The sequence below is a fragment of the Sphingorhabdus sp. genome (genome assembly GCF_040079335.1).
Classification (GTDB): Bacteria; Pseudomonadota; Alphaproteobacteria; order Sphingomonadales; family Sphingomonadaceae; genus Sphingorhabdus_B.
Genome location: NZ_JBEBKL010000009.1, coordinates 1 through 55,566, shown reverse-complemented (window position 1 = coordinate 55,566; position 55,566 = coordinate 1). Strand labels below are relative to the sequence as shown.

60 protein-coding genes (1 of these 60 only partly in view) are annotated in these 55,566 nt (G+C 60.2%); 29 read left to right on the top strand and 31 right to left on the bottom strand.

Going from position 1 to position 55,566, the window contains the following annotated elements:
- From ABL922_RS04615 to tsaD, 5 genes are all read right to left on the bottom strand, one after another.
- Positions 1–983 carry the 5' portion of a cytochrome c peroxidase gene (locus tag ABL922_RS04615; protein ID WP_349023033.1) on the bottom strand. It extends 70 nt beyond the left edge of the window, so 983 of the gene's 1,053 nt are visible here — the first part of the coding sequence; its start codon is at positions 981–983; the stop codon falls past the left edge of the window.
- A 199-nt stretch (positions 984–1,182) separates the two neighbouring features.
- Positions 1,183–2,514 (bottom strand): acyltransferase, encoded by a 1,332-nt coding sequence (locus ABL922_RS04610; protein ID WP_349023032.1) that lies wholly within the window; start codon positions 2,512–2,514, stop codon positions 1,183–1,185.
- A gap of 3 nt (positions 2,515–2,517) precedes the next feature.
- The gene (locus ABL922_RS04605) at positions 2,518–3,990 is read right to left on the bottom strand and encodes an oligosaccharide flippase family protein (RefSeq protein WP_349023031.1); all 1,473 of its coding nucleotides are present in this window, start codon (positions 3,988–3,990) and stop codon (positions 2,518–2,520) included.
- A gap of 168 nt (positions 3,991–4,158) precedes the next feature.
- On the bottom strand, positions 4,159–5,145 hold the full coding sequence (locus ABL922_RS04600; RefSeq protein WP_349023030.1) for an NAD(P)H-dependent glycerol-3-phosphate dehydrogenase: 987 nt from the start codon (positions 5,143–5,145) through the stop codon (positions 4,159–4,161).
- Positions 5,142–6,176: a tRNA (adenosine(37)-N6)-threonylcarbamoyltransferase complex transferase subunit TsaD gene (gene tsaD / locus ABL922_RS04595; protein WP_349023029.1), complete on the bottom strand. Its 1,035-nt coding sequence runs from the start codon at positions 6,174–6,176 to the stop codon at positions 5,142–5,144. Before tsaD ends, ABL922_RS04600 begins: the two co-directional genes overlap by 4 nt.
- 41 nt (positions 6,177–6,217) lie before the next feature.
- Between tsaD and hemC the strand changes: the two genes are divergently transcribed.
- The 4 genes from hemC to ABL922_RS04575 all read left to right on the top strand — a co-directional run bounded on the left by hemC (position 6,218) and on the right by ABL922_RS04575 (position 9,431).
- Positions 6,218–7,147 carry a hydroxymethylbilane synthase gene (gene hemC, locus ABL922_RS04590; protein WP_349023028.1) on the top strand — a complete coding sequence of 310 codons (930 nt, stop codon included), beginning with the start codon at positions 6,218–6,220 and terminating at the stop codon, positions 7,145–7,147.
- Positions 7,144–7,833, top strand: coding sequence for a uroporphyrinogen-III synthase (locus tag ABL922_RS04585; RefSeq protein WP_349023027.1), 690 nt, complete (start codon positions 7,144–7,146; stop codon positions 7,831–7,833). The genes hemC and ABL922_RS04585 overlap by 4 nt, the downstream gene beginning before the upstream one ends.
- 19 nt (positions 7,834–7,852) lie before the next feature.
- Positions 7,853–8,644 carry a hypothetical protein gene (locus tag ABL922_RS04580; RefSeq protein WP_349023026.1) on the top strand — a complete coding sequence of 264 codons (792 nt, stop codon included), beginning with the start codon at positions 7,853–7,855 and terminating at the stop codon, positions 8,642–8,644.
- Positions 8,645–8,717: 73 nt separating this feature from the next.
- Positions 8,718–9,431 carry an alpha/beta hydrolase gene (locus tag ABL922_RS04575; protein ID WP_349023025.1) on the top strand — a complete coding sequence of 238 codons (714 nt, stop codon included), beginning with the start codon at positions 8,718–8,720 and terminating at the stop codon, positions 9,429–9,431.
- On the opposite strand, the gene ABL922_RS04570 is transcribed toward ABL922_RS04575, so the two are convergent.
- The 3 genes from ABL922_RS04570 to ABL922_RS04560 all read right to left on the bottom strand — a co-directional run bounded on the left by ABL922_RS04570 (position 9,432) and on the right by ABL922_RS04560 (position 11,652).
- Entirely contained in the window at positions 9,432–10,415 is a 984-nt protein-coding gene (locus ABL922_RS04570; RefSeq protein WP_349023024.1) for a glycerophosphodiester phosphodiesterase, read from the bottom strand. It abuts the gene before it with no gap.
- 77 nt (positions 10,416–10,492) lie between these two features.
- Positions 10,493–11,305, bottom strand: a complete 813-nt coding sequence (locus ABL922_RS04565; protein WP_349023023.1) for a kinase — start codon at positions 11,303–11,305, stop codon at positions 10,493–10,495.
- Entirely contained in the window at positions 11,302–11,652 is a 351-nt protein-coding gene (locus ABL922_RS04560; RefSeq protein ID WP_349023022.1) for an arsenate reductase, read from the bottom strand. The genes ABL922_RS04565 and ABL922_RS04560 overlap by 4 nt, the downstream gene beginning before the upstream one ends.
- A gap of 55 nt (positions 11,653–11,707) precedes the next feature.
- Here ABL922_RS04560 and ABL922_RS04555 point away from each other — a divergent pair, with 55 nt between their 5' ends.
- Both ABL922_RS04555 and ABL922_RS04550 read left to right on the top strand, forming a co-directional pair.
- Complete coding sequence (locus tag ABL922_RS04555) at positions 11,708–12,091, top strand: DUF1330 domain-containing protein (RefSeq protein ID WP_349023021.1); 384 nt, start codon at positions 11,708–11,710, stop codon at positions 12,089–12,091.
- 44 nt (positions 12,092–12,135) lie between these two features.
- Positions 12,136–12,630 (top strand): asparaginase domain-containing protein, encoded by a 495-nt coding sequence (locus ABL922_RS04550; RefSeq protein ID WP_349023020.1) that lies wholly within the window; start codon positions 12,136–12,138, stop codon positions 12,628–12,630.
- A gap of 15 nt (positions 12,631–12,645) precedes the next feature.
- Here ABL922_RS04550 and ABL922_RS04545 read toward each other — a convergent pair whose 3' ends face one another.
- Together ABL922_RS04545 and guaA are read right to left on the bottom strand one after the other, a co-directional pair.
- Positions 12,646–13,437: an alpha/beta hydrolase gene (locus ABL922_RS04545; protein WP_349023019.1), complete on the bottom strand. Its 792-nt coding sequence runs from the start codon at positions 13,435–13,437 to the stop codon at positions 12,646–12,648.
- A 47-nt stretch (positions 13,438–13,484) separates the two neighbouring features.
- Complete coding sequence (gene guaA / locus ABL922_RS04540) at positions 13,485–15,056, bottom strand: glutamine-hydrolyzing GMP synthase (protein WP_349023018.1); 1,572 nt, start codon at positions 15,054–15,056, stop codon at positions 13,485–13,487.
- A gap of 87 nt (positions 15,057–15,143) precedes the next feature.
- Between guaA and ABL922_RS04535 the strand changes: the two genes are divergently transcribed.
- Positions 15,144–15,524: a DUF4345 family protein gene (locus ABL922_RS04535; RefSeq protein WP_349023017.1), complete on the top strand. Its 381-nt coding sequence runs from the start codon at positions 15,144–15,146 to the stop codon at positions 15,522–15,524.
- Here the strand turns inward: ABL922_RS04535 and gloB are convergent.
- Together gloB and ABL922_RS04525 are read right to left on the bottom strand one after the other, a co-directional pair.
- Positions 15,521–16,246 (bottom strand): hydroxyacylglutathione hydrolase, encoded by a 726-nt coding sequence (gene gloB / locus ABL922_RS04530; RefSeq protein WP_349023016.1) that lies wholly within the window; start codon positions 16,244–16,246, stop codon positions 15,521–15,523. The genes ABL922_RS04535 and gloB overlap by 4 nt on opposite strands.
- Before the next feature lies 1 nt (position 16,247).
- Complete coding sequence (locus ABL922_RS04525; protein ID WP_349023015.1) at positions 16,248–16,685, bottom strand: VOC family protein; 438 nt, start codon at positions 16,683–16,685, stop codon at positions 16,248–16,250.
- A 145-nt stretch (positions 16,686–16,830) separates the two neighbouring features.
- Here ABL922_RS04525 and ABL922_RS04520 point away from each other — a divergent pair, with 145 nt between their 5' ends.
- Positions 16,831–17,580 carry an SIMPL domain-containing protein gene (locus ABL922_RS04520; protein ID WP_349023050.1) on the top strand — a complete coding sequence of 250 codons (750 nt, stop codon included), beginning with the start codon at positions 16,831–16,833 and terminating at the stop codon, positions 17,578–17,580.
- A 72-nt stretch (positions 17,581–17,652) separates the two neighbouring features.
- Entirely contained in the window at positions 17,653–19,437 is a 1,785-nt protein-coding gene (gene ggt / locus ABL922_RS04515; RefSeq protein WP_349023014.1) for a gamma-glutamyltransferase, read from the top strand.
- Between the two features lie 190 nt (positions 19,438–19,627).
- Here the strand turns inward: ggt and ABL922_RS04510 are convergent, their stop codons facing one another.
- From ABL922_RS04510 to ABL922_RS04485, 6 genes are all read right to left on the bottom strand, one after another.
- Entirely contained in the window at positions 19,628–20,374 is a 747-nt protein-coding gene (locus tag ABL922_RS04510; RefSeq protein ID WP_349023013.1) for an alpha/beta hydrolase, read from the bottom strand.
- 11 nt (positions 20,375–20,385) lie between these two features.
- Positions 20,386–20,640 (bottom strand): DUF6356 family protein, encoded by a 255-nt coding sequence (locus tag ABL922_RS04505; protein ID WP_349023012.1) that lies wholly within the window; start codon positions 20,638–20,640, stop codon positions 20,386–20,388.
- A gap of 45 nt (positions 20,641–20,685) precedes the next feature.
- Entirely contained in the window at positions 20,686–21,777 is a 1,092-nt protein-coding gene (locus tag ABL922_RS04500) for a M48 family metallopeptidase (protein WP_349023011.1), read from the bottom strand.
- Between the two features lie 160 nt (positions 21,778–21,937).
- Entirely contained in the window at positions 21,938–23,158 is a 1,221-nt protein-coding gene (locus ABL922_RS04495; protein ID WP_349023010.1) for a YjgN family protein, read from the bottom strand.
- 102 nt (positions 23,159–23,260) lie between these two features.
- Positions 23,261–23,452: a helix-turn-helix transcriptional regulator gene (locus tag ABL922_RS04490; protein ID WP_349023009.1), complete on the bottom strand. Its 192-nt coding sequence runs from the start codon at positions 23,450–23,452 to the stop codon at positions 23,261–23,263.
- Complete coding sequence (locus tag ABL922_RS04485) at positions 23,449–24,042, bottom strand: hypothetical protein (RefSeq protein WP_349023008.1); 594 nt, start codon at positions 24,040–24,042, stop codon at positions 23,449–23,451. The genes ABL922_RS04490 and ABL922_RS04485 overlap by 4 nt, the downstream gene beginning before the upstream one ends.
- 212 nt (positions 24,043–24,254) lie before the next feature.
- Here ABL922_RS04485 and thrS point away from each other — a divergent pair, with 212 nt between their 5' ends.
- Together thrS and ABL922_RS04475 are read left to right on the top strand one after the other, a co-directional pair.
- Positions 24,255–26,258, top strand: coding sequence for a threonine--tRNA ligase (gene thrS, locus ABL922_RS04480; RefSeq protein ID WP_349023007.1), 2,004 nt, complete (start codon positions 24,255–24,257; stop codon positions 26,256–26,258).
- Positions 26,255–27,013: a sulfite exporter TauE/SafE family protein gene (locus tag ABL922_RS04475; RefSeq protein ID WP_349023006.1), complete on the top strand. Its 759-nt coding sequence runs from the start codon at positions 26,255–26,257 to the stop codon at positions 27,011–27,013. Before thrS ends, ABL922_RS04475 begins: the two co-directional genes overlap by 4 nt.
- On the opposite strand, the gene ABL922_RS04470 is transcribed toward ABL922_RS04475, so the two are convergent.
- A complete protein-coding gene (locus ABL922_RS04470; protein WP_349023005.1) occupies positions 27,010–28,161 on the bottom strand; it encodes an alpha/beta hydrolase in 1,152 nt (383 codons plus the stop codon). The two genes, ABL922_RS04475 and ABL922_RS04470, sit on opposite strands and share 4 nt — an antisense overlap.
- A 55-nt stretch (positions 28,162–28,216) precedes the next feature.
- Between ABL922_RS04470 and ABL922_RS04465 the strand changes: the two genes are divergently transcribed.
- The gene (locus tag ABL922_RS04465) at positions 28,217–28,900 is read left to right on the top strand and encodes a VOC family protein (RefSeq protein WP_349023004.1); all 684 of its coding nucleotides are present in this window, start codon (positions 28,217–28,219) and stop codon (positions 28,898–28,900) included.
- A gap of 157 nt (positions 28,901–29,057) precedes the next feature.
- Positions 29,058–29,579 (top strand): translation initiation factor IF-3, encoded by a 522-nt coding sequence (gene infC / locus ABL922_RS04460; RefSeq protein ID WP_349023003.1) that lies wholly within the window; start codon positions 29,058–29,060, stop codon positions 29,577–29,579.
- On the opposite strand, the gene ABL922_RS04455 is transcribed toward infC, so the two are convergent.
- The 9 genes from ABL922_RS04455 to coxB form a co-directional block, all read right to left on the bottom strand.
- Entirely contained in the window at positions 29,572–30,327 is a 756-nt protein-coding gene (locus tag ABL922_RS04455) for a sulfite exporter TauE/SafE family protein (RefSeq protein WP_349023002.1), read from the bottom strand. The two genes, infC and ABL922_RS04455, sit on opposite strands and share 8 nt — an antisense overlap.
- A complete protein-coding gene (locus ABL922_RS04450; protein ID WP_349023001.1) occupies positions 30,324–30,950 on the bottom strand; it encodes an SURF1 family protein in 627 nt (208 codons plus the stop codon). Before ABL922_RS04450 ends, ABL922_RS04455 begins: the two co-directional genes overlap by 4 nt.
- Positions 30,947–31,342 carry a DUF983 domain-containing protein gene (locus tag ABL922_RS04445; protein ID WP_349023000.1) on the bottom strand — a complete coding sequence of 132 codons (396 nt, stop codon included), beginning with the start codon at positions 31,340–31,342 and terminating at the stop codon, positions 30,947–30,949. The genes ABL922_RS04450 and ABL922_RS04445 overlap by 4 nt, the downstream gene beginning before the upstream one ends.
- A 22-nt stretch (positions 31,343–31,364) precedes the next feature.
- Positions 31,365–32,252, bottom strand: a complete 888-nt coding sequence (locus ABL922_RS04440) for a cytochrome c oxidase subunit 3 (protein WP_349022999.1) — start codon at positions 32,250–32,252, stop codon at positions 31,365–31,367.
- Positions 32,253–32,293: 41 nt separating this feature from the next.
- On the bottom strand, positions 32,294–32,857 hold the full coding sequence (locus ABL922_RS04435) for a cytochrome c oxidase assembly protein (RefSeq protein WP_349022998.1): 564 nt from the start codon (positions 32,855–32,857) through the stop codon (positions 32,294–32,296).
- Positions 32,854–33,030, bottom strand: coding sequence for a hypothetical protein (locus ABL922_RS04430; protein ID WP_349022997.1), 177 nt, complete (start codon positions 33,028–33,030; stop codon positions 32,854–32,856). The genes ABL922_RS04435 and ABL922_RS04430 overlap by 4 nt, the downstream gene beginning before the upstream one ends.
- Positions 33,027–33,932: a heme o synthase gene (cyoE, locus tag ABL922_RS04425; RefSeq protein ID WP_349022996.1), complete on the bottom strand. Its 906-nt coding sequence runs from the start codon at positions 33,930–33,932 to the stop codon at positions 33,027–33,029. Before cyoE ends, ABL922_RS04430 begins: the two co-directional genes overlap by 4 nt.
- Before the next feature lie 121 nt (positions 33,933–34,053).
- Positions 34,054–35,718 carry a cytochrome c oxidase subunit I gene (gene ctaD / locus ABL922_RS04420; protein ID WP_349022995.1) on the bottom strand — a complete coding sequence of 555 codons (1,665 nt, stop codon included), beginning with the start codon at positions 35,716–35,718 and terminating at the stop codon, positions 34,054–34,056.
- A 17-nt stretch (positions 35,719–35,735) separates the two neighbouring features.
- Positions 35,736–36,839 carry a cytochrome c oxidase subunit II gene (coxB, locus tag ABL922_RS04415; protein WP_349022994.1) on the bottom strand — a complete coding sequence of 368 codons (1,104 nt, stop codon included), beginning with the start codon at positions 36,837–36,839 and terminating at the stop codon, positions 35,736–35,738.
- Between the two features lie 216 nt (positions 36,840–37,055).
- Here coxB and pyrE point away from each other — a divergent pair, with 216 nt between their 5' ends.
- From pyrE to ABL922_RS04355, 12 genes are all read left to right on the top strand, one after another.
- Complete coding sequence (gene pyrE / locus ABL922_RS04410) at positions 37,056–37,637, top strand: orotate phosphoribosyltransferase (RefSeq protein ID WP_349022993.1); 582 nt, start codon at positions 37,056–37,058, stop codon at positions 37,635–37,637.
- 2 nt (positions 37,638–37,639) lie between these two features.
- Positions 37,640–38,395 carry a pyridoxine 5'-phosphate synthase gene (locus ABL922_RS04405; RefSeq protein ID WP_349022992.1) on the top strand — a complete coding sequence of 252 codons (756 nt, stop codon included), beginning with the start codon at positions 37,640–37,642 and terminating at the stop codon, positions 38,393–38,395.
- Positions 38,392–38,802 (top strand): holo-ACP synthase, encoded by a 411-nt coding sequence (acpS, locus tag ABL922_RS04400; RefSeq protein WP_349022991.1) that lies wholly within the window; start codon positions 38,392–38,394, stop codon positions 38,800–38,802. Before ABL922_RS04405 ends, acpS begins: the two co-directional genes overlap by 4 nt.
- Complete coding sequence (lepB, locus tag ABL922_RS04395; RefSeq protein WP_349022990.1) at positions 38,799–39,749, top strand: signal peptidase I; 951 nt, start codon at positions 38,799–38,801, stop codon at positions 39,747–39,749. Before acpS ends, lepB begins: the two co-directional genes overlap by 4 nt.
- A gap of 16 nt (positions 39,750–39,765) precedes the next feature.
- The gene (locus ABL922_RS04390) at positions 39,766–40,035 is read left to right on the top strand and encodes a hypothetical protein (RefSeq protein WP_349022989.1); all 270 of its coding nucleotides are present in this window, start codon (positions 39,766–39,768) and stop codon (positions 40,033–40,035) included.
- 131 nt (positions 40,036–40,166) lie between these two features.
- The gene (locus tag ABL922_RS04385; RefSeq protein ID WP_349022988.1) at positions 40,167–42,272 is read left to right on the top strand and encodes a hypothetical protein; all 2,106 of its coding nucleotides are present in this window, start codon (positions 40,167–40,169) and stop codon (positions 42,270–42,272) included.
- Positions 42,273–42,308: 36 nt separating this feature from the next.
- Positions 42,309–44,138, top strand: a complete 1,830-nt coding sequence (locus tag ABL922_RS04380; RefSeq protein ID WP_349023049.1) for an ABC transporter ATP-binding protein/permease — start codon at positions 42,309–42,311, stop codon at positions 44,136–44,138.
- A gap of 131 nt (positions 44,139–44,269) precedes the next feature.
- Positions 44,270–46,045, top strand: coding sequence for a DNA helicase RecQ (gene recQ / locus ABL922_RS04375; RefSeq protein ID WP_349023048.1), 1,776 nt, complete (start codon positions 44,270–44,272; stop codon positions 46,043–46,045).
- A 5-nt stretch (positions 46,046–46,050) separates the two neighbouring features.
- Positions 46,051–46,479: a TIGR01244 family sulfur transferase gene (locus tag ABL922_RS04370; RefSeq protein WP_349022987.1), complete on the top strand. Its 429-nt coding sequence runs from the start codon at positions 46,051–46,053 to the stop codon at positions 46,477–46,479.
- A 3-nt stretch (positions 46,480–46,482) separates the two neighbouring features.
- A complete protein-coding gene (locus ABL922_RS04365) occupies positions 46,483–46,893 on the top strand; it encodes a hypothetical protein (protein WP_349022986.1) in 411 nt (136 codons plus the stop codon).
- Between the two features lie 9 nt (positions 46,894–46,902).
- On the top strand, positions 46,903–47,808 hold the full coding sequence (locus ABL922_RS04360; RefSeq protein WP_349022985.1) for a sterol desaturase family protein: 906 nt from the start codon (positions 46,903–46,905) through the stop codon (positions 47,806–47,808).
- A gap of 51 nt (positions 47,809–47,859) precedes the next feature.
- The gene (locus ABL922_RS04355) at positions 47,860–49,446 is read left to right on the top strand and encodes a GMC family oxidoreductase N-terminal domain-containing protein (RefSeq protein WP_349022984.1); all 1,587 of its coding nucleotides are present in this window, start codon (positions 47,860–47,862) and stop codon (positions 49,444–49,446) included.
- On the opposite strand, the gene ABL922_RS04350 is transcribed toward ABL922_RS04355, so the two are convergent.
- From ABL922_RS04350 to ABL922_RS04340, 3 genes are all read right to left on the bottom strand, one after another.
- Complete coding sequence (locus ABL922_RS04350; protein ID WP_349022983.1) at positions 49,397–50,131, bottom strand: DUF4386 domain-containing protein; 735 nt, start codon at positions 50,129–50,131, stop codon at positions 49,397–49,399. The genes ABL922_RS04355 and ABL922_RS04350 overlap by 50 nt on opposite strands.
- A 174-nt stretch (positions 50,132–50,305) precedes the next feature.
- Positions 50,306–50,518 (bottom strand): helix-turn-helix transcriptional regulator, encoded by a 213-nt coding sequence (locus ABL922_RS04345; RefSeq protein WP_349022982.1) that lies wholly within the window; start codon positions 50,516–50,518, stop codon positions 50,306–50,308.
- Positions 50,519–50,521: 3 nt separating this feature from the next.
- A complete protein-coding gene (locus tag ABL922_RS04340; RefSeq protein ID WP_349022981.1) occupies positions 50,522–50,944 on the bottom strand; it encodes a hypothetical protein in 423 nt (140 codons plus the stop codon).
- Positions 50,945–51,069: 125 nt separating this feature from the next.
- Between ABL922_RS04340 and panB the strand changes: the two genes are divergently transcribed.
- From panB to der, 4 genes are all read left to right on the top strand, one after another.
- Positions 51,070–51,936, top strand: a complete 867-nt coding sequence (gene panB / locus ABL922_RS04335; RefSeq protein WP_349022980.1) for a 3-methyl-2-oxobutanoate hydroxymethyltransferase — start codon at positions 51,070–51,072, stop codon at positions 51,934–51,936.
- 78 nt (positions 51,937–52,014) lie between these two features.
- A complete protein-coding gene (locus ABL922_RS04330; protein WP_349022979.1) occupies positions 52,015–52,761 on the top strand; it encodes a tetratricopeptide repeat protein in 747 nt (248 codons plus the stop codon).
- Positions 52,762–52,765: 4 nt separating this feature from the next.
- A complete protein-coding gene (locus tag ABL922_RS04325; protein WP_349022978.1) occupies positions 52,766–54,091 on the top strand; it encodes a PQQ-binding-like beta-propeller repeat protein in 1,326 nt (441 codons plus the stop codon).
- A gap of 38 nt (positions 54,092–54,129) precedes the next feature.
- Complete coding sequence (gene der / locus ABL922_RS04320; RefSeq protein ID WP_349022977.1) at positions 54,130–55,503, top strand: ribosome biogenesis GTPase Der; 1,374 nt, start codon at positions 54,130–54,132, stop codon at positions 55,501–55,503.
- The last annotated feature ends 63 nt before the right edge of the window (positions 55,504–55,566 follow it).

The following is a 55,566-nucleotide window of genomic DNA, read 5'->3' as shown; positions in this document are numbered from 1 at the left end:
CCGGTGAGCGAACCCAAAAAGGCAGCAATCTGATCTATTTCCGTCGCACTAAGCGTCTGACCCATTTGGACTTTCGCCATAACGTCGATCGTTTTTTTGAGATCTGGCTCTGATCCAGTGTGAAAATAAGGTGCGGTCAATTCTATGTTGCGCAGGGTCGGCACCTTGAAGAAATAGTCCTCCGCTGCGTTACCGGTGACGCCGCCCCGACCTTTGTCATTCACTGGTCGATAAATTGGGCCGGGATCTCCGGTAACACCAAATTTCTGATACATTGTCCCACCGAGATTGGTACCGCCGTGGCAAGCAGCGCAGCCCTTATCGATAAACAAGGAAAGCCCCGCCTTTTGCGACCCGTCCAGTGCCGTCGCTTCGCCCCGAAGATATTTGTCAAACGGCGCGTTGGGTGTAGTCAACGTTGCCTCAAAAGCGGCGATGGCGATTTGCGCATTTTGCAGCGTCACAGGCTCTTTCTGGCCCGGGAAGGCAGCGGCAAACAAAGTCGTATAGCCAGGCAACGCAAGCAATTGTTCGGTCACATGGGCCTTGGGCGACGCCATTTCTACCGGATTAACCAGCGGCCCTCCGGCTTGCTCGATCAAATCCTTCGCTCGCCCGTCCCAGAACTGCGTAAAATTGAAAACCGCGTTGAGAACGGTGGGCGAGTTTCTGCCTCCGCGCGCACCGTGGAAGCCGGCCGAGAAAGGAGAATTGTCCGCGCCGGCAAGCCCCGGATTGTGGCACGAAGCGCAACTGATCGAATGGGTTGCAGACAAGCGTGGTTCGAAGAACAATGTCTTGCCCAGTTCGACCAACTCGGGCGTGGAAACCACGCCGTCGATTTTCGGCGTATTCAACGGGATCACTTTAAACAGGTCCCGGGCCTTCAGGATCAAAGGGTCGCTTGTCTGCGCCAGTTCGGGTTCGACTTGCGACCCTTCGCCATCACTCGACCCGCCATTGCCTGAGCAGGCAACTGTCAATAATAAGACGGCGGCGGAGGCGGCATATAGGGAAAGGCGCGTTTTCTGTCGCATCGGAACAGCACTCCTCGAGTCGAGTTAGCAGATACGAGTAAGACTAGAACGGCTTAGTCAGTTCGCTAGAAAAATCGCATACGCAATTGCTTACATGGAGGATTATGGCGGTTTGACGCAGGAAAATCAGAGCGCTTCCGTGCGTTCAAACTCCGCTTACCCGTTTCGACAAATCCCTTACCGGGCCAAAGCCGATCAGTGCCGCCCCCACAAAGGGCAGCGCCACGACCCACAGCCTTACGCCCGTCACACCCTCGGGGCTTGCGATGCTGATCGCGGCGGTGAAGGCCAATCCTGCGCAGGTCAGGATCAGGCCGGTGACCAGCCGCCAATGCGGCACGGGGGCTTCGCGTTCGGGCATGCCGCGCGCTGCCTCAAACCGGGCGAAGAGCGCGATCAGGGGGAGCAGCATTGCGATGTACAGCGCAAACCAGACCGGGCGGGCGAGCCACCAGCCGCCGCTGCCGGGCGCGCTGTGCAGACCGATGCCACCCAGCAGCCACGCCGCAACCATCACAAAGACAAAGGCGGTCAGGTGCCAGAGATAGACCGTCATGATCATGCCATTGAGGAGGACGGTCGCGGTCCACAGCGCCATATTATCCAGCATCCGCCGCCCGGCCTTTTCCAGCGCCAGCGCCAGCCCCGCCTGCGCGACGCCCAGCGCGAACAGCGCGAGCGTGGGCGGCATGGAGTTGCTGAGCTCGCTGCCCGGAACGCCAATCATCGCCACCGGATAGGGACCGAAATAGACGAGCATTTCGAGCGCAATTGCGCCGAACACCGCCCAGACCCAGGGATTGCGGATGCGCCCCGCGCCCCAGGCATAGCCCAGCTGGTGCACACCCAGCCAGACGAAGAGGAAGTTGGCGAAATTGATATAGGGTACTTCGAAATGGATGCTCAGCACGTCAACGGCAATCGCGCCCGCGACAAAGCCCCAGAAAGAGCCGAGGCCGAAACGCTGCCACAGGCTCCAGGTCAGCGGCACCAGTGCAGAGACCATCAGATAGACCGAGAGGAACCACACCGGCACCAGCGCCAGTTGCGCCGCCATTTTCACAATCCCGCGCTCCACGCCCAGCGCGGTGCCAAAGGCGGCAAACAGCGTCCAGATCAGGAACAGCGGCAGGACGGGATTGATCAGCCGCTGCACCCTGCTGCCGAACCAGTCGGCATAATGGCCATTTTTGCGGCGGGTCGCGGCCCAGCTCATCCCGTTAGAAAAACCGCCGACGAGGAAGAAGAGCGGCATCACCTGGAATCCCCAGGTCAGCCATTGTGTCCAGGGGATGATGCCGAGCAGATGCCCGCCGACGACCGCGCCGTCCTGCATATAGGGGGCTGCCACCAGCCAGTGGCCGACCACGACAGCCATGATGGACAGCGCACGCAGGAAATCGACATAGCGGTTGCGCTCGGGCGGGGCTTTCTCCGCCATATCGCGCGCGCGGCTCCACAGGGTCTTCTTCGTCATAGCCTACCTTTTGAACAAGACGCGGTCTTCGGGGCCGAAACCCCAGCGCCAGATCACCCACAGATACACGCCCAAAATCGCCGGGATGCCGAGCGCGAGTTCGGCCCATTCGGGCAGTCGAGTGACGCCGATGCCGATCAGGATCGCGGTGGCGATGGCGGGGAGCAAGGTCCAGCGCCAGATGCTCAAAGGCTCGCCCAGCAGCTTTGCCAGCAAGATCGCCTTGGCGACCGAGGCGAAGCCCAAAGCGAGCATCAACGCGGCGGCAACTGCGGCGGCCTGCGCCAACCCGCGATATTCGGGCTTCAACGGCAGCATCGGCACCATCTCTATCAGGATCAGGCTGAGCACGACCTGCAGCGCCAACATCGCCAGCGACAATATGAGGTTGCGGTGCCGCGCCATATAGACCAGTGCGCTTTCGCTAACCACGGCTGTGGCGGCAGCTACCTCTGCCGCGAGCAGGAAGGCCATCGCTGCCGTCCCGCCGACAAATTCGGGCCCGACCAGCCCCATCACCGCCTCACCCGGGATGCCGAGCGCGAGCGCGATGCCTACCTGCGCGGCGATGATCCAGAAACCGACCTGGCCGACTTGGCGTGCAATCTCCCCATAATTTTTCGCCTGCAAATTGCGGGTGATGACGGGGCCGAGGATCGGATCGAAACTCGATTTCAGTTTCTGCGGCAGGCTCGCGACCTGTTGCGCGATATAATAGATGCCGACGACAGCAGGGCTGGCAAACAGGCCAAGGATCGCGAGATCGAGCCTGCGGCTGCCCCATTCGGCGGCATCGGCAGCCGCGAGCGGCAGGTTGCGGCGCGCGAGACGATAGAGCTCAACCGGGCGGGGTCGCCAGCCCTGCGGTGTCCCATAGCTGCGCCACAGGGGCCACAAGGCGGTGAGCATCGCGGCAAGGATCGAAGCGACATAGGACAGGATCAGGCCGTCGCGCGCCGAATAGAAGAAGAGCGCGCCCGCCGCGATGCTGATCATCCACGGCTCTACAATGGCGCGCGCGCGCACCGTCGAGGCGACGTCGAAGCGATAGGCAAGTGCCGCGAGCGCAATATCGGTCCAGACAATCGCGAAAATCGTCAGCGGCAAATAGCGATCGAGCCCGTTCAGCGGGCTGTTGGGGAACATCAGTTGCGGCAGCGCGATCAGCACAGCAGCCCCCAGCGCCGAGGCGAAGGTCGCGACCAGTATCGCATCGCCAACAACATGGGTGTCGGGTCGGTCCTGCTTCGACAAGGCCTCGGCCAGCCCGCGCCGCAGACCGAGCGTCGCCAGCTGTGCCACAAATTCGACGATTAATATCGCATAGGCAAAGCGCCCCAGCACCTCTGGCCCGTAGAGCCGCCCGGCGATGAACAGGAAGGGCAAGCGCGCGAGCAGCCGCAGGACAAAGCCGAACACATTGGTCCGCCCGCCCTTGGCAAGCGCCTTCAGATCGGCTTCGTTTTGATCGGGCACGGTTGCCGTCAAACACCCCTCCGTTTGCGGAAACTGCAGTCTATGTTTGACCGTAGCCCTGAGCCTGTCGAAGGGCGGCTCACTGGACGCGCCACAGCTGAAAAGCGTCCTTCGACAGGCTCAGGACTACGGTGTGAAACTGGATGGTAGGGCAATGGCGCCGCCTTGTCACCTTTCGGACTTTAGCGGGCGCGACAGCAGCGCTTCGACGACCTGCCCAACGCTCGCACTGCCATCGAGAAGCGCGCAGACCGCCGCGACGATCGGCATCTCAACGCCCAGCGCCTGCGCGGATTCAAGAAGGACGGGTGCAGTGAAAGCCCCCTCTGCCACGGTGCGCCGGTCGGCCATCAGTTCGGCGGCAGCCTTACCTTGCCCCAGCCCACGACCAAGCGAGAAATTGCGGCTGTTTTCGGAAGAGCAGGTCAGCACCAGATCGCCCAGCCCCGACAGCCCGGCGAGCGTTTCCGCCTGTGCGCCGCGCGCCAGACCATATCGCTGCATCTCGGCAAAACCGCGCGCGATCAGTGCCGCACGGGCATTCAGCCCAAGCCCCGCGCCGTCGACCACACCGCAACCGATGGCGAGCACATTTTTAACCGCGCCGCCAATCTCCGCCCCGACGACATCGTCAGACCAATAGGGCCGGAAGGCGGGCGTTGCGACCAGCCGCATCAGCACCTTGCCCAGCACCTCGCTTTCACAAGCCAGCGTGATCGCGGTCGGCTTCCCCGCCGCCACCTCATGCGCGAAAGTGGGGCCGGAGAGCACCGCGAGCGGATTGTAGGGCCGCAATTCGGCAACGATTTCGGAGACCAGCATTTGCGTGCCCGCCTCGATGCCTTTCGAGCAGAGCAGCAGCGGCGCATCGGTTTCGGGTAGGCGTTCGAGCGATTTGCGCAAATGCTGCGCCGGCGTCACCAGCAGCAGCGCCGAACAGCCCGCCATGTCGGCAAGATCGCCAGTGGCGCGGACTGTCGATGGCAATGCGAGATCGGGGAGGTAGAGCGGATTGCCCTTCCCCGCATTCACCGCTGCGACCACCTCGGGCTCGAGCGCCCAGAGCAGCACCTGTTCATGATTCTGCGCCATCACGCTGGCAAGCGCGGTGCCCCATGCGCCTGCGCCGATGATGCCGATCGGTTGCCCAGTCATGCCTTCACTCCTGCGCCGCGCACGGCCTCTGCATCCGGATCAAGCGGCCAGCGCGGGCGCGCGGCGACGTCGAGCGGATCGGTCAGTCCAGCGGCAAAGCGTTCCGCCCCCGCCCAGGCGATCATCGCGCCATTGTCGGTGCACAGCCAGTGCGGAGGTGCGACGAAGCGCATGCCGTATCGCTCGGCCACGCGTTGCAGCATCGCGCGGATCGCATCATTGGCGGCCACCCCGCCTGCCACCACCAGCGCACCCAGCGGATCGATCCGCGACAGGCTGTATTCGAGCCGGTCTTCCAGACAATCGACCGCTGCCTGCTGGAAAGAGGCGGCAATATCTTCGGGCTTGTGCGTCCCTGCCTCATGCGCGCGCAGAACCGCACTTTTGAGGCCAGCAAAGCTGAAATGCGGCTCGTCGGCACCCTTTAAAGGCCTTGGCAACGGGACGGCCTTCGCATCGCCCAGCTTGGCGGCCTTCTCAACCGCAGGACCGCCGGGAAAGCCGAGGCCCAAAATCTTGGCGCTCTTGTCAAACGCCTCGCCCACCGCATCATCGATGGTGGTCGCCAGCCGGTCGTAATCGCCGACGGCGTTGACCCGCAGCAACTGGCAATGCCCGCCCGAAACGAGGAGCAGCAAATAGGGAAACTCCAAATCAGGATCGATCAGCCGCGGCGACAGCGCGTGGCCTTCGAGGTGGTTGACCGCAATCAGCGGTTTATTCGCCGCCATCGCCAGCGCCTTGGCGGTCACCAGCCCTACCATAACCCCGCCAATCAGCCCCGGCCCGGCGGTCGCGGCAATCGCGTCGACATCGTTCAGCGTTATCCCCGCATCGGCGAGCGCGGTTTCGACCAGAGGCATCATCAGTTCGGCATGTGCACGCGCAGCAATCTCGGGCACGACGCCGCCAAAAGCGCGGTGATGATCCTCCTGCCCCGCCAGCGCATGGCTTAATATCGTGCGGTCCGAACGCACCAAAGCGGCTGCGGTTTCATCGCAACTCGATTCAAGGCCCAAAATCACTGCCATCGGCTTCCCCTTAGGGATATGCCCCGCTATGGACAAGCCGCATGACCTTGGCCCTTACCTCTCCGCTCCGCATCGGCACCCGTTCTTCTCCGCTCGCTCTGGCGCAAGCGGAGATGACCAAGGCGGCGCTGCTGGCGGCGCATGGCTGGAATGAAGCGGCAGTTGTCCTCGTTCCTATGCTGTCGAGCGGGGACAAGATTCAGGACCGGCCGCTCGCCGAAATCGGCGGCAAGGCGTTGTGGACCAAGGAGCTGGAGCGCGCCTTGCTAACCCATGAAATCGACATCGCGGTGCATTCGATGAAAGATGTCGAAACCGTCCGTGCCAGCATATTCGGGATTGTAGCCATGCTTCCGCGCGCCGATGTCCGCGACCGGTTGATCGGTGCGGAGAGCATCGCGGCGCTCGCGCAAGGTGCCAAAGTCGGCACCTCCAGCCCACGTCGCGCGGCACAGCTCAAAGCCCTGCGTCCAGACATCACAACCGAGAGCATCAGGGGTAATGTCGCAACACGGCTGTCCAAGGTTGAGAACGGCGATTTCGACGCGACTTTGCTGGCCGCAGCAGGGCTCGCCCGATTGGGCCAAGGCAATATCGGAACCGCCATCGAGATGACCGAAATGCTGCCTGCCGCGTCACAAGGCGCGATCGGCATCGATTGCCTTGTCGAGCGTACCGAAATTGCGGCACTGATGGCGCCGATAAACCACCAAGAGACTTTCGACTGCGTGATGGCTGAGCGTGCTTTTCTTGAGGCACTGGGCGGCACCTGTCATTCGCCGGTCGCGGCTCAGGCTGTCTGGCAGGGTGACATACTGACGCTCAAGGGCGAGATCCTTCGTGACGACGGCAGTGAGCGACAGCAGGCGGCAATCGCTTGCAAACCGGGCGATCATTTGGCGCCCGCGATGCTCGCCCGCCAACTCCTTGACGCGGCTTCGCCCGAATTGCGGGCGCTGTTCGAAGGATGAAGCTGCTCATCATCCGCCCGCAACCGGGCAATGATGCCAGCGCCAAGCGGGCACGAGAGGCCGGATTTGAACCTCTGCAGTTGCCGTTTTTCGAAGTGCGGGCGCGTGGTTGGGACGCCCCCGACCCATCGTATTTCGATGCACTGCTTATCACCAGCGCCAACGCCGTGCGCCATGCCGGGGGCGGACTGGACGTATATGAAGCCTTGCCAGTGCACGCAGTCGGTCGAAACAGCGCCGATGCGGTTGCGGCCAAGGGCCAGACATTGGCGTCGACTGGAACGAAAGGGGTCGTTGGTGCGCTGCAATTGGCAAGCGCTGCTGGCCATCATCGGCTGCTATGGCTGACAGGCGAGGATCACACGCGTTTCGAAGAGCCCGAAAGCCTTCGGGTGGAAACGCGGATCGTTTATGCTGCCGAACCGGCCAAACTTCCTTCGGATGCGCGGGCGATCGTCGCCAGTGCGGATATGGTCGCTCTGCATTCCGCTCGCGGCGCGCAGAAGTTTGCCGAATTCGTGGACGCCCAGCGCCTTTCACGCACTAATCTCCGGCTGGCTGCGTTTTCGGAAGCCATTGCCGCCGCGGCAGGCTCGGGCTGGCAAGCCATAGCCATTGCCCACCACCCCAGCGACGAAGCGCTGTTGTCGGCAGCGCGTGCGCTTGGTAAGCAGGCGCGCATATAAAGGTCGCAGGGGAAATATATTGAACTGGAGAGCAGCTGTAGCGCTTTCGATATTGGCGTTTGTCGGCGGCGGGCTGGCAATCAGCTGGCTTTCCTCGTCTGGCCTTGCGCCATGGGATGTGACACCGCTGTCCGGGTCTGACGCGCGAGTTGCGGCATTGCCCGAACCTGCGGCTCCGCCGACCAATCCGATGCTGGCATCTCCCGTCACACCCCAGATCCTTCAACCCATTGCCGATTCCGCGCGTACCGAAGCAATGCTGGTGGCGATGGCGGTACGCCGGGCGATTAATGCAGGCGCTCCGCTGGGCGACCTCGACCTGCGGATCGAAACCGCCTTCGGGCAAAGCCAGCCGCAGGCTTTGGCGCGAATCAAGGCTGCCGAGAAAGAGGGCATGACGCCCGTGAAGCTGGCGGCCGAATTTGATTCGATCGCCCCCCAATTGTCGCGCGAACCGGAAATGTCTTGGTCGCGCTTCCGACAGGAAATCCTGACGATGTTTGTTTTGCATACATCGGATGCGCCACCGCCCACAGCCGACGCGCAATTGCAGCGAGCTCGCGATCTTGTTCTAACCGGAAATGTCGAATCCGCCATCCGCCTGGTCGCGGCGATGCCGGGTGCCGCGAATGCGCGGGACTGGCTAGCCAAGGCGCGGCGTTATGTCGAAACGCAACGCGCGCTCGACAGCCTGGAAAATGCGGCGCTTTCGATGCCGATGGTCGCGCAGCAGCCGGTCGTCGCGCCTGCGCCCTTTGAATCGGCACCGGAGGAAAACCCGGCGGCGACGCTGCCTGTCCCCGAAAGCTGACCGCTGATCGAATTTTGCCTGTGGGTAATGTCATAAATCTTTCATAAATCTGCGGTGGGCTTAAACCGTCGCCATGGCGACAACCCCGCTCTCGATTCTTGCCGCGCACGAAGCACGTGCAACGCCCCCGGCCTTGCCGCTGCTGGCGCGCGAGGTTGCAGGCTTCGCCTATACGCGTATCCGGGCCACCTTTGCGGCGCCAGTTCCACTGGATGTCATAGGCCGGGGCAAGAATGTTTTCGTCATTCCCGGTTTTCTGGCATCTGACCGCACCACGGCCCGCCTGCGCCGTTCACTCGATCAGGCTGGGTTTCGCGCGCATGGTTGGGGCCTTGGGCGCAATGGCGGGGTTTCCCCCGATCTGTTCGAAAAGATCGACCTGCAGTTTGATCGCAACGAAATCGATTGCCCGGCAACTTTGGTCGGTTGGAGCCTGGGTGGCGTGATCGCGCGCGAATATGCCAAGCGGTCGCCGCACCGTGTGTCGCGCGTCATCACGCTGGGCAGTCCCTTTTCAGCCCATCCGCGCGCCAATAATGCCTGGCGGGTCTATGAATTTGTGGCGGGTCACAAGGTCGACAATCCACCCGTCGAAGCCGTTCTGCACGAAAAGCCGCCTGTGCCCACCTTCGCCTTCTGGTCGGCGCGCGATGGTGTTGTAGCGCCCGAGGCAGCACGTGGACGGATAGGCGAAACCGACCATGCAACCGAGCTCGAATGTTCGCACATGGCTTTTATCGCCGATCCCGATTCTATCCGCGCCATTGCACGCGCAATAGTCGCCTGATTATCGGGCGGCGGACACCGCTTCGCTGACATTGTCGCTAAAGAAGCCGTCGATCCCGGTCGCCAGAAACACCTTTATCTCCGCCACCAGATCGCCATGCCCCGCAGGATTCAGCCCACTTCGCTGGCCCAGCGGCAGGAAATAATTTTCGCGCCGGAAGGTCCAGATATGGACATCGAGCCCCACGGCATGCGCATCCGCCACCAGCGACGTCGGCTCGCCGAGATTGCCAAGCATCGTTCGCGGAATGACCATCGCCTTTTCGACGCCAATACCATCGGCGTAAGTTGCGATAGCCTTCAACCCGTCGGGCGAGGCCATGGCCGCGTATTTGGTTGCGGGGTTGTCCGCCGGTCCATCGTCTTTCGACATGAGCTGGATGAGGCGCAGCTTCGTCTTGCCGCGAAGCGCCTTCAGATTGCCAACCTCAAAACTCTGAATGAACAGCGGGTTGTCCTTTTGCGAATAGCCATGCTTTTCGAGCATCGACAGCAAGGGCGCCTCATGCGGCAATCCGATAGAAGCGAAATAACTGGGATGCTTGGTTTCAGGATAGATGCCGATGCGCCTACCGGTCTCTTTTTCCTTGGCTTTGGCAAGCAGGATTATCTCTTCAAAGGTCGGGATTTCGAACTGACCGTCAAAGGCCATATTGGCCTTGCGCAGCATCGGCAGCCGTTCCTTTGCGCGCAGCGTCTTGAGCTCGGCGAGCGTGAAATCCTCGGTGAACCAGCCGGTCATTTTCTGGCCATCGATGGTCTTCGTCGCCTTGCGGTCGGCAAATTCGGGTTTGTCGGCAACATCGGTGGTTTCCGAAATCTCGTTCTCGTGCCGCGCGACGAGCACGCCGTCCTTGGTCAGCACCAGATCGGGCTCGATATAGTCCGTCCCCTGCTCGATAGCCAAAGTGTAGCTGGCGATCGTATGCTCGGGCCGTTCGCCGCTGGCCCCTCTATGGGCGATGATGATCGGGTCCTTGGCCATGGCCGATTTTCCTTCATGGGCTGTACCGATGTTACAGGCTGACAAGGCCAAAGCGATACAAGATAGCAGTTTGATTTTCACGCAAGCACCGAAACCGAAACAGGGGAGCGCGCTTCATCCAACTGGATTGTTACATCCGCGCGACCGGGCATCGCTTCCATGATCCAGCGCGTCAGCCGTTCATAATGGGCGATGAAGCGGGCGACCTGTTCGTCGGTCATCGCAGCGGCGGCGCGTTGCGCACCATCCACTGCCTGATATCCATGCTCCTGCTCACAGCGCCATTTATGAACGACCTCGAACGAGAACGGACGCAGATAGGCCAGCCGGTCGATGCAGGCGAATAGGTCAGCCGTTTCTCCTGCGAGATGTGTGTTCCAATATTCGCGCCAGATCCCGTCCGGATCATCGTCGCGTTCGAGATCGTTGACCGGTTGCGCGAGCAGGTCGGCAGGCACTGGCACGGCGCCAACGCACCAGCCTTCGAACAGCAGCAGGTCGCACGGCCCTTCGAGCAGCGGCCAATCGCGCGACGACAGCGGTTCGTCCGCGCGCTTGTCGAAACGGGGAAGCATCACGGATCGACCCGCTTTAACCGCGTCGAGGGTCGCGATGCCAATCGCGGTATCGTGCGTCCCCGGCGGCCCGCGCGTTGCAAACAGCCGATGCACCTGCTCCGCCAGCCCTGCACGCACCGTCCGCCCGAGATAGAGATCGTCGAGCGACAAGGTGCCAACTCGCAACCCCTGCCCCGTAAAATGCTCGGCCAATTGCGCGCAAGCGGTCGATTTGCCCGAAGCCTGCGTACCGCACAACCCGACGATCAACGGCGTGCCCGGGGTCAGCCAACCCCCAATCTGTCCGGCAAGCGCGGTCGCAATCGGGTTCATGCCCCGAACGCCGCCTCCCATTCGGGCGCCTTGAACCCGACCAGCAGCCCGCCCGGATATTCGAGAACCGGGCGTTTGATCATGCTCGGCTGTTCGAGCATCAGCGCAATCGCCTTGGCCTCATCGAGGTTCGCTTTCGCGTCATCGGGCAGTTTCTTGAAGGTCGTGCCAGCCCGGTTGAGGATCGTTTCCCACCCGTTCGCCGCACACCAGCTCTTCAGTTTGCCGGCATCTGCTCCGGCCTTTTTGTAATCGTGAAAGGCATAGGCAATTCCCTTACCGTCCAGCCAGACGCGCGCCTTTTTCACCGTGTCGCAATTGGGTATGCCGTAAAATGTGATGCTCATTTGTTCGTCCTTGCTATCATCTGCTGCTCTAGCGGATGGATAAGGGGAGGCAAGTATGAGGGTGCATATAGGTTGGGCTTTGGCGCTGGCAGCGCTGGCAGCGGCAGGTGGTTATGCTGCCGCAAAACCGGCCAAAACGCCCAAAGGCTATATCGTCGCCGAAGTGCAGGTGACCGATGCGGAAAGCTATAAGGCCTATGTTCCTGGCGCCGGGGCGGCCGTTGCCAAATATGGCGGCAAATATCTGGCGCGCGGCGGACGGGTCGAGCAACTCGAAGGCCCACCGCCCGCCGGACGCTTCGTGATTGTCGAATATCCAAGCTTTGAGGCGGCGCGCGCCTTTTACCATTCGGCGGAGTATCAGGCGATCGCCCCGATCAGGCAAAAGGCATCGATCTCGCGCTTCTGGATCGCCGAGGGCTTGCCTGCCTCTAAATAGGCTTCGGCTTTTCCTGCGGCGCGCCATGGTCTATGCGCCCTGCCATGACAAACCAAGGCATCCTCATCCTCACCACCGGTGGAACGATCGACAAAAATTATTTCGATGCGCTGTCGGAATATCAGATAGTCGACAGTGGCATTCCGGCGCTGCTCAAAGAGGCGCGCGTTGCCATGCCCTATCGGCTGGTTGAGCTGATGCGCAAGGATAGCCTCGAACTCACCGACGCCGACCGCGCCCTGATCGCCAGCGCTGCGCGCGAAGCCCCCGAAACTCACATCGTCGTCACCCACGGCACCGACACGATGACCGAAACCGCCAAAGTGCTCGCGGCGCAAGTCCCCGGTAAAACCATCGTCCTCACCGGCGCGCTCAGCCCGGCCCGCTTCGCCGAGACCGATGCGAACTTCAACCTCGGTATGGCCTTTGCGACGGCGCAAGTTGCGGCGCCGGGAGTGTGGATCGCGATGAGCGGGCAGGTGTTTGACGGGCTGAAGGTCAGGAAGGATCGCGAAGCGGGGAAGTTTGTAGCGGTTTAGACCAGCGGCAGCCTGTCACTGGCTGCAGTTTTTGTCCTTCACCATCGCAACGGCATTGCGCCTGGCAAAGTCAGCAACGGCAAAGCTGTTCATGTCATTGTGCCCACCTTCGTTCAGCGTCAGCTTGCATTTGCGCGACCGGACTGCGGCAAATAATTGTTCGCCCATCGCAAATGGAATCAGCTCATCCTTTCGTGAGTGAATCCACCCAATGGGCACCTTGATCCTGCTTATACGCGACAGGCTGTCGAACCGATCCTTCAGCAAAAATTCTGCCGGAATGAAGGGCATCTGGATGGCCGCCATTTCGACGATGCTGGTATAGGGCGATTGGAGCACCAATCCCGCCGAGGGCCGTTTTTCTGCCAGCAACACGGCTACTCCAGTTCCCATCGACTGGCCCAGAATGACTATATTCTGCGCTTTATAGCCCTGCCCGATCAACCAGTCATAATTCGCCAGCGCCGTTTTGAAAAAGGCAGCCTCGCTCGGTTCGCCGCCATTGCCGCCATAGCCCGGATAGCCAACGGTCAGCAGGCCAAAATCTTTTCCGGCAATGTCCGCATAATGGCCGGCCCTATCGGCAAGCGCACCGCCATTGCCATGGAAGGCAATGATGATTGGTTCATTGGGATCAGCCGGCGGTCGCCACCAACTGACAAGGCGCGCTTCCGGGATGGTGATCGCTATTTCCTGAAAGTCATCCAGACCTGCTTGTGCAGGCGTGTAGCGTTTGGTGTCTGGATGATAGAGGAAACTTCTTTGGTTAAAGTAAGCCACAGCCACAACTGCGATGTACAAGATCATGGCCGCGCCGATTAAGCGCAGCAGGAATCGCAGCCTGGGTCTTCCTGCTACTCCCACTCGATCGTCCCAGGTGGCTTTGACGTATAGTCATACACCACGCGGTTGATGCCCTTCACCTCGTTGATGATCCGCGTTGCGACGCGGCTCAAAAAGGCGGCGTCGAAGGGGTAGATGTCGGCGGTCATGCCGTCGACCGAGTTGACCGCACGCAGCGCGCAGACACTGTCATAGGTGCGGTAATCGCCCATCACGCCGACGGTCCGAACGGGGAGGAGCACGGCGAATGCCTGCCAGATCGCATCATATAATCCGGCGTTGCGGATTTCCTCCAGATAGACCGCGTCGGCCTTGCGCAATATGTCACACCGTTCCTTGGTGACTTCGCCGGGGATGCGGATGGCGAGGCCGGGGCCGGGGAAGGGGTGGCGGCCGACAAACTGGTCGTTCAGGCCCAATTCGCGGCCCAATGCCCGCACCTCGTCCTTGAAGAGTTCGCGCAGCGGCTCGACCAGTTGCATGTTCATGCGTTCGGGCAGGCCGCCGACATTGTGGTGGCTCTTGATCGTCACCGAAGGCCCGCCGGTGAAGCTGACGCTTTCGATCACATCCGGATAGAGCGTGCCTTGGGCCAGGAAATCGGCGCCGCCAATCTTCTTCGCCTCTTCCTCAAAGACGTTGATGAATTCAGCGCCGATGAACTTGCGCTTCTTTTCAGGGTCGGTGACACCTGCAAGCCCCGCCATGAAACGTTCCTCGGCATCGACGACGACGAGCGGGATATTGTAATGATCGCGGAACAGGCTTTCGACCTGTTCGCGTTCGTTAAGGCGCAGCAGGCCATGGTCGACGAAGACGCAGGTCAACTGGTCGCCAATCGCCTCATGGATCAGGATCGCGGCGACCGAGCTGTCGACCCCACCCGAAAGCCCGCAAATCACACGCCCCGAACCCACCTGTTCACGGATTTCGGCAATCTTGGTGGCGCGGAATTCGGCCATTGTCCAGTCGCCCGTAAGCCCGCAGACCTTGTGCACGAAATTGGCGATCAGCTTTGCCCCGTCTGGGGTGTGTGCCACCTCTGGGTGGAACTGGGTGCCATAATAGCGGCGTTCGTCATCGGCGATCAGAGCGAAGGGTGCGCCGTCCGAGGTTGCGACAATGCGGAAGCCGGGAGCAAAGCGCGTCACCTTGTCGCCATGGCTCATCCACACCTGATGCCGCTCACCGACCTGCCAGAGGCCGTCGAACAATATGCATTCCTCGGTCACCGTCAGGAAAGCACGACCGAATTCGCCGCCTTCTCCCGTCTCATGCCCGGGTCGCACTTCGCCACCCAATTGGTGGCTCATTACCTGCTGGCCATAGCATATGCCGAGGATCGGAAGGCCTGAATCAAAAAGACATTGCGGCGCGCGCGGGCTGCCATCTTCGGGCACCGATGCGGGTGAGCCGGACAGGATGATGCCCTTGGGCTTCATCCGCTCAAACGCAGCCTCGGCGGCGTTATAGGGGGCGATTTCGCTATACACCCCCGCTTCGCGCACGCGTCGGGCAATGAGCTGGGTAACTTGGCTACCGAAATCGACGATAAGGATGGAATCTGAAGGCTGGATGGTCATGGCTGGCCGTTAGTGAGGAAGCGCGTTCCTGTCCAGTTGCCAGTCGCGAAAATGCCCGATATGCCTGACATCGAGAGGGGAAAAATTATGAAATTGGTGTTGCGCATATTGGTTGGCCTGTGGGGCCTCGGCTTTGGTTTGCTCGCGGTGCAGGGGATTATCGATCCCAAGGTCTTTACTTCACAGTTCGGAATCGAAGCACCGGGCGCCTCGATCAACAGCGTGCGCAGCGATTTCGGGGCCTTCTTCCTTGTGTCGGCAGTCTGCGCCTTATGGGCTGCATGGAAACCCGAAAAGGCAAAGTTACTCTATGTGCCCGCCGCACTTTACGGCACCGCGTTGGTCGGGCGCCTGATTGGCCTCGGCCTTGGCGACCCGCCTTCCGCCGCCAACAATCAGGCGATGATTATCGAGGGCGTGAGTGTGCTGCTGATGCTGTTTGCGGCGCGCCGATTGGGTTCAGCCTAAGCCGCATCCTTGGCCGCACGTCGCGCGGCCAATTCATCGACTGACGTCGCCCGCATGAACGGGTTGGTTGCCCGCTCTAGGGCGATGGTGGTCGGCACGGTCGGCTCGCCCCGCTCGCGCGCCGCGTTGACCGCATCCATCCGCGCGACCAGCGCCGGATTGTCGGGCTCGACCGTCAATGCGAAGCGGCCGTTCGACTGGGTATATTCATGCGCGCAATAGATGCTTGTCTCGTCCCCCAATGCCTCCAGCTTGCGCATGTTCGAATACATCTGCGCCGCCGTGCCTTCGAACAATCGCCCACAGCCCATCGCGAACAGGGTGTCGCCAACAAAGGCGGCCTGCTCGGTCGGGAAATGGAAGGCGATATGGCCTGCGGTGTGTGCAGGGACATCGATGACCTGCGCCTCGACAGCGCCGAGCTTTGCAACGTCGCCCTCCTTAACCTTCCGGTCGAGCGTCGGAATGCGTTCGCTTTCCGCCTCGGGCCCAATGATCCTGCACCCCGTCGCTTCTTTGATCGCCGCATTGCCACCGGTGTGGTCGGGATGCCAGTGGGTGTTCCAAATCTGCGTGATGGTCCATCCGCGCTGGTTTGCCTCGGCCAGCACCGGCTCTGCCACAGCCGGATCGACCACCATCGTCTCGCCGGATTCGGCTTCATGCACCAGCCAGACATAATTGTCGGAGAGGACAGGGATTCGGACGATTTCCAGCGCCATTTTACCAACTCCCCACATTGGGCATGCTCGCCCAGGGCTCCTGCGGTGGCAAATGCCCTTCCTGCAGCAACTCAACCGAAATCCCGTCGGGCGATTTCACAAAGGCCATATGGCCGTCGCGCGGCGGGCGGTGGATGATGTGACCGGCATCCAACAATGCCTGACAAGTCGCGTAGATATCATCGACGCGGTAAGCCAGATGCCCGAAATTGCGGCCTCCGCCATAGACCTCGGCTTCGCCATCCTCGGGTGGCCAATTATAGGTCAGTTCGACCTCGGCGAGCCCTTCCTGCCCCGGTGCGGCGAGGAAGATCAGCGTGAAACGCCCCGCCTCGCTGTCAAAGCGGCGCACCTCTTGAAGGCCGATCAGTTCGAAAAAGGCGATCGTCGCCTGTGGGTCGGTCACGCGGATCATGCTGTGCAGATATTTGGTGGTCATTGCTCAACTCATCGATATTAAGGCACGGTTCATCGCAGCCACCTTATCCGGCGAGCTGCGCTGGGTCGGCGTGAACATGGACCGGCAAGGCAACCGACGCAAGGGGCGGACAGGTGCCACGGCTCATCATTTCGGGATGGGTAAGATGACAGACGAATATGCAAATAAGGGCTGGCTGGGCAAATTGACCGCCAATCAGGGCAAGGCTTGGCTCGCGGGCACCGGGCTGCTTGCAGCCGGACTGGTCGGCGGCGGCTATCTGATGGGCGACGGGTTGGTTCGCATGAAGCAGGCTGACCGCGCGGTGACCGTGCGCGGGCTTGCCGAGCGCGAGGTGACTGCGGACTTGGCCACGTGGACGATCAGCTATTCGGCCAAGGCCGGCGACCTGCAAAGCGCGCAAGCCAAGGCCGACGCCGATACCAAGGCGATCCGTGCCTTTTTCGGATCGGTTGGCTTCGATGGCGATGCGGTGCAACCCACCGGCGCCAATGTATCGCAATATAGCAACGAAGGCATCACGACCTACACCGTCAAACAGCGCATGTCGCTGCGCACCACCGACATCAAGAAAGCCGAAGCCGCGATCAAGCGCCAGTTCGACCTCGTCAAACAGGGTGTCGAGTTGGAGGAAGGATCGGGCATGGCCTTTACCTACACCAAGCTCAACGCCATCAAGCCCGAGATGATTGCGCAGGCGACCAAGGATGCCCGCAAGTCGGCCGAGCAATTTGCCAAGGACAGCGGCACCGATGTCGGCAGCATCAAATCTGCAACCCAGGGCTATTTCGAAGTCACCGCGCGCGATGGCGACAGCGAAGGCGGCTGGGGTGCGTCGGACACGCCCTACAAAAAGGTGCGAGTGGTAACGACGGTCGAATATTATCTCGATTGATACGGGGATAGACCTGCTTGTAACCCGGCAGGTGCGGCGGTAACGCATCGATGTTCAAAAAAGGGAAGAGAGATGCGTTACACCCCGCTATTGGCAGCGCTGCTGATCACCACACCACTCGCCGCACAGACCACGCCAAAGGATCAGGGCGACCGTTATTCAGGAGTTCCCGGTGCCAGCCGCTCGTCGGTCATCACGCAGAACGGGATGGCGGCGACCAGCCAGCCGCTGGCGACGCAGGTTGCGCTCGATATATTGAAAGCGGGCGGCAGCGCGGTCGATGCGGCGATTGCCGCCAATGCCACACTCGGCCTGGTCGAGCCGACTGGCAATGGCATCGGCGGAGACTTGTTCGCAATCATCTGGGATCCGAAGACGCAGAAGCTGCACGGCCTGAATGCCAGCGGCCGCGCGCCGAAGGGTCAAAGCCTGAAGCAGATGCAGGAGCGTACTAAAAAGGCGCCACGCTCCGCCCGCGATGTCGACGGCACAATCGCCGATTGGGGTGCTGCATCGGTGACCATACCCGGCGCGGTCGATGGCTGGTTTGAGATGCACGGGAAATTCGGCAAGCTGCCGATGCGGCAAGTGCTTGCGCCCAGCATCCGTTACGCCCAGCAGGGTTTTCCTGTCAGCGAACTCATCGCCCAATATTGGAAGAGCAATACAGCCGGCTTCGAGGCGCTGCACAAGGAAGGCGTGATCGAGGAAATCGACAATATGCGCCGCACCTATATGCCTGGTGGCAAGGCCCCGGCCGAAGGGGAAATCTTCAAGAACCCAGACCTTGCGCTGACACTGATCGAGATTGCCGAAGGCGGGCGCGATGCCTTTTACAAGGGCTCGCTCGCGCAATCGATGGACCGCTATTTCAAGCGCATCGGCGCACCGCATCGTTATGCAGATTTCGCCACGCACAAGAGCGAATGGGTAGAGCCGGTCTCGACCAACTATCGCGGCTATGATGTCTGGGAAATCCCGCCCAACGGGCAAGGCATAGCTGCGCTGCAGATACTCAACGTCCTCGAAGGCTATGATCTGAAAGCGATGGGACGCGGCAGTGCCGATTTCTGGCACGTCTTTATCGAGGCGAAAAAGCGCGCCTTTGCCGACCGCGCCAAATATTATGCCGACCCGGCCTTTGCCAAAATCCCGCTGAAGGAATTGCTGTCAAAGGAACGCGCCGCGAAACAGCGCGCCGATATCGATATGGGCAAGGCAGCCCTCGCCGATCCAGCGCCGCCAGTCGACGGCGGCAATGACACCATCTACATGACCGTCGCCGACAAGGACGGGATGATGGTCAGCCTGATCCAGTCCAATTATCGCGGCATGGGTTCGGGGCTGGTAGCCGACGATGGAAATGGCCGCACATTGGGCTTCATGTTCCAGGATCGCGGCGCGCAGTTCAGCCTCGATCCCAAACATGCCAATGCCTATGCACCGGGCAAGCGCCCTTTTCACACGATCATCCCCGCCTTCATGACCAAAGACGGCAAGCCGCTCTTGTCGTTCGGAGTGATGGGCGGCGCGATGCAGCCGCAGGGGCATGCGCAGATCGTGGTCAACATGGTCGATTTCGGAATGACTGTGCAGGCGGCAGGCGATGTCGCGCGTTTCCACCATGACGGATCAACCGATCCCGAAGGCGGCAAGGCGATGACCGAGGGCGGCGTGGTCGAGATCGAAACCGGGGTGTCGAAAGCTATCGCCGACGAACTGGCGAAGCGCGGGCATAAGGTGAAATATTCGGTCGGCCCCTATGGCGGCTATCAGGCGATCTGGCGCGATCCGGTGACTGGTGCCTATTGGGGCGCGAGCGAATTCCGGAAGGATGGGCAGGCTGCCGGGTATTGAGACTTACCTTGCTGCCGCGCCACGCGGAGAGCCGGGGTCAGTTTTTAGCTAGAAGAAAGAAGGAAAGAAGAAACAAGGCGCGTAGCGCGATTCATCTGCGATAGGCGTAATATCGTACGCAAGGATCGGTTGAAGGGCCAAGCCCTTCTTTCTTATTTCCTTCTTTCTTCTAACGAATCCTTGGCACGCCCTAACAACCAGCCACTTCCGCCACAGTCGATAGCAACAACGCAATATCGGCGTCGCGCGACAGGCGGTGGTCGCCGTCCTTGATCAGCGTCACGCGCACATCATTCGAGCGCAGGGCGGACGCCAGTTTTAGCGAAATCTTCCACGGCACATCGGCATCGGCTTGCCCGTGGAGCAACCGCACCGGGCAATCGATCGCGATTTCCCTATCGAGCATCAGGCTGGCTTCGCCCGATTCATAAAGGCCCTTGTAAGTGGGCGTGGGTTCGGGGCCATAGGGATTGTGCTCAAAATGCACGCCTTTGGTCAGGATCGCCTCGCGCTGCACATCGGTGAAACCCCAGCGGGTGAAATCAGGGGCTGGCGCAATCCCGATCATGCCCGCCAGCCGATCGCCCAGCGCCTCACCCACCAGCAGCATCAGCCAGCCGCCCATCGACGATCCGATCAGCACCACCGGGCCATCGGTCAGGCCGTCAATCATCGCCAGCACATCATCGCGCCAGCCGGTTAATGTCTGCGTGGCAAAATCGCCTTCGCTCTCGCCACATCCAGCATAGTCGAGCAGCAAACAGGCGCGGCCATTGGCTACCGCCCAGTCGAAGACCGCAGTCGCCTTTCCACCCGCCATATCCGAGATATAGCCGGGCAGGAAGGCCAAGGTCGGCCCTGCGCCTTCCGCTTTGCGATAGGCTAGCCTCAACCCGTCGGCGCGGATGAACCAATTGTGGGAAAACGGCTGACTCAAATTTGAGTCACTCAAATGACCCAGTCGACGGTCAGCATCTGGCTGACGTCCTGCCCCTTGGCGCGGCGTTGAACCACCATGATGTGGTTGAGGCGTTCGATCGTGCGGCTACCAGTCGTGACACACCAGCCGGGAACCACCGCATGCACCAGCGCGCATAGCCCGCCCCAGATCATCGTCACACCGAATTTTGATGCGACACCGAAATGCTCGACATAGCTTTCGTCAACGCTGCGCGGGTGATCGATGAAGAGGCGGCGGAACATGGGCAACTCCGGAATGTTGGATTTGTCCCCGTTTAGCCGCAGCCCCTATTCGATGTCAAAGCCCCAGCCGGATTTCACATCCTTGTCCTGCGCGCACATCGTTTTCAGCTCGCGCCACTCATCTGCGGTGAGCGAGGGTTTATAAGCGCCGCCCTTGACCACCGCATTTTCGAACAGCTTGCGCCGTTCGTCGGACAATGGGTGGCTGGAAGTATAGCTCGCCATCGTCCGCGCTTGCCGGTCCTTGAGTTCTTTACTGCCATCCATAGAGGCAAGCCGATTGAAGAAATCGGCGGTGCCAACCGGCGAGACATTGGCCTGCTTTAAAGCCTTCAGTGAATGATCGTCGGCCTCACGTTCGGAATCGCGGGTGTAGGTGGTCGACAACAGGCTGTTGAGCGTGCTGCCTCCGCTGCCATCAAAGCCGCCGAGCACCACCGCCAGACCCATTTGCCGCAGTAGGCCCTGCATCACATGGCGTTCGCGGACATGGCCGATTTCATGCGCCAATACGCCCGCAACCTCATCGGGCGACTTGGCCTGGCTGAGCAGACCTTGGAAAAGCAACACCTTGCCGCCCGGCAGCGCGACCGCATTGAGCATGTCGATATTCGCGACCTCAACCTGCAAATCTTGCGGGTTATCGTCGAGCGAACGCGTCAGCTTGGCGAGCGCCGCCTTGCCCTGCGGCGTATCGCAGAAACGCCCGCCAAAATCGCCAACCAGCGCGTTGCCCAGCTTCGCCTCGACACTGGTCGGGATTAGTGGGGCCAGCCATTGCGGGCTGAGCAACACCACCGCGACCACAGCCGCGCTAATCCCGGCAAAGATGAGGCTCGCCTTGCCCAGCCCCAGCCGGTCGATCAGCCCGCCATAAGTTTTCGATGCTGGTAATAGTGGGACGAGTTCGTCGGGCACATGCCCTTTGACGCCCAGCCGCCAGCCGTCCTTAACTGCAAGGCCGTAAATCTTGTCCTCGCCCTTCGCCTCAAGAAAGCGAAGGTCCTCAAAGTGAAACGGCCCGTGCCGCATTTCCCGTTCAAGCAGGTAGAATTGCTTTCCGATGGTCTGAATTTCCACCTTGCGCCGGACCGCGCTTTGCCCGTCGAAATGCCAGGCATCGAAAAAGGTGGTCATATTCTCCCCTCCCGCAGGCGGGAGGGGTTGGGGGTGGGCCTGTCAACATAGCGATGCGCGTCAAGAACCCACCCCGCTGCGACTAGGAGCCTTCCGGCACCAAGTCTCGCTGCCCCTCCCGCAAGCGGTAGGGGAAAGATAGATTCAAACCCTGCCGCCATCAAATCGCCCCAACATCAAAGGCATCGAGCAGCCCTTCGCCGTGGCTCGAACTTTGCGTTTCAGATTGGGTCATCCGGTCGAGATTAACCTCGCCAAATGCCTCTGTGTGGACGACAAAGAATTTCCAGCTGCGATAGCGGATGATCGACGTCGCAAATGCAATCGGGATGATGGCGATCAAAATGCCGACTACAAGGCCCACCGAAAGAATGGATTCACCCGCTTCAAGCTGCTGGGCAAATTGCGTCGGGTCGGCTGCAATCAGCAGGCTGAACGGCGCAAAGGCAAAGCCATAAGCAAGCATCAAAATCGCGAGATTTGCGAGCCAGAACAGGATCCAGTCGGGCGAACGGGCGGTAAAATCGAACTCCAGATCACCGAGCCGCAGTGCCCCGATCGCGACGCGCATGAATTTGGAATAATAGAGCAAGGCGGCAATCGGCATGATGATGTAGAGACCTAGGATTGCCAATATGATCATGACAACGGCAAATGCGCCGCCCGCAGTCGAAAATGGATCGCCGCCGCCGCCCGAAGCCGCCATCGAAAAACCGAGTACCGCTGCACCGACAAACACGAGAAACGGCACCAGATAGAAGAGCAGATAGCGCTTCATCAGCGCTTTCCAGTCGGCATTGGACTGGAACTGGTAAGGACCAAAACTCATCTTCGACCAGCGCTCATTCCACAACGACATGCTCGCCCAAGGATAGAGCAGGTAGAGCGGGATTGCGGCGACGACATTCTTCCAGATATAGGACCAGCCATAGCCGAAGCCCTGATCGTCGCTACCGCCGCGGATACCACGCCAATAGGTGCGGCTCAGTCGATAGCGAAGCGCACGGAAATAGGCGAGCCCAGTTAAATAGAAGATGGCCATGAACGTCGCAAAGATGATCACACCGGCAATGATCGGCTGGCCTTGAAAAACCAGCCCGTTGATCACCAACTGCATCACCACCAGCGGCAGGCCGAGCAGGAAGAAGACCATGATGAAGCCGATAAACAGCTCAATCCCGCGACCGGTCCATTCTAGCGGTTCGTCGATGAAACGCGTCTGCGACCACAAATATTGGCGCTCGCGCGTCGTCGCCCAAAAGCGATAGACCCCGAGCGTGACCAGCGTCAGAAGCACATTGGGCAGCGCGATTTTGGCAAAATCTGTCCAGCTGCCATGGAAAGTGACGGCACTCGGCGCCTTTCCCTCATGTCCGGTCATTAGCGCCCCTTCCTTTTCCCTGCGTCAGATACGCTAGGTGCGCGATTGCACCGCTGCTTGTCAAGCTACGGTCGACAAACGGTTTTTCGGGGCGGCTTCCGCTCAATCGCGCAGGAAAATCTCTTCGATTTTCAGGCCAAACAGGTCAGCAATGCGGAAGGCGAGCGGCAGCGAGGGATCATATTTCCCCGTCTCGATCGCGTTCACCGACTGGCGCGAGACCCCCAGCGCGTCTGCCAGATCCTGCTGGTTCCAATCGCGTTCGGCGCGGAGGACCTTTAGACGGTTTTTCATGCCCGGAACCCCTGCCAGCACTGGCCTGCCCCAAGGCCGATGGCCCAGATCGGAAAGGCTGCCCACGACGGGACATGGGGGACCGCACCAAACATTTCGAGGAAGCCCCATGCCGTTGCTATGGCCAGCAGCAGTCCGGTCGCGGCCAGCGCGGCATAGATCGCGCGCAGCCTGAGATACTCATCCGCCTCTTCGCGCACATAGCGCCCCATCGTCCAGATCATCCCGAACACCGGCAGCGCGGGCAACGCTGCCGCGAGCCACAACAACGCCCCCGTCAGCTCCAGTTTCTGGTAAGCGGTTATCGCAATAGTCAGCGCTATCATATAGCCGAACGTCCAGATCATGAAACGGCGGTTATAGATTTTAAGCGCTGGCGAATTGACGCCCTTGGCATCGGCTCGCGCCTGCACCGATCGGATCATCGGGATCAGGAATAGCGACGACAGCGCCATCAGCACAATGGCACCCGTCCGTCCGACCCCGGCATAGCGCTCCAGATAGCCGGTAATGGCCATGCCGAGTGTGAAGGCAAGCGCCCAGATTGCGGGATGCAGCGCACTGCCGGACCTGTTGTCTGAAACATTCATGTGGAAAGCTACCTTTCTATAATGACAAACAGCCTTTACATGCGATTCGCAGAAATGTCAATTACCCTTGTCATTTTGACTGTGTCGCTTGTCATTTTCTGGCGATCGGAGCGTCAATTTTGTCAGCTTTGCCGCACCTCTGCACACTTGCGGCGTGGCGCGCAGACTGGCAAAGGGGCCTCTCCAAACAATACAGAAAGCTAGCATTTCCAATGTCTGATATGATCCGCGTCACCCTTCCCGATGGCTCCGCCCGAGAAGTCGCGCGCGGGACTACCCCGGCAGATATTGCCGCCGCGATCGGCCCCGGGCTCGCCAAGGCTGCACTTGCCGCACGGGTGGATGGCGAGGTGCGTGACATCATGCGCCCGCTGGAGGCCGACACCAACCTTGCACTGATCACCGCGAAGGATGAGGCCGACGCGCTCGAACTCGCCCGCCACGACTTTGCCCATGTGCTGGCAGAGGCGGTGCAAAAACTGCATCCGGGAACGCAGATCACCTTTGGCCCGGCGACCGATGATGGTTTCTATTATGACGTGATGGCCCCCGCCAGTCGCGGCCCCTTCACCGAGGATGACCTGCCGGGAATCGAAGAAGCGATGCGCGACATCATCCGCGCCGACAAGCCGTTGCGCCGCGAGGTTGTGGCCCGCGACGCGCTTATCAAGACATGGAAAGACGCTGGCGAAAGCTTCAAGGCCGAATGGGCCGCCGAGCTGCCCGAGGGCGAAGAGCTCAGCGTCTATTGGTCGGGTGACGACTGGATGGATATGTGCCGCGGCCCGCATCTGGCCTCGACCGGCAAGCTTGATCCGCAGGCCTTCAAGCTGATGCGCGTTGCCGGGGCCTATTGGCGCGGCGACCAGAATAATGCGCAGCTGACGCGCATCTACGGCACCGGCTGGCTCAATAAGAAGCAACTCGACGCCCACCTTCTCCGCCTTGAGGAAGCCGCCAAGCGCGACCATCGCAAGCTGGGCGCGGAGATGGACCTCTTCCACTTGCAACAAGAGGCGCATGGCAGCGTCTTCTGGCACCCCAATGGCTATGTTATCTACCGCCAGCTCGAAGACTATATGCGCCGCGCGATCCAAGGTGCTGGCTATCAGGAGATCAAGACGCCGCAGCTGATGGATGTCCACCAGTGGGAACAATCGGGCCATTGGGGCAAATATGCCGAGAACATGTTCGCGGTGCCCGACATCGTCCCTGATGTGGAAAGCGGCGCTCCAAAGGTTGCGGCGGATGCCGACTGGATGGCGATCAAGCCGATGAACTGCCCCGCGCATGTGCTGGTTTTCAAGCAGGGCATCAAATCATATCGCGACCTGCCGATGCGGCTTTACGAAAATGGCTGCTGCCATCGCAACGAGGCGCATGGTGCGCTACACGGTATCATGCGCGTGCGCCAGTTTACGCAGGACGATGCCCATATCTTCTGCCGCGAGGACCAGATCGTCGCCGAGGTACAGGATTTCTGCGCGCTGGCTGACCGAGTCTATAGGGATTTCGGCTTCAAATATGCGATCAAGCTGGCGCTGCGCCCGGACAAGCGTTTTGGCAGCGATGCTGATTGGGACAAGGCGGAGAATGAGCTACGCGATGCTGTGGTCCGCGCAGGCCTTGCGACGGAAGAATATGGCTGGGAAGAACTGCCCGGCGAAGGCGCCTTCTACGCGCCCAAGCTCGAATGGCACCTGACCGATGCGATCGGCCGCACCTGGCAGGTGGGCACGATCCAGTCCGACCGGGTGCTGCCCGAACGGCTTGATGCTACCTATGTCGGCGAGGATGGCGCCAAGCACCGCCCGGCGATGCTCCACCGCGCGATCTTTGGCGCTTATGAACGATTCATCGGCATCCTGATCGAGGAATATGCCGGCCGTTTCCCAGTCTGGCTCGCGCCTGTACAGGCGGTGGTGGCGACGATCGTGTCCGACGCCGATGACTATGCCAAGCAGGTGACCGCGAAACTCGAGGCCGCTGGCATCCGCGTCGAGACTGACCTGCGCAACGAAAAGATCAACTATAAGGTGCGCGAGCATTCATTGGCGAAAGTCCCGCATCTGCTGGTCGTCGGCAACCGCGAGGCTGAAGAAGGCAAGGTCGCGATCCGCACCTTGGGCAGCGAAGGCCAGCGGATCATGTCGGTCGATGAAGCAATCGCGATGCTGGTGGCAGCGGCGACACCGCCGGATCTGCGCAGCGCTTGACGATCGACGCGCTGCTCGGCGGGCTTAGTCCATCCACGCTTTCTGTCGCGTTGGGCCTTGTCTTTGGCGCATCGGTGGTGCGCGGATTGACGGGTTTTGGGATGGCGATCATCCTTGTGCCTTTGCTCAGCCTGATCGTTGAACCTGTCGAGGCCGTGACGATTTCGATCCTACTGCAACTGCTCGCCGGGCCGATCGGGTTGAAGCGGATATTGGCCGATGGGGAGCGAGAAACGGCGATCCCGATTTCCGTCGCTGCCATTGCGGCAACACCCTTTGGCGTCTGGTTATTGTCGGTAACCGCACCCGATGTCGCGCGGCTCGCCATCGCCCTGCTCGCGCTTGCTGCCTTCGGGCTGATGTTTGTACCTGCCAAGGAAGGCGCCATCCCCGGCCGCAAGGAAACGCTGGCGACGGGCATCGCCGCCGGGCTGCTCACCGGCTTCGCCTCTATGCCGGGACCACCCGTGGTGCCCTTCTATCTGCGGCGAAAGCTATCCCCCGATGTCGCGCGGGCATCGATGCTCATGGTCTTTTTCGCAACTGCCATTGCAGGCAGCATCGCTTCCTTCGCGCTCGGCGTCGCCAATTTGCACCTGCTGTGGTTGTCGGTGCTGTTCTACCCCGCACTCTATATCGGCACACGGCTGGGTGAGCTTGCGTTCGGCAAGGTCAGTGAGCCGGTATGGCGGACGCTGGTCGGGATTATCCTTGGCGTGGCCGGTGTGGCCGCTGTGGTGCGGCTGCTAAACTAGCCAAATTTCCGCGCTATCCAGTCGCCGCACAATGCCGCCGCCTTCGGAAGCAACTCCGGTCGCTCGATATAATAATGGTCCGCCCCGGCGACATCTGCATATTCCTTGTCGGCATGCCCGACCGCCTCGAACAGCCGCTGCGCATGGCTGGGGGTGCAGGCGAGATCGGCGGTGTTGTTGATCACCAGCACCGGGCAGCTGATCCGCGCGGCGTTGCCCAAACCGGTCGCATTGGTATCATCAAAACTCCATTGCGACAGCCAGCTGCGCAACGTCGAGAAGCGCGCGAGGCCCACCGGCCCGTCATTCGCCACCTTGGGCACACCCAGATAGCATTCATAAGGCCGCCGGTCTGAGGCATCCTGCGTCGGATCGGTCCAGCGGACATCGGCCATCGTGCCGTGGACGACGAAAGCACGCTCGGCATTGGGGGTGTCGCTCGCGCGGATCGCCGCCAGCTCTTCCTTTACCCAAGCGGTAATCCGCCGGTTGCGCGCAATCTGGGCAGTGCGGAAACGGGCAACATAGGCCTCGTCATATGGCGCCTTGTTCGGGTTGGCTGAATCGTAGATGTTGAGTTCGGGATCGCGTTCAATCGGCTTGGCCTCATCAAGGACCGACGGATCGATCCATTCGGTGAGCGTCATCGCACGGCTGATATGCGCGGCGAGCAGCATGATGCCGTCGACCTTGGGCATCTCGATTGCGGTCAGGTCATAGGCATCGCCCGCAGGGGTATGCGTGATCGTCGGATTCTCCGCCTGATCCTGATAGAAAAGCGACATCGACCCGCCGCCTGACCATCCCCCAAGAATGATCTGTTCATAGCCAAGCCGGTCACGCGCATGACGCAAAGCGGCAGCCAGATCGCTGATGCATTTCTCCATCACCAGCGCGCTATCATTCCCGCGATAGCGCGGATTGACATAAAGGACATGATGCCCGCCATGCGCGAGTGCGGTGACCAGCGGCAGGAAGGAGCCGCCGCCTATGGGGTGGGTAAAGACGATGACGCGCTTTGACGGGGTGTCTTTCGGCGTAATCGCCATGCATTCGACAAACACGCTGCCTCCCGCCCCGCCATAGACATCTTTGAAGGCCGACTCTTCCTGATAGACTACCGCATAGGGCGTGCGCACGATTTCCATTGCTTTGCTCCTCTTCCATGGCAGATTGCCGTGAGGAAGGGGAAAGGCAAGTCTAATGGTTCAGCCCACAGGCATTCACCACATCGCGATCATGACCGGCGATATGAAGAAACAGATCGCGTTCTTCGCCGATGTGCTCGGCGCGCCATTGGTCGCGATCTTTGACATGCACGGCGTTCCTGGCGGCATCCACGCCTTTCTGAAGCTCGACGGTGGCTGTTATTTCTCGCTGGTGCAATTGCCCGAGACTGCCGAGACGCCGATCACCCTTGGCCTGACACACGCTGGCACCGGGGCGGGGAACAGCGCGCCGGGGACGATGCAGCATCTGGCCTTTTATGTGGCGGACGAAGACCGCCTGATCGCGATGCGCGACCGGATCCGCACCAAGGGCGTCAATGTTATCGGCCCGCTCAACCACGGCATGTGCAAGTCGATCTATTTTGCCGGGCCCGAGCAGATGACGCTGGAGGTCGCCTGCCCCGGAATGCCCGTCACCGCAGACCGCTGGGTCGATCCCTCAGTGCTCGCCAAGGTCGGGATCAGCGCCGAAGAGGCCAAGGCCTATGCCAACCCCGATGACTTTGATGGCGCGGGTGGTTCGGTGAAACAGCCCAATTATAATCCGGCCAAACCACATATGGCCTATCCGGAAGATCGCTACAAAATGATGTTGTCGGTGCCCGATGAGGCGCTCGCCGCGATGGCCGATCATAGCGAGCCGCCCGTGCCCGCTTGAAATCCCCAAGCGGGCCACCAGTTGCATCGCTGCAACGCCTGTGCACAAAAGCAACAGGTGGTGCGGCCAGCCCTTTATTTGTAACGAATTTGCCTGTAAGGGCCGCTCATCATAGATTTTAGGAGTAATTGCTATCGCTGCCCCAGTCTCACGGCGTATGAACACGCCTCCGGTCAAAAGTGGACCGCGTTATAATGAGTTCATCCAGAGCGAAAAAGTTCGCGTCATCGATGAAGAGGGCGAAAATCTGGGGGTGTTGTACACCCGCGAAGCAATTGCACAGGCCGCCGAAGTCGGCCTAGACCTCGTCGAAGTATCGCCCAATGCCGACCCGCCGGTCTGCAAATTCCTCGATGTGGGCAAGTTTAAATATGAGGCCCAGAAAAAGGCCAACCTCGCCCGCAAGAGCCAGAAGACGCAGGAGATCAAGGAGATCAAGATGCGTCCGAACATTGACGACCATGACTATATGACGAAGATGAAAAAGATCGTCGAGTTCATCGGTGAAGGCGACAAGGTGAAGGTGACCCTGCGGTTCCGCGGACGCGAAATGTCACACCAGCAGCTGGGCATGGCGCTGTTGCAGCGCGTGGCCGAGGATATGGCAGAAACCGCCAAGGTCGAAGCTTATCCGCGCCTTGAAGGCCGCCAGATGCTGATGGTCCTCGCGCCTAAGTAAGTGCGCTCCATAGCAGCTTCAGACCCACCGCGATCATCAGCAGGTTGATGATCGCCACAAAGCGCGCTGGAGCCACCCGCCGCACCAGCCAAACTCCGGCAACTGTGCTGGCAATGGCGAGCGGTAGAAATATGCCGCTCAGCACGGTGTTGCGCAGGCTGAACTGCCCCAGCGCGACAAAGGCTGGAACCTTCAGCCAGTTGGAGGTCGCAAAGAATAACGCGTTGGTGCCGACAAAGACATCGCGTGACATTTTGCGGCTTAGCGCCCAGATTTGGAATGGCGGGCCACCCGCAAGCGCCACCTGGCTGGTAAAGCCGGATAGCCCGCCCCAGAACAGCCCGAGCGCATCGGGCTGCGGCTTCCCGAGCTTTACGCCTGCGCCGCTACTGGTCGCAAGCTGGTTTGCGCCAAAGACCAGAGCTATCGCGCCGACTGCAGCCTCGACCACCCAGACCGCTACACTGGACGCCAGCAGCCAGCCAAGAAAGATGCCCAGCGCGCAACCCGGCAACGTCCAGCCCAGCATCCGCCAATCGACGTTGCGCCGGAACGACCAAACCCCCACTGCATCTTGGACGATGAACAAGGGCAGAAGGATGGCGGCACCGCTGATCGGATCAATTGCCAGCGTCATTACTGGCATCGATGCCGAGCCGAGTCCGGAAAAGCCTCCTTTGCCAAGGCCCACAAGGATGACAGCGACGGCGGCGAGCAGATAAAAAAGCGGATCGGCAGGAAGGCTCACCCGCCGGCCTGCTTCCGGCGCAGCGCGAGCAGATAAATGACAAGCGCGGCGGCGGCAAAAAAGAACCATTGCAGCGCATAAGACAGATGGTTGTTGGTCACACTCTTTGGATCGGGCTGCGCAACCGGCCGCATACCTTCGGACACACTGTCCGCCACGATCATGGGGCGCGGCACCGGGATCTTGCCGATCATGCGTTCGATGACGCCATAGCGGCTTGGCTCGGTGATGATCGTACCATTGACCATGCCGCCCTTCCATTCAGGCTTGATATCGGGGCGGTCGGCAATGCCGTAAGCGACTAACGCCCCCGGCCCTTCCGCGCCGGTCTTGCAATCGGCAATATATTGGAACCCCGCATTACCCTTGGTATCGCGCCCCGAAACGCTCTGCCATTTAACGACTTCAAGGCAGTTGAGCGTTGATTTGCGGAACATCTCCGCATCACGGACGGGTGCCATATCGGGAAAGGTGATGGGCGGTTTTCCGGCATTGGCGGCATAGAGCGCGATCAGCGCTTCCTTCTCGCCCTTGCGTTGCAATTGCCAGATACCGAGTGCGATCATCGTTGCGACTGCCAGCGCGACCACGATGGTCGGGATCAGGGGAAGTTTGAGCTTCACCTTGTGTCCGCCTTGTCTTCAATTTGCCCTTCCACCGCGCGATTGCGATGTTCGGCGATCAGCAGGGCGCCTTTCGACACGCGCAGCGAGACGACAACCAGCAGGCACGTCAGCGGCACCCAGATCAGCGCATGCACCCAAAAGGGCGGATGCGCCGCCAGCTCAAGCATGATTGCCAAGATGATGATAATCGCCCCCAGCCCCATTGTCAGAAAGGCTGCCGGGCCATCGCCGACGTTAAAGGCCGCATAGTCGAGCCCGCATTTCCCACAGCGCTCGGCAAATTTCGCCGGGCCGCTGAACAGTGTCTTGGCGCCGCATTCGGGGCAAAGACCCAAAAGGGCAGCCTCGACCAAGCCGGGCTGCCCTTTTTGTGTTTGTGTGTCCGTCATCGCCGATACCGGCCGATGCCGATCAATGGACCGGCGCGCCCCAGCCGCCCCAGACATAGACGACGACGAAGAGGAACAGCCAGACGACGTCGACGAAGTGCCAATACCAGGCAGCTGCTTCGAAGCCGAAATGCTGCTTCGGCGTGAAGTGGCCCTTATAGGCACGTGCGAGGCAGACCATCAGGAAGATGGTGCCGACAATCACGTGAAAGCCGTGGAAACCGGTCGCCATGAAGAAGGACGATCCATAGTTCAGCCCGGCAAAGGGGAAGGGCGCGATCGAATATTCATAGGCCTGAATGCACGAGAAGAGCACGCCGAGGATGATCGTCAGCCACAGGCCGTTGATCAGGCCCTTGCGGTCGCCATTGATCAATGCGTGGTGCGCCCAGGTAACCGTGGTGCCCGAGCAGAGCAGGATCAGCGTGTTGAGCAGCGGCAGGCTGAAGGCGTCAAACACCTGCATGCCCTTGGGCGGCCATTGCGCAAGCGCGGCGGCTGCATCCTGACCGATCTGATTGGTCACGGTGAAGGCGTGGGTTGCATGGTCAATTTCGACCTGCAGTGGCACAGGGAAGAGCGAATAATCAAACCAGGCCCAGAACCAGCCTACGAAGAACATGACTTCCGAAGCAATGAACAGGATCATGCCATAGCGCAGATGCAGCTGCACCACTGGCGTGTGATCGCCGGCATGCGCTTCACGGATCACATCGCTCCACCATGTCCAGAAGGTGTAGAGCACGCCGATCAGGCCCGCGCCAAAGACGAGGCTGCCATAGCTGCCCAGCACCTTGGGCTGGAACATCATCACCATACCGAAAAACATGGTGAGCGCCGCGAACGAGCCGACCAGCGGCGTAATGCTCGGCGGAAGAATATGATAATCGTGGTTCTTGGCACCGGCCATGGCTTGCTTCCCTATTCCCTAACCTGTTTTCAACTTTGCCCTTAGCTTCCCTTGCCCGTGTCGTCCACGGGGTAGAAGGTGTAGCTGAGCGTAATTTCTTCGATATCCTTGGTATCCGGATCGGTCATGATCTTCGGATCGACATAATAGAGCACGGGCATGCGCACGCGCTGTTTCGGCTGCAGGGTCTGCTCGGTAAAGCAGAAGCACTGCACCTTGTTGAAATATTTGCCTGCCTGCGCAGGGCTGACGTTGAAGGTCGCCATGCCCTTGATCGGCTGGTCCGAGAGGTTTTCGGCGATGAACACCGACATATCGCGCGCACCGATGCTGACCGTGTCGGTCGGCCGTTCGGGCTTGAACTCCCAGGGCAGGCCACGCTGGTTGGCATCGAAACGAACAACGATAGTCTGGCTGCTGACCGGAATGGTCGCTGCCTGCGCTTCGCTGACCCGCATCGTCGTGCCGCCGAAACCTGTCACCTGACAAAAGATGCGATAGAGTGGAGCCGCCGCAAAGCCCATCCCGACCATGGCAACAGCAAGGCTGCCCGCAAGCAGGCCGGTTTTGAGGTTGGATTTCTGAGGTTGCGTCATCGCCGTCATCCCCACACCCCTACCTTGACAATGGTGATCGCGAAAAACAGGGCACAAAGCCCGAACAGAACTACTGCCATCACGCGAGACCGCCCGGCTTGACGGGCGCGCACCGCGCGGCTTTCCTCAAGACTGAGGTCACCGATCTTTTTCGGGCCCATATCGAATTCCTGCTCGCTCATGCCAGCACCATCCTGTCGAGCGCGAGTGCGGCAAAGGCGATGAAAAGATAGAGGATCGAAAAGGCGAACAGGCGCTTTTCAGCCTTCATCTCCGCGGCTTCGGTCGTTTCGCTGCGCCAAACGGAAAAGGCGAACGCGAGGAATAGCAGGTTCAGGACGATGGCAGTGGCACCATAATATATGCCCGTCATTCCGAGCGCCCAAGGCGCAACCGCAACCGCCGCCAGCACAAAGCTGTAGCCGAAGATCTGGTTGCGCGTGACCCTTTGACCCGCAACATTGGGCAGCATCGGAATTCCCGCTGCGCCATAATCCGATTTCATGAACAGCGCGAGCGCCCAGAAATGCGGCGGCGTCCAGAAAAAGGTCAGCGCAAACATCAATAGGGGAAGCAGGGTCACATCGCCGGTTACTGCGGCCCAGCCAATCACCGGCGGGAAGGCCCCTGCCGCGCCGCCGATCACGATATTCTGCGGCGTATTGGGCTTCAGCCACATGGTATAGACGACAGCGTAGAAGAAAATCGAGAAGGCAAGGATCCCGGCCGACAGCCAGTTCACCGCGACGCCCATGATGCCGACCGAAAAGGCGGCGAGGCCGATGCCGAATTGCAGCGCCGATTCGCGCTCCATCCGGCCATCGGGCAAAGGCCGGCCTGCCGTGCGCTTCATCTTCGCATCGAGTTCAGTCTCATACCATTGGTTCAAAGCGCCCGAGGCGCCTGCACCCGTGGCAATGCAGAGAATTGCCGTGAAAGCGATGACGGGATGAATATCACCTGGCGCTGCCAGCAATCCGCACAGTGCCGTAAAAACGACAAGCGACATCACCCGGGGCTTGGTCAGCGCCCAGAAATCCCGCCAATCTGCGGGAAGACTGATGTTGTTCGTCGCAATCGTCATTTTCAATATCCTCCCCTCCCGCTTGCGGGAGGGGCCGGGGGAGGGCCTGTATCGAAGGGAAGCGCTGGCCCTACTGGCCCTCCCCTAACCCCTCCCGCAAGCGGGAGGGGATTTCCCGGCCTTACTTGATGACCGGAAGCGTTTCGAACTGGTGGAAGGGCGGCGGGCTCGACAATGTCCATTCGAGCGTGGTCGCACCTTCACCCCAATAATTGCCTTCCGCCTTGCGGCCAGCCACGAGCGACCAGAAGACATTGATGAAGAAGATGATCACGCCGACGCCCATGATGGCATAGCCGAGCGAGGCGATCTGGTTCCAGTGCGCAAAGGCATCCGGATAGTCGGGATAGCGACGCGGCATGCCCTGCTGACCGAGGAAGTGCATCGGGAAGAACAGCAGGTTCACACCGATGAAGAACACCCAGAAGTGCAGGTGGCCGAGAAACTCATTGAGCATCCGGCCCGACATCTTGCCAAACCAGTAGTAGAAACCGGCAAACAGCGCGAAGACGGCACCCAGTGAGAGCACATAGTGGAAGTGCGCGACAACATAATAGGTGTCGTGCAAATTATCATCGACACCGCCATTGGCGAGGACAACACCGGTCACGCCACCGACGGTGAACATGAAGATGAAGCCCAATGCCCAGACCATCGGCGTCTTGAAGCTGAGCGAGCCGCCCCACATGGTGGCGATCCAGCTGAAGATCTTGATACCGGTCGGCACCGCGATCACCATCGTTGCCGCGGTAAAGTACATCTTCATCTCGACGCTCATGCCGATCGTGTACATGTGGTGTGCCCAGACGACGAAACCGACAACGCCGATTGCGACCATCGCATAGGCCATGCCGAGATAGCCGAAGACCGGCTTGCGGCTGAAGGTTGCGACGATCTGGCTGACAATGCCAAAGCCCGGCAGAATCATGATATACACTTCGGGGTGGCCGAAGAACCAGAAGAGGTGCTGGTAGAGGATCGGGTCACCACCGGCAGCGGCATCGAAGAAGGCACCGCCGAAGTTACGGTCAACCAACAGCATGGTGATAGCAGCAGCCAGCACGGGGAGTGCGAGCAACAGCAGGAATGCAGTGACCAGCACTGACCAGACGAACAGCGGCATTTTGTGGATGGTCATCCCCGGCGCGCGCATGTTGAAAATGGTGGTGATGAAGTTGACGGCGCCCAGAATTGATGCGGCACCCGCCAAGTGGAGCGAGAAGATCGCCATGTCGACCGCCGGGCCAACCGAGCCCGAGGTTGAAAGCGGCGCATAGACCGTCCAGCCCGTACCGGCACCTAGGCCGGTGCCACCGGGAACAAAGGTCGATCCCAGCAACATGATGAAGGCAACCGCGGTCAGCCAGAAGCTGATATTGTTCATCCGCGGGAACGCCATGTCAGGCGCGCCAATCATCAGCGGTACGAACCAGTTGCCGAAGCCACCGATAATCGCGGGCATGACCATGAAGAAGACCATGATCAGGCCGTGCGCGGTGATCAGCACGTTCCACATATGATAGGCTTCGTCGAGCGAAGCTTCCTTGCCTGCCATCATCGAGGCCCAGCCGCTCAGATACTGGATGCCGGGTTCGGCAAGCTCGAGGCGCATCATGCCCGAAATAAGGCCGCCGATGATCCCCGCCGTAATCGCGAAGATCAGGTAGAGCGTACCGATATCCTTATGGTTGGTCGACATGAACCAGCGGGCGAAAAAGCCCGGCTTGTGGTCCGCATCATGCGCATGATCATGATGGTCGGCGGGATTTGCAGCAATCGTCGTCATCTTGGTCGACCTCTTTATTACTTGGCAGCCGGCGCCGGAGCGGCGGCAGGTGCAGTTGTAGTTGCAGCAGGCGTGGCGGCGGCGGGCGTTGCGTCGGCGGGAGCGGCTTCAGCCGCCTTGTCGCCCGGCATCTGGCCGCCCCTGGCCTTTACCCAGGCCGCGAATTTTTCCGGCGGCAATGCTTCGACCACAATCGGCATATAGGCGTGGCGCGCACCGCACAGTTCCGAACATTGGCCGAAATAGACGCCTGGTTTATCGATCGTCACGGCCTTTTCATTGAGGCGGCCGGGGACGGCATCAAGCTTGAACCAGATCGCGGGTACGGCAAAGCTGTGGATCACATCCGACGCTGTGGTCTGGATACGGATCGGAACACCAGCAGGCACAACCATGCGGTTGTCGGCGGCGAGCAACTTCGGACCGTCATTGTTGGTGCGGAAACGTTCACCCGGCTTCACAGCCGATTGTTCCTGCAACATGTTCGAGACAACTTCAAATCCGCCATGATCGGGATAGGTATAGCCCCAATACCATTGGTAGCCGGTCACCTTGACGGTCACGGCATTGGCGGGGGCAGGCTTGAATTGCTTGGCTACCAGCGTCAGCGACGGATAGGCGATGCCGAGCAGGATCAGCACGGGAACCAGCGTCCAGACGATCTCAATGAAAGTGTTGTGCGTGGTTTTCGAAGGCGTGGGGTTGGCCGCGCGACGATAGCGAACCACCACCCAAAGCAGCAGGCCGAGAACGAACAGCGAGATCACCGTGATCAGCGGCAGCAAGATCGAGTTGTTCATCCACTTGGCATAATGGCCGTTCGCGCTGAACTGTTCCTGGAAATCAACACCGCGGTCCTTGGGCATGCCGACATGGTTTTCATAGTCGGGCTTCATCGGGGTGTAGCCGGGGAGCGAACCGTCCATCGAAGCCGCCGCAGCCGGGGCTGCAACCGCATTTTCAGCCGCCGGAGCCGCTGCCGGAGCTGCCGGAACGGGGGCAACAACCTGTTTTGCCTCTGCCGCAACCGGTGCTGCAGCGGGATTCGCCGCCTGCGCCGATACCATGGCAGGCAGCAGCATCATTCCGCACGCCAAAACAAACTTTTTCATAATATTCATTACGTTAGCCCCGTAATCCTACCGCGGAGTCCCCGCCCGAAACTTCGATATCACTGTTATAAAACCGCGATTTGGCGCGGCTTATAGGCGCGCTTGGCACAAGCCTCAAGCAGCCTCAATACCAATTTTTGCATTTATTTGTGTGGGGAATCCACCTATTTGCATTGCAAATCGCGCAACACCGATTGCACGCCCATCAAGGACTTCTCCAAAATCATGACCGAAGATGAAATTCTCTCAGAGTTCCGCGCTGCCGAAGCCTTGCTCGAAGGCCATTTCCTACTCTCCTCGGGACGGCATAGCGCTTATTATCTGCAATGCGCCCGCGTGTTGATGAACTCCGAACGCGCGAGCCGGATCGCCTTGGCCATCGCGCAAAAAATTCCACGCGAGATCAAATCCCAACTCGGCGCGGTGATTTCCCCGGCGATGGGCGGCGTAATCATCGGCCACGAAATGGGCCGTGCGCTGGGCGTAGATGCGATGTTTCTGGAACGGCCCGAAGGCACTTTCTATCTGCGTCGCGGTTTCGAAATTGCGCCGGGCACCAAGGTGTTGATGGTCGAAGATATCGTGACCACAGGCCTTTCGTCGCGTGAAGCGATCAAGGCGATCAACGAAGCCGGGGGCGAAGTGATCGCTGCTGCCGCGATTATCGACCGTTCGGCAGGCAGCGCCGATCTGGGCGTGCCCTTTTTCCACCTGCTCGAACTGAACTTCCCGACCTATGCGCCCGACGAACTGCCGCCCGAACTGGCGGCAACCGAGGCGGTGAAGCCGGGAAGTCGCAAGGCCTGAGCATGACCAACAACCTCCGCCCCCGACATCTTAGACTGGGCGTCAATATTGACCATGTCGCGACTATCCGCAACGCGCGCGGCGGGGATCATCCCGATCCGGTGCGCGCGGCGGAAATTGTCGCACAGGTCGGCGGCGACGGCATTACCGCGCATCTGCGCGAGGACAGGCGGCATATTCGCGACAGCGATATCGCGCGCATACAGGCAGCGACCAGCCTGCCGCTCAACCTCGAAATGGCGGCGACCGAGGAAATGCTCGACATCGCGCTAAAGCATATGCCGCATGCCGCATGTATCGTCCCCGAACGGCGCGAGGAGCGCACAACCGAAGGCGGGCTCGATGCGGCGGGGCAGCACAACTATCTGGCACCCATCGTGACGCGATTGTCCGACGCAGGCATCCGCGTCAGCCTGTTCATTGAACCCGACCCACGCCAGATCGAGGCAGCAATGCAGTTGCGCGCGCCCGTGGTCGAACTGCACACCGGGCGCTATGCGCATCTCTGGCTCGATGGCGATACTGCAGGGATCGAGGCCGAACTCAAACGCATCGCCGATGCCGCGGCACTTGCGGTAAAGAACGGTATAGAGCCGCATGCAGGCCACGGCCTGACCTATGACAATGTCCAGCCGATCGCCGCGATCCCGCAACTCGCCGAACTCAATATCGGCCATTATCTGATCGGCGAGGCGATTTTTGACGGGCTTGAAAATGCGGTGCGAAGGATGCGCGATTTGATGGATGCGGCGCGGTGATCATCGGCCTCGGCTCTGACCTCTGCAATATCGAGCGGATCCAGAATTCGCTCGACCGCTTTGGCGAACGGTTCAAAGCGCGGGTCTTTACTGACGTTGAAAATGCCAAGGCCGCAAAGCGTCCGTTTACGGCGGCAGGGACCTATGCCAAGCGCTTTGCCGCCAAGGAAGCGTTCAGCAAGGCAGTCGGCACCGGGTTCAAACGCGGTGTGTTCATGAAGGACATCGGCGTCGTCAATGCACCATCGGGCGCGCCCACCCTGGCGCTGACCGGCGGCGCAAAGGCACGGCTCGACGCGATGGTGCCAAATGGCTATGAGGCGCACATTCATCTGACGCTGACCGATGATCACCCCTGGGCGCAGGCCTTTGTGATCATCGAAGCGCTCCCGATTTCGAAAGCATGACTGTTTTGACTAGCGAACCTTTAACGACCGAGACCGAAACCACCACCGCGCCTGTCGCCAAGCAAAGCTGGCTGCACACGCTGTGGGTTGAGATAAAGGGCCTGTTCTGGCTGCTGATGGCCGTGCTCGCCTTTCACAGCTTTATCGCCAAGCCCTTCTACATTCCGTCGATCTCGATGATGCCGACGCTGCTGGTTGGTGACCGGTTGTTCGTTTCGAAATTTGCCTATGGATGGAGCTTCGTCTCACCCACTATCCCCAACCCTGTCGCGCTGTTTCAATGGCTGGTGTTGCGTGAAGAAGTCGATTCGCTGGCCTTCACTTTGCCAGAGAGCAAAGGGCGCGTCTGGGGATCACTGCCCGAACGGGGCGATGTCGTGATCCTGACGCCCGAGGGCAAGAACCAGGATTATATCAAGCGCGTCATCGGCATGCCGGGAGACCTGTTCGAAATGCGTGGTGGAGAGATTTACCTGAACGGCAAGAAGGTGAAGGTGGAGTCACAGCCGGTGAAAGACCTGCCGGTCGACGCAAACAACCCCTGCACCGAAATCGATTTCCCCGGGGCGCTGGTGCAGGAAGCCGATGGTTCGCTGCACTGTTATGTCACAATCGTGCGCGAGACGCTGCCCAATGGTGTGAGTTACGACACAATCGACGCGCGACGCGGGTCGACCGACGATGTCGCTCCATTGCGTATCCCGGCGGGCCACTATTATCTGCTTGGCGACAATCGCGATAACAGCGCCGACAGCCGCGTCGATGCGCCAATCGGGCTTGGTGGCCCTGTGGCGTGGGAACGGATCGGTGGGCGCGCGGAGATCATCACCTTCTCGCTCGATGGGTCAACGGGGCTCAATCCAACAAGCTGGTTCTCCTCCTTCCGTGGCGGACGGGCGGGCACCAGCCTGCGCCCTGATGCAGCCGAACCGGCAGCCGCAAAATGAGCATGGCAGGCGATAGATGCATCTGATCGTCGCCTTCCTGCTCGGAATAGCCAATTTCGCGATGCACAAGGCGGTGGTTGAATCGGGCCATCCTTTTGTCGAGGACACCAAGCTCTATTTTGGCCGGCATTTTGGCCGCAATGGCAGCTATTTCCTTGAGTTCGGAATCCTGCTCGGCGCGATGCTGTTTGCCTATTCTGGTTCAGCGATGATCCTCGGCTTTTACGCGGCCTATACCGCTTTCAACGCCATCGCCGCATGGTTGCTGCTTTCGCGTCGCTTTTGATCGTCGATGTAGTTTGTCCCAAATTAACAGTCGCTAATCGAACGTCGCTGTTTCGAATACAAATGTAATCCTAACCCGCCCTTACAGGGAGCACATCAAAAGGGCCGCAGAGCCCGACAGGAGTGGGTTAGATGATTTTGTGCGCCCGTCGCATTTTTGCGACCACCGGAAGTGTGCTTGCTATGGCGGTGGCACATCCGGCCTTAGCCGACGCAAATACGACCGCGCCTCAGGTCGAAGATGCCCGAACCGATCTGGAACCGCGTGCTGAAAACGGGCGGCAGATTTACGAGGCATCGCAGTTCAACCGCTTCGCGCCGCAAACAGCGCTCGATATGGCAGGACAGATTCCCGGCTTTATCATCAGCCAAATCAGCACAGATCGCGGCTTGGGCGAAGCAAGCCAGAATGTATTGATCAATGGCCAGCGGATCACCGGCAAGAGCAATGATGCGCAAACCGCACTGTCACGCATTGCCGCCTCTTCGGTCATCCAGCTCGAGATCGCCGACGGTGCAACGCTTAACGTGTCGGGACTCAATGGTCAGGTGCTCAACGTCGTCACCAAGCCCGACAGCCTTCAAGGCAATTTCGCCTGGCGTCCGCAATGGCGGCGGCGGGTAGATGACTTCTGGATCAATGGCGAGGTCAATCTGTCGGGCAAGCTCGGCAAGGGCGATTTCACTTTGGGGCTTTCGAACAAAGACGGCTTTCGCGGCGGTGGCTGGGGATATGAGGATGTGCGCGACGCCAATGGCAACCGGCTGTTTTTCCGCGATGTCCGCTCGCGATCTGAGGGTGATCGCCCGCGACTGGCAGGCACCTACACGCTGAAAAGCGACAATGGGAATATCCTCAACGCCAATGCGGCGCTTGAATTCTTCGAGTTTCGCGGCAACCGCACCTTTGTGCGGCAACAACCCGGTGTCGCCGACATATTGGAGGCGGGTTCTGACCGCGAAGATGAATGGAATTTCGAACTTGGCGCCGATTATGAATTCGGCCTCGGCGGTGGCCGACTGAAGCTCATCGGATTTCACAGGTTTGAGCACAGCCCGTTTGAAAACCAGTTCCGCACCACGCCGAGCGATGGCTCGCCCGAGAGCGGACAGCGCTTCAACCAGTTGATCGACGAGGGTGAAAGCGTGCTGCGCGCCGAATATCGCTGGAAATCAGGCCAGACCGATTGGCAGGTTTCAGCCGAAGGCGCGTTCAACTATCTCGACGCCGAATCCGAATTTTTCCAGCTCGACAATGCAGGTGTGTTTCAGCCTGTGCCGTTGCCCAACGCGACAGCGCGGGTGGAAGAAAAGCGCGGGCAAGTCATTCTGTCTTACGGTCGCCCCATCGCCAAGGATTTGACCCTGCAAGCGACACTCGGTGGCGAATTTAGCGAGTTGGGGGTCACCGGCCCCAACGGCAACGCCCGCCAATATATCCGACCCAAGGGATCGATTGCGCTCGGTTGGAAGGCATCGCCTGTTCTCGACATCAGTGCAAAGTTCCAGCGCAAGGTGCTGCAACTCAACTTTGGCGATTTCCTCGCCTCGGTCGATGTTCGCAACAACAACGCAAATGCAGGTAATTTCGGGCTGGTGCCGCCGCAAAGCTGGCTACTCAATCTGGAGGCCAACCGTTCGCTGGGCAAGGTCGGGTCGGTGAAGCTCAAGGTCGACCTCGAATCGATCAGCGATCTGGTTGACCGAATTCCGATTACCGCGACCACCGAAGCGCCCGGCAATATTGACGGCACCGCCAAAAGGCTGCGCACCGAAATCAATGCCAGCTTCCTGCTCGACACCATTGGCATCAAGGGGGCAAAGCTCGACCTGATTGGTGCCTGGCAGACCGCGTCACTCCGCGATCCCCTCACCGGCGAAAAACGCCCGCTCAGCAATCGTGGACGCTCTTATTGGAATCTCGATTTCCGCCACGATATTCCCGGCAGCAACTGGGCCTATGGCGGTTTTGCCGAGGATAGTTCCGACTATGGCTTTTACCGCCTCGACTATTTTGGTCGCGATTATCGCACCGGTCCGATGGTGGGCGCCTTTATCGAGCACAAAAATGTGCTCGGCCTGAAGGTGCGCGGCCAGATCATCAACCTGACCGGTCAGACCGAAGGCTATGATGAGATCTTCTTTGTCGACCGGCGCGATGGTCCGATCGATTTCACCCACACCGGGCGCAACAAATATGGCCTGATTTACCGGGCTACTGTCAGCGGGACTTTCTAAACCCCGATACTTCCCTATATCGGCCTGATGCAGGGAATGGCGGCACAGCCCGAAAACGGGAAAGATAAGGAAGCGGCAACAGCGGAGGCGAGCTTCGCCACGCTCAAACGCTTCCTGCCCTATTTATGGCCGAAGGACATGCCCGCGCTGCGCATCCGCATCGTCATTGCGATGCTGCTGGTGCTGGTGTCGAAGGGTGTGCAGCTGTCGATGGGCTTCGTCTATGGCGCCGCGATCGACCGAATGCAGCCGGGGTTGGAGGCGGGCGTCTGGATGGCGATCGGGCTGGTCGTCGCCTATACCGGCGCGCGTTTTGGCGGGGTGTTGTTCGACAATCTGAGAAACACCGTATTCGAACGCGTCGGGCAGGATGCGACGCGGCGGCTTGCCGAAAATACCTTCGCGCACCTGCACCGGTTGTCGATGCGCTTCCACATGAACCGCCGCACCGGCGCGGTTACCAAGGTGATCGAGCGCGGCACCAAGAGCATCGATGTGATGCTCTATTTCATGCTGTTCAACATCGCCCCGACCGCCATCGAGCTGCTCGCGGTGCTGGTGATTTTCTGGTTCAAATTCGGCGTCGGGCTGGTGCTCGCCACCATCGTCATGGTCGTTACCTATATCCTCTTCACCCAACGCGTTACCGACCGGCGCAACAAGCTGCGCGAGGAGATGAACGAGCTCGATACCGCGACGGTCGCGCGCTCGGTCGACAGCCTGCTCAACTATGAAACGGTGAAATATTTCAACGCCGAAGATCGTGAGACCGACTATTATGCCAAGGTCGCGCGCCGCTATGCCGATGCGGCGGTCAAATCGGAAAACTCGCTGGCATGGCTCAATATCGGCCAGTCGTTCATCACCAATTTGATGATGGCAGGCGCGATGGGCTTCAGCGTCTGGGGTTGGGCGCAGGGCCGCTTCAGCACCGGTGATGTCGTGCTGGTGAATACCCTCCTCATGCAACTCTTCCGCCCGCTCGACATGCTCGGCATGGTTTATCGCACCATTCGTCAAGGCTTGATCGACATGGCTGCGATGTTCGATCTGGTCGATACCCCGCCCGAGATTGTCGACAAGCCCGATGCTACTATGCTTCGCGTTTCCGGCGGAGAGCTGGCATTCGAGGATGTGACCTTCGGCTATGATGCGGATCGCCAGATTTTGAACGGCCTGTCCTTGCGCATTCCGCCGGGCAAGACGCTCGCGGTGGTCGGGCCTTCGGGGGCAGGCAAATCGACGATCGCTCGGCTGCTCTATCGCTTTTACGACGTTACCGGCGGGCGGATCACTATCGACGGGCAGGATTTGCGCGACGTGACCCAGTCGAGTTTGCGTGCACATATCGGCATCGTTCCGCAGGATACCGTGCTGTTCAACGACAGCATCGGCTATAATATCGGCTATGGCCGCGAAGGTTCGAACCAGGCCGAAATCGAGGGTGCTGCCCGCGGAGCGCAGATCCACAATTTCATCGCTGCACAGCCAAAGCAATATGAAACCCAGGTAGGCGAACGCGGGCTCAAGCTTTCGGGTGGCGAGAAGCAGCGGGTGGCAATCGCGCGCACCCTGCTCAAAAACCCGCCGATCCTGATCCTCGACGAAGCGACCAGCGCGCTCGACAGCCGCACCGAGGCCGAAATCCTCGACACGCTCGACGAAGTGTCGAAGCAGCGCACCACCATCTTCATCGCGCACCGCCTGTCGACCGTGGTTGCTGCTGACCAGATCGTCGTGCTCGATGCAGGCCGTATCGCCGAGCAAGGGACGCATGCCGAATTGCTCGCCAAGGACGGGCTTTACGCCGAAATGTGGGCGCGTCAACAGGCCGAGAAAGAAGAAGAGGCGGTTGCGGCGGAGTAAAACGGCCATCGCTTTACTTCAACATTTGTTCTTTATATGTTCCTTCGCGACTCGACTATCCACAGCGAAAGTCGCCGATGCCCGAAGACCGCTCTATTCTTGAAGAACTATCCGGCCTAGCGGGCAAGAAGATGCTCGCGCCCGATACTCTGGACCCTGCCGATGTGCTGCACCGCGTTTTCGGTTTTGCCGAATTTCGCGGAGTGCAGGAGGATGTCGTGCGGCGGACGCTCGACCGGCAAAGCACGCTTGCGGTGATGCCGACCGGCGCGGGCAAGTCGCTCTGCTACCAGTTATCGGCCCTGCTGCTCGACGGCACCTGCATTGTGATCTCACCACTGATCGCCTTGATGCATGACCAGCTGCGCGCCGCTAATGCGGTGGGCATCCGCGCAGCAACGCTGACATCGGCGGACAGCAACCGGGCGGAGACCATCGAACGGTTGCAAAGCGGCGCGCTCGACCTGCTCTATGTCGCCCCCGAACGCGCCTCGACTGCGGATTTCCAGCGGCTTCTGGCCGAGACCAAAGTGTCGCTGTTCGCCATAGACGAGGCACATTGCGTGTCCGAATGGGGGCATGATTTCCGCCCCGATTACCGCCTGCTGCGCCCGCTGATGGACGAATATCCGCATGTGCCCAGGCTGGCGCTGACCGCAACGGCCGATGCGCACACACGCGAGGATATTGCCCAGCAGCTCGGCATTCCGGCCAGTGGAACGATCGTCTCGGGCTTTGACCGGCCCAATATCCGCTATGCCGTCACCAACACCGCAAGCAAGGGATCGGCGATTGCCTCTGCCATAAGAGGATGGCCGGGCGCGGGGATCGTCTATGCCACCACCCGCGACCGGGCGGAGAAACTGGCGGCGCTGATCGCGCGCACCGGACGGCGCACCCGCTATTATCATGCAGGCATGGAACCTACAGCACGCGCTGCGGCACAGGCGGAATTTGTCGCGAGCGAAGACATGGTGATGGTCGCCACCGTCGCCTTCGGTATGGGGATCGACAAGCCCGATGTCCGTTTCGTAGCACATGCCGGTATCCCCAAATCGATCGAGGCCTATTATCAGGAAAGCGGGCGCGCGGGACGCGATGGCGACCCGGCCGTTGCGCATCTTTTCTGGTCACCCGGCGATTTCAGCCTCGCGCGCGAGCGGTTGAAGGAACAGCCCGAGGCCCGGCAACTGGCCGAGAAAGCACGGATCGACGCCTTGTCTTCGCTGGTCGAAACGCCGGGCTGCCGCCGCGCTATCCTGCTCCGCCATTTCGGCGAGGACCCGCCTGCCCAGTGCGGTAATTGCGACAATTGCCTTGATGCTCCCGGCGTGGTCGATGCGACCGAAGTTGCGCAAAAGCTGCTGTCGGCGGTCTATCGCACAGGCCAGAGTTTCGGTGTCGGCCATCTTGAAAAGGTGCTCACCGGTCGCACCGATGAGCGCATCGAGGCGCGCGGGCACGACCAGCTCAGCGTGTTCGGCATAGTTTCGGGCGAGGATGCAAGGCTAATCAAACCGGTAGCACGCGCATTGCAGGCGCAAGGGCATCTGAGCGCCAACGAACATGGCGGTCTGATGCTGGCGGGGGCATCGCGCGCGATCCTGAAAGGCGAGATGAAGCTGGAGATCGTTGTCCCGCCCAAGACGCGCAAGGAAAGGCGCAGCGAGGCCAATCCGGTCGATGATCCGCTGTTCGAAGCGTTGCGCAGCAAACGCCGCGAACTGGCCGAGACCGCAGGCGTGCCGCCCTATGTGATTTTCCACGACGCAACCTTGCGCGAACTGGCCGAACGCCGCCCGCAAAACACATCCGATTTCGCGCTGATCAGCGGCGTCGGCGCGCGCAAGCTTGAAGCCTATGGCGCAGCCTTCCTGTCTGTAATAAGGGAAGCGTCGGAAGGATAAGCCCCATGTTTCGCAAGCTCACCGACAGCATCCATGCATCGCCGCAAATCAGCCTAGAGGACGTAGCGGAAGCCGCAGCGATGGGCGTCAAGCTGATCATCAACAACCGCCCCGAAGGCGAAAGTGACGATCAGGTGCCCGGCGCAGAAATCGAGGCAGCGGCGCGCGCGGCGGGCATCGATTATGTCGCCATCCCCGTCACCCATGCAGGTTTCAGCGAACCGCAGGTAGTGGCGATGGCCAAGGCACTCGACGGAGCCGATGGACCTGTGCTTGCCTATTGCCGCTCGGGCACGCGCTCTACCTTGCTATGGGCCTTGTCCGAAGCAAGCCAGGGCGGCGATCCCGATGCGTTGACCAATATGGCGGCGAAAGCAGGCTATGATGTCAGCCCGGTACGTCCGCTGATGGACATGCTGAAGGCGCGGGCCTGAGGCATGGCGCCCGTCTGGATCGAACTGGCCAAATTGGGTGGATCGATTGCTGCGATCCTGTTCCTGTTCTGGCTGGCGCGCCGCCTCAACCTTGGCGGCGATCTGCGGATCCGCGATGAAGCGCATGCTCGCGCGCTGGCGGATGAAGCGATATGCGGATTCCAACCGACCGATATCGTGATCGACAAGGCCGGAATGGGGGCATTGCTCAAGGATGCGCAAGGCCGCCATATGCTGATCCGCCGCCACGGCGCCGCCTTTGTCGCTCGCTTGCTTGACCGGCATAGTGACTCCAGGCTCGACCAGAATTTTCTGACTATTGGGACCGGCGAAAAGACCTTTGGCAAGGTGACGCTGAACCTTGGCAAGGATGCGCAATATTGGGCCGCTGGCCTGCGCCACATGGTGGTGTAGGACGAAATCATGCCCGAGCTATTCAATCCCGTCGACTATGCCGTCCCGGTCTTCATCCTGTTGATCATCATCGAAATGCTGTGGGCGCGCAAGAAAGCGCCTGAGAAATACGAGCCCAAGGATACGCTGACCTCGCTAGCTTTCGGCACGGGCAGCACCGTGGCCGGTGCGCTGACCGGCGGGCTGGTGTTCGCGATGATTCTGTGGCTGTACGAGCATCGGCTGTTCGACATCGGCTGGGCCTGGTGGGCGTGGATTGCCTGCTTCCTGCTCGACGATCTGGCTTATTATGTCTTTCACCGCAGCGCACACCGCGTCCGCTGGTTGTGGGCAAGCCATGTAAACCACCATTCGAGCCAGCATTACAATCTGTCGACCGCATTGCGGCAGACATGGACGGGCTTCATCGCTGCGAACTTCATCTTCCGCATGCCGCTGGCCTTGGCGGGCTTCCACCCGGCGATGATCGCCTTTTGCGGCGGGATCAACCTTATCTACCAATTCTGGATCCACACCGAAGCGGTGGGCCGCATGCCGCGCTGGTTCGAAGCGGTGATGAACACGCCGTCGCATCACCGCGTCCACCATGCCACCAACCCGCGATATCTCGACGCCAATTATGCTGGCGTGTTCATCATCTGGGACAAGATGTTCGGTAGCTTCACCCCCGAAACCGATGACGAAAAAATCCGCTACGGCATCGTCAAACAGCTCGGCACTTTCAACCTGCTCTATAGCGTGTTCCATGAATGGATCGGGATCGCCAAAGACGTCTGGTCCGCACCCTGGCGGCATAAGCTAGGCTATATCTGGCGCCCGCCCGGTTGGAGCCATGATGGCAGCCGCGACACCAGCGACAGCATCAAGGCGCGCTGGCGGGCACGGCAGGAAAATCAGGCGACGCCCGCCGAATAGCGATTGCCAAAATTAATCGTCCGGTTAAGTCCTACTTTCAAAGGAGTCAGTATGGACGAGTTCGATATCATTGTTGTGGGCGGCGGATCGGCGGGCAGCGCTGCGGCTGGCAGGTTGGCCGAAAGCGGCAAGTATAAGGTCTGCCTGGTCGAGGCGGGCGGCAAGAACAATGATCTGTTCGTCCGCACCCCTGGTCTGCTGGCACTGATGCCGAAGCGCAGCAACTGGGCCTATGATACCGAACCGATGGCGGGGCTTGGTGGCCGCATCGGCTATCAACCGCGCGGACGCGGAATGGGCGGATCGAGTGCGATCAACGGCATGGTCTATATTCGCGGCAACGCCTGGGACTATGACAATTGGGCGGCGCTCGGCTGCACCGGCTGGAGCTGGGACGATGTCTTGCCGGTGTTCCGCAGACAGGAAGACAATGCGCGCGGTTCCGACGGCTTTCATGGCAAGGGCGGGCCGCTGCATGTCAGCGACCAGATCGCACCCAGCCCAGTCGGCGAAGCGTTTGTCGAGGCGGCAACCCGGCTGCAACTGCCACGCAATGACGATTTCAACGGCGCCAAGCAGGAAGGCTTCGGCCTTTATCAGGTCACCCAGCACAATGGCGAACGCTGGTCTGCAGCGCGCGCCTTTGTCGATCCGCTGGCGAGCAACCCGAACCTCAGCGTCCGTACCGGCGCGCTGGTCGAAAAGATCGTCATTGAGGATGGGCGGGCCACGGGTGTGGCTGTCCGCTTCGGCAACAAGCGCGAAGTGCTGCGCGCCAAGGCTGGCGTCATCCTGTCAGCAGGGGCCTTTGGTAGCCCGCAGATCATGATACTGTCGGGCATCGGACCCGGCGCGCATTTACAGGAACATGGCATCGCAACTTTGGTCGACAAGGCAGCGGTCGGGGCCGATTTGCAGGACCATTGCGATTATCTGGTCGGCTATGATCTGGACGATGTGTCGCTGTTTGGCGGATCGTTGCGAGGAACCTTCGCCGTAGCCAAAGCCTTTTTCGAACACCGCTTGCGCCGCACCGGAATGCTGACCACCAATTTTGCCGAAAGCGGCGGGTTTGTGAAATTGCGCGACGACGCTCCTGCACCCGATATCCAATATCACTTCATCCGCGCGATCATCCAAAATCATGGCCGCGACAAGCTGAAAGAACATGGCTTTTCGCTCCACGCCTGTGTGCTGCGCCCCGAAAGCCGCGGCTGGGTGAAACTGAAATCATCCGATCCAGCGATGGCGCCCGCGATCAACCCGAACTTCCTGAGCGACGAGCGCGACCTCCATCTGCTGCGCGATGCGGCGCGGCTGATGTACCGGATCGCCGAAACCCCGCCACTTTCGGATATGGGTGCGCGTGATCGTTCGCCCATCGACTATAATGACGATGCCGCGCTAGAGGCGCGTATTCGCGAAGTTTCAGACACCATCTACCATCCGGTCGGCACCTGCCGGATGGGTAGTGATGCGGACAGTGTTGTCGATCCGAAGCTTAAGGCACGCGGTGTCGAAGGACTGTGGGTCGCCGATGCCAGCATCATGCCGCGACTAGTGTCTGGCAACACCAACGCGCCGTCGATCATGATTGGCGAGCGGGCGGCGGATTTTGTGAAGTCTGAGCTGGCATAATAGGCTGGTCGCGGACACCCATGATCAGCAACCACAAGCAGGTGCCAATCTCGCCCAAGGTCGCGGGCAAGGTTATGTATCGGGCAAAAGCGAGTTGGGCGAAATCCGGAACCAGCAGCTGTCCGAAAAAGGCAATCAGGTAGCCGAAGCATCCCGCCATCAGGAGAAGCCCGAAAATGCGCGGGATCATGCGAGACCGGAACATCAACCAGCCAAAAGGCAGCAACCAAAGACCCCAGAAAATCGTAAGAACAAAAATCCCGTTCCAGTAGCTCTCAAGAGCAAGTGTGACTTGCGTCTGTAATTGGGTCGCAGTCAGCATTGCCGATCGAGGCTCATCACCGAGCAGCGAGAGAACATCCATCCGGTGGACCAAATTGGCAAAGGCAAAGGGTACGCTCGCCGTCGCCAAAGCCACCATGGCAATGGCCGCTTGCCGACCAAAGGGAGCCAGCAAACGATAGAGGACAAGCGGCAACAACAGGAAAGCTGTGTAACAGACCAGGCCGGCTGCAATTCCAAAACGGAACAGCGTCTGGTGTGTCTGGATTGAAACGACCAGCGCTGCTCCATCCTTGCCATTTTCGATGACATTGGGAACATAAGCGAGACTCGCAATGCCGCCAAGCACAACAATTAGATAAAGCAACCCTGCGAAACGTGCGATTTTCTTGTTTTCGCTCATATGAGAATTTCCGGCCGAGCTGAACAGATAGTTGGTGTATTGCTCATATAATACACACTTCGCCAAGTGAGTAAACCCAATTGCTAGTTAGATATCGGGGCCCGAACCGGGAGAGCTTGGGGAGCTTAATGATCCGGGCCCCTGTGCCGTGCACGCACAAGCTGTTTGTGCTTATTACTCAGCCCAGTGGAACACATCTTCCAAGGGCTTGCCGAATACCCGCGCAATGCGGAAGGCGACCTCCAGGCTGGGGGAATATTTCCCTTGCTCGATCGCGGCAATTGTCTGGCGGGTGACGCCCACCTTGTCGCCCAGATCGCCCTGCGTCATCTCGCCTGACAGGAAGCGCAATGTTTTGATCTCATTATCAAAGGGGAGGCGCGGCATCGCTCAATATCCCCTGCGATAATAATAAAGCTGAGACCCGACGCGGATCAGTTCGGAAAGCACCAAGGTCGCCATCAAGATGTTGACCGAATATCCAAATCCGATCCCGTTAATCAGGAAGAACACATTTGCCCAGATTCCCAGCACCAGCGGATAGTAAGCAAGGTGCGTCCCCTTGAGATGGATGGTTTTTTCGCGTTCATCCTCCTTCAAATTGGCTTCTTTGGGGGAACGGATCGCAAACCAGGCTGTTCCGGCGATCATCGGCACAAGGAAGATGATGGTCACCGGAACGAGCATCCCGACAGCCGCCCACACTCCCGCTTGCGTATTGGCAATCGACCAAGGGTAGGTGATGAAATACCAACCAAAGCCGAGCAATAGCCCGACCAAGGCAACCCAGTGAATTTTCTCGCGGAACGACATGTGCAAACTCCATGTTAGATGATTCGCACTTAATGTTAGTTGTATTTAACATCGAGTCAAATTTTATTTACGTGTTCGCCTTTCGCGCTTTTGCCCCTGCGCTTTAGCGGCTAAGCGCCAAAGCCATGTCGACGACGCCCAAAACGCTCACCCTTCCCGTATCCACCAGCCGCGCGAATCCAACACCGCAGCCGATGAAGCGCCTGACGGTGCCGCGTATCCGGCAGCGCAAGGGCGGTGAACCGCTGGTGATGCTGACCGCCTATACTGTGCGGATGGCGCAGCTGATGGACCCGCATTGCGACATGCTGCTGGTTGGCGATTCGCTGGCGCAGGTGATTTACGGCCTGCCACACACCGTCGCCGTGACGATGGAGATGATGGCGCTGCACGGTGCCGCCGTGGTGCGCGGCAGCTATCACGCCGCTGTGATCGTCGACATGCCCTTTGGCAGCTATGAAGCCTCACCCGAACAAGCCTTCACCAATGCCTCGCGCCTGCTTAAGGAAACCGGTGCTGCGGGCGTCAAGGTCGAAGGCGGCAAGGTGATCGCGCCGACCATCGAATTTCTGACGCAGCGGGGCATACCCGTCATGGGCCATGTCGGCCTGACGCCGCAGGCGGTGAACATCCTTGGCGGCTATGGCGTGCGCGGCAAGAGCGCTGCCGAAGCCCGCCTGATCGTGCAAGACGCCGAAGCGGTCGCCAAAGCTGGCGCATTCGCGATGGTGATCGAGGGCGTGATGGAGCCGATTGCCATCGAAATTACCGGCAAAGTCGAATGCCCAACCATCGGCATTGGCGCATCGGCACAATGCGACGGGCAGGTGCTGGTGGCGGAAGATATGCTCGGCCTGTTCGATCGCGTGCCCAAATTCGTCAAGCGTTTCGGTGCGATGCAGGAACATGTCGAAGGCGCGGTCAAGAAATATGCTGAAGATGTCCGCTCGCGCACCTTCCCCAGCGCCGATCAGCTTTACCGGCCCGAATAGGTCCAGCCACCCTTCGCACTAGAAAGTCCTGCGCCGCATGGCTAAGGACGCGTCAAGTATAAGTTACAGGAGGCCATTTTGGCATTACCCCCGACCGACAAGCGCGCTGCAACCGACGAGGCCTTTCTGCGCGAAGTCGACGATGCCGTCCGCGCGGGCGACCTCGAGAATTTCTGGAAGCGTTATGGCCGCTGGCTTGCAATCGCGCTGATCATCGGCCTCGCTGCGTTTGGCGGCTGGATCTACTGGCAGAATCAGCAGGCCGCCGCTGCCGAAAAGCAGGGCGAGCAATTCATCCTCGCGGTCGAGAAACTGCAAGGCGGCAATGTCGCCGCTGCCAAGACCGATCTGGGCAAGCTCGCCAAGGCCGAGCAGCCCGGATATCGGGCGATGGCGCAGATCCTGCTTGCCAATATCACGGCCGCAGAGGGCAACACCAAAAAGGCGGTCCTCGATTATGGCAAGGTAGCGGGCGACCAAAGCCTCCCGCAAGTTTTCCGCGATCTGGCACTGATCCGTCAAACCACGGTCGAGTTCGATACACTGCCACCGCAGCAGGTGATCGACCGGCTGAAGCCGCTCGCCAAACCCGGCACCGCTTGGTTCGGCAGCGCTGGCGAAATGACCGCAATCTCTTATATGAAACTGGGCAAGGACAATCTGGCCGGCCCCATTTTCGCCCAGATTGCAAAGCAGGAAGACTTGCCCCAGACATTGCGCGCCCGCGCGCAGCAGATGGCCGGGGCATTAGGGGTGGATACCGTTCAGCTTGACGCAAAGCCGGCCGGTGCATCGGCAGCAGCGGATGCAGGAAAGGACAAATAAGTCTGTGAAGAAACATGCGACCATAATCTCTTCGCTGGCGGCCATCGCGCTGCTCGGCGGCTGCTCGGCACTTGGCGGCGGCGACAAGAAAGACACGCCGACGATCGGCAAGCGCATCGACATTTTGGGCACCGAGGCTGACAGCGTCGCCGATCCCAATCTGGCGGGTATTTCGGTGATCCTGCCGCCTGCCGCCACCAACGCTAACTGGTCACAGCCCGGCGGCAATGCGGCCAAATCCCCCGGTCACTCGATGCTCGCTGAAGCGCCACAACGCGCATGGAGCGCGCAGATCGCAGGCGCCAGCAACCGCATGCGGCTCGCCGCAACCCCCGTCGTGCATGACGGTAAGCTCTATGTGATCGATACCGACGCGATGGTCAGCGCGTTTGACGCGACCAGCGGTTCGAAATTATGGGCGACCGCGCTCACCGTCGATAAGGACGGAAAGCCCTCGCGCTTTGGCGGCGGCGTGAGCACCGATGGCACTTCGATCTTCGCGACCAACGGCGTGGGCGATGTCGCGGCGCTCGATGCCAGCACCGGCGCTATCAAATGGACCAAGCGTCCGGCGGGACCGCTGCGCGGCGCACCAACGCTGTCGAACGGCAACGCCTATGTGATGACGCAGGATAACCAGATTTATGCCGTGCGCATGGACAATGGCGAAGCGCAGTGGAACGAGGCAGGCCCCGTTGGCGCTTCGGGCATTTTCGGCGTCGCCGCTCCGGCAGCTGCGCAAGGCACGGTGATCGCTGGCTATTCGACCGGCGAACTCGCCGCCTATCGCTATGAAAATGGCCGCAGCCTGTGGAGTGACACGCTGTCGCGCACCGCAATGTCAACCAGCGTGTCGACGCTGACCGATATCGATGCCGATCCGGTTATCGACCGCGGTCGCGTCTTCGCGCTCGGCCAGGGTGGCCGCATGGCAGCCTATGAACTGGTCACCGGCCAGCGCATCTGGGAAATCAACATTGCGGGCATTTCGACCCCTGTCGTCTCCGGCGAATGGGTGTTCGTGATGACCAGCGATGCCAAACTGCTCTGCGTACAGCGCGCAAGCGGCAAGATCCGCTGGATTTCCAAATTGCCGCGCTATCGCGACGAGGAAGACAAGAAGGGCGTGATTACCTGGCGCGGCCCCGTGCTCGCCAATGGCCGCCTGATCGTGGCCAACAGCGAAGGCCAAATCTGGTCGGTATCGTCGGGCGAGGGTTCGGCAAGTCTGCTGACAGACGTTAAGGCACCGGTTTCGGTCGCACCTGTTGTCGCCAACGATACGCTGTATATCCTCGACGACAGCGGACGCCTGACAGCGTTTAGGTAGTATTCGCGGCTTCGGCCGTTTGGAAGGAACAGGTTCTCATGCTGCCGTCGGTAGCCATTATCGGACGTCCGAATGTTGGCAAGTCGACCTTGTTCAACCGCCTTGTCGGCAAGAAAATCGCGTTGGTCGATGACCAGCCGGGCGTAACGCGTGACCGTCGCGAAGGCGATGCACAGCTGTTTGACCTCAAATTCCGCATCGTCGATACCGCCGGTTATGAAGATGATGACGTCGCGACGCTGCCGGGCCGAATGCGCCAGCAGACCGAGGCGGCGCTCGCGGGTGCGAATGTGGCGATGTTCGTCGTTGACGGACGGGCAGGCATTACCCCGCTCGACGAAGAAATAGCCCGATGGCTGCGCGCGAGTGACAAGCCGGTCATCCTGATCATCAACAAGGCCGAGGGCAAACAGGCCGATAATACCGTGCTCGAAGCCTATGCATTGGGCCTTGGCGAAGGGATTACCATCAGCGCCGAACATGGCGAAGGCATGGCCGACCTGTTCCAGGCGCTGTTGCCGCATGTCGATGAAGCCGAAGAAGAGCATTTTGATCGCGAAGCCCCCGATGCGCCGCTGCAGCTCGCCATTGTTGGCCGCCCCAATGCGGGCAAATCGACACTGATCAACAAGCTGCTCGGCGAAAACCGGCTGGTGACCGGCCCCGAAGCGGGGATTACGCGCGACAGCATCGCGATCGACTGGATCTGGCATGATCCCAACCCATCCGAGCCCGAGCTGGCCGAACGGCGTATCCGCCTGATCGACACCGCCGGGATGCGCAAACGCGCGCGGGTGCAGGAGAAACTGGAAAAATTGTCGGTGGCAGATGCACGTCGCGCCGTTGATTTTGCCGAAGTGGTAGTGCTGCTGCTCGATGCCACCAAAGGCCTGGAGCATCAGGATCTGAAGATCGCCGACCATGTGATTGAGGAAGGCCGTGCGCTGATCATCGCGATCAACAAATGGGACGTGGCCGAACACGCTTCAAGCCTGTTCAACGGCATTAAGGCTGCGCTCGATGAAGGCCTGTCGCAGCTGAAAGGCGTGCCTGTGCTCGCAGTATCTGCCGCAACCGGCAAAGGACTCGACCAGATGCTCAAGGCGGCTTTCGAAGCGCGCGACAGCTGGAACCGCCGCGTATCCACCGGCCAGCTTAACCGCTGGTTTGAGGAGGCCGTCGCCGCCAATCCGCCGCCAGCTCCCGGTGGCAAGCGCATCAAGCTGCGCTATGTCACGCAGGCGCGCAACCGCCCGCCGACCTTTGTCGTCTTTGGCAACCGCACCGACCATCTGCCCGACAGCTATCGCCGCTATCTGCTCAATGGCATCCGCCGCGATCTTGGCTTTGGTGCCGTACCCGTGCGAATGAACTTCCGCTCCTCCAAAAACCCGTTTGCCGACAAGGATTGAACAAGTTCCCCACCCGCTTGCGGGAGGGGATAGGGGAGGGCCTGAGTTTGGCACCTTCCTGAC

What these genes read in the sequence shown, in the direction of transcription:
- ABL922_RS04430 (WP_349022997.1), bottom strand. Translation starts at nt 33,030, where the DNA reads ATGAGCGAGCAGGAATTCGATATGGGCCCGAAAAAGATCGGTGACCTC.
- ABL922_RS04385 (WP_349022988.1), top strand. Translation starts at nt 40,167, where the DNA reads ATGATTTTGTGCGCCCGTCGCATTTTTGCGACCACCGGAAGTGTGCTT.
- panB (WP_349022980.1), top strand. Translation starts at nt 51,070, where the DNA reads ATGTCGACGACGCCCAAAACGCTCACCCTTCCCGTATCCACCAGCCGC.
- ABL922_RS04435 (WP_349022998.1), bottom strand. Translation starts at nt 32,857, where the DNA reads ATGACGGCGATGACGCAACCTCAGAAATCCAACCTCAAAACCGGCCTG.
- ABL922_RS04495 (WP_349023010.1), bottom strand. Translation starts at nt 23,158, where the DNA reads ATGACCGGACATGAGGGAAAGGCGCCGAGTGCCGTCACTTTCCATGGC.
- ABL922_RS04355 (WP_349022984.1), top strand. Translation starts at nt 47,860, where the DNA reads ATGGACGAGTTCGATATCATTGTTGTGGGCGGCGGATCGGCGGGCAGC.
- ABL922_RS04445 (WP_349023000.1), bottom strand. Translation starts at nt 31,342, where the DNA reads ATGACGGACACACAAACACAAAAAGGGCAGCCCGGCTTGGTCGAGGCT.
- ABL922_RS04610 (WP_349023032.1), bottom strand. Translation starts at nt 2,514, where the DNA reads ATGACGAAGAAGACCCTGTGGAGCCGCGCGCGCGATATGGCGGAGAAA.
- cyoE (WP_349022996.1), bottom strand. Translation starts at nt 33,932, where the DNA reads ATGACGATTGCGACGAACAACATCAGTCTTCCCGCAGATTGGCGGGAT.
- ABL922_RS04555 (WP_349023021.1), top strand. Translation starts at nt 11,708, where the DNA reads ATGAGGGTGCATATAGGTTGGGCTTTGGCGCTGGCAGCGCTGGCAGCG.
- ABL922_RS04440 (WP_349022999.1), bottom strand. Translation starts at nt 32,252, where the DNA reads ATGGCCGGTGCCAAGAACCACGATTATCATATTCTTCCGCCGAGCATT.
- ABL922_RS04360 (WP_349022985.1), top strand. Translation starts at nt 46,903, where the DNA reads ATGCCCGAGCTATTCAATCCCGTCGACTATGCCGTCCCGGTCTTCATC.
- tsaD (WP_349023029.1), bottom strand. Translation starts at nt 6,176, where the DNA reads ATGGCAGTGATTTTGGGCCTTGAATCGAGTTGCGATGAAACCGCAGCC.
- ABL922_RS04545 (WP_349023019.1), bottom strand. Translation starts at nt 13,437, where the DNA reads ATGATCTTGTACATCGCAGTTGTGGCTGTGGCTTACTTTAACCAAAGA.
- ABL922_RS04520 (WP_349023050.1), top strand. Translation starts at nt 16,831, where the DNA reads ATGACAGACGAATATGCAAATAAGGGCTGGCTGGGCAAATTGACCGCC.
- ABL922_RS04345 (WP_349022982.1), bottom strand. Translation starts at nt 50,518, where the DNA reads ATGCCGCGCCTCCCCTTTGATAATGAGATCAAAACATTGCGCTTCCTG.
- ABL922_RS04600 (WP_349023030.1), bottom strand. Translation starts at nt 5,145, where the DNA reads ATGACTGGGCAACCGATCGGCATCATCGGCGCAGGCGCATGGGGCACC.
- ABL922_RS04365 (WP_349022986.1), top strand. Translation starts at nt 46,483, where the DNA reads ATGGCGCCCGTCTGGATCGAACTGGCCAAATTGGGTGGATCGATTGCT.
- ABL922_RS04485 (WP_349023008.1), bottom strand. Translation starts at nt 24,042, where the DNA reads ATGAATGTTTCAGACAACAGGTCCGGCAGTGCGCTGCATCCCGCAATC.
- ABL922_RS04500 (WP_349023011.1), bottom strand. Translation starts at nt 21,777, where the DNA reads ATGACCACCTTTTTCGATGCCTGGCATTTCGACGGGCAAAGCGCGGTC.
- coxB (WP_349022994.1), bottom strand. Translation starts at nt 36,839, where the DNA reads ATGAATATTATGAAAAAGTTTGTTTTGGCGTGCGGAATGATGCTGCTG.
- ABL922_RS04525 (WP_349023015.1), bottom strand. Translation starts at nt 16,685, where the DNA reads ATGACCACCAAATATCTGCACAGCATGATCCGCGTGACCGACCCACAG.
- ABL922_RS04465 (WP_349023004.1), top strand. Translation starts at nt 28,217, where the DNA reads ATGGTTCAGCCCACAGGCATTCACCACATCGCGATCATGACCGGCGAT.
- ABL922_RS04535 (WP_349023017.1), top strand. Translation starts at nt 15,144, where the DNA reads ATGAAATTGGTGTTGCGCATATTGGTTGGCCTGTGGGGCCTCGGCTTT.
- lepB (WP_349022990.1), top strand. Translation starts at nt 38,799, where the DNA reads ATGACTGTTTTGACTAGCGAACCTTTAACGACCGAGACCGAAACCACC.
- ABL922_RS04575 (WP_349023025.1), top strand. Translation starts at nt 8,718, where the DNA reads ATGGCGACAACCCCGCTCTCGATTCTTGCCGCGCACGAAGCACGTGCA.
- ABL922_RS04505 (WP_349023012.1), bottom strand. Translation starts at nt 20,640, where the DNA reads ATGTTCCGCCGCCTCTTCATCGATCACCCGCGCAGCGTTGACGAAAGC.
- ABL922_RS04570 (WP_349023024.1), bottom strand. Translation starts at nt 10,415, where the DNA reads ATGGCCAAGGACCCGATCATCATCGCCCATAGAGGGGCCAGCGGCGAA.
- ABL922_RS04560 (WP_349023022.1), bottom strand. Translation starts at nt 11,652, where the DNA reads ATGAGCATCACATTTTACGGCATACCCAATTGCGACACGGTGAAAAAG.
- der (WP_349022977.1), top strand. Translation starts at nt 54,130, where the DNA reads ATGCTGCCGTCGGTAGCCATTATCGGACGTCCGAATGTTGGCAAGTCG.
- pyrE (WP_349022993.1), top strand. Translation starts at nt 37,056, where the DNA reads ATGACCGAAGATGAAATTCTCTCAGAGTTCCGCGCTGCCGAAGCCTTG.
- ABL922_RS04585 (WP_349023027.1), top strand. Translation starts at nt 7,144, where the DNA reads ATGAAGCTGCTCATCATCCGCCCGCAACCGGGCAATGATGCCAGCGCC.
- ABL922_RS04370 (WP_349022987.1), top strand. Translation starts at nt 46,051, where the DNA reads ATGTTTCGCAAGCTCACCGACAGCATCCATGCATCGCCGCAAATCAGC.
- gloB (WP_349023016.1), bottom strand. Translation starts at nt 16,246, where the DNA reads ATGGCGCTGGAAATCGTCCGAATCCCTGTCCTCTCCGACAATTATGTC.
- thrS (WP_349023007.1), top strand. Translation starts at nt 24,255, where the DNA reads ATGTCTGATATGATCCGCGTCACCCTTCCCGATGGCTCCGCCCGAGAA.
- ABL922_RS04565 (WP_349023023.1), bottom strand. Translation starts at nt 11,305, where the DNA reads ATGAACCCGATTGCGACCGCGCTTGCCGGACAGATTGGGGGTTGGCTG.
- ABL922_RS04350 (WP_349022983.1), bottom strand. Translation starts at nt 50,131, where the DNA reads ATGAGCGAAAACAAGAAAATCGCACGTTTCGCAGGGTTGCTTTATCTA.
- ABL922_RS04380 (WP_349023049.1), top strand. Translation starts at nt 42,309, where the DNA reads ATGGCGGCACAGCCCGAAAACGGGAAAGATAAGGAAGCGGCAACAGCG.
- hemC (WP_349023028.1), top strand. Translation starts at nt 6,218, where the DNA reads ATGACCTTGGCCCTTACCTCTCCGCTCCGCATCGGCACCCGTTCTTCT.
- ggt (WP_349023014.1), top strand. Translation starts at nt 17,653, where the DNA reads ATGCGTTACACCCCGCTATTGGCAGCGCTGCTGATCACCACACCACTC.
- ABL922_RS04390 (WP_349022989.1), top strand. Translation starts at nt 39,766, where the DNA reads ATGCATCTGATCGTCGCCTTCCTGCTCGGAATAGCCAATTTCGCGATG.
- ABL922_RS04490 (WP_349023009.1), bottom strand. Translation starts at nt 23,452, where the DNA reads ATGAAAAACCGTCTAAAGGTCCTCCGCGCCGAACGCGATTGGAACCAG.
- ABL922_RS04340 (WP_349022981.1), bottom strand. Translation starts at nt 50,944, where the DNA reads ATGTCGTTCCGCGAGAAAATTCACTGGGTTGCCTTGGTCGGGCTATTG.
- ABL922_RS04405 (WP_349022992.1), top strand. Translation starts at nt 37,640, where the DNA reads ATGACCAACAACCTCCGCCCCCGACATCTTAGACTGGGCGTCAATATT.
- infC (WP_349023003.1), top strand. Translation starts at nt 29,058, where the DNA reads ATGAACACGCCTCCGGTCAAAAGTGGACCGCGTTATAATGAGTTCATC.
- guaA (WP_349023018.1), bottom strand. Translation starts at nt 15,056, where the DNA reads ATGACCATCCAGCCTTCAGATTCCATCCTTATCGTCGATTTCGGTAGC.
- ctaD (WP_349022995.1), bottom strand. Translation starts at nt 35,718, where the DNA reads ATGACGACGATTGCTGCAAATCCCGCCGACCATCATGATCATGCGCAT.
- recQ (WP_349023048.1), top strand. Translation starts at nt 44,270, where the DNA reads ATGCTCGCGCCCGATACTCTGGACCCTGCCGATGTGCTGCACCGCGTT.
- ABL922_RS04470 (WP_349023005.1), bottom strand. Translation starts at nt 28,161, where the DNA reads ATGGAAATCGTGCGCACGCCCTATGCGGTAGTCTATCAGGAAGAGTCG.
- ABL922_RS04550 (WP_349023020.1), top strand. Translation starts at nt 12,136, where the DNA reads ATGACAAACCAAGGCATCCTCATCCTCACCACCGGTGGAACGATCGAC.